The 57671-nt window shown below is 35.1% G+C and carries 36 protein-coding genes (2 of these 36 cut by a window edge); 20 read left to right on the plus strand and 16 right to left on the minus strand.

Features of this window, described 5'->3' with window-relative positions; all coding sequences use genetic code 11:
* The 10 genes from K6T82_RS04685 to K6T82_RS04730 all read left to right on the plus strand — a co-directional run.
* Nucleotides 1-3153, plus strand: partial view of a two-component regulator propeller domain-containing protein gene (locus K6T82_RS04685; RefSeq protein ID WP_223704761.1) — the 3' portion only. The gene continues 876 nt to the left of window position 1, outside the view; the window shows 3153 of its 4029 coding nt (coding positions 877-4029); the start codon falls outside the window, past its left edge; it ends in the stop codon at nucleotides 3151-3153.
* Between the two features lie 634 nt (nucleotides 3154-3787).
* Nucleotides 3788-5182 carry a hypothetical protein gene (locus K6T82_RS04690; RefSeq protein ID WP_223704762.1) on the plus strand — a complete coding sequence of 465 codons (1395 nt, stop codon included), beginning with the start codon at nucleotides 3788-3790 and terminating at the stop codon, nucleotides 5180-5182.
* A gap of 45 nt (nucleotides 5183-5227) precedes the next feature.
* Nucleotides 5228-8260, plus strand: coding sequence for a SusC/RagA family TonB-linked outer membrane protein (locus K6T82_RS04695; RefSeq protein WP_223704763.1), 3033 nt, complete (start codon nucleotides 5228-5230; stop codon nucleotides 8258-8260).
* Between the two features lie 11 nt (nucleotides 8261-8271).
* Nucleotides 8272-9873 carry a RagB/SusD family nutrient uptake outer membrane protein gene (locus K6T82_RS04700; RefSeq protein WP_223704764.1) on the plus strand — a complete coding sequence of 534 codons (1602 nt, stop codon included), beginning with the start codon at nucleotides 8272-8274 and terminating at the stop codon, nucleotides 9871-9873.
* A gap of 1 nt (nucleotide 9874) precedes the next feature.
* Complete coding sequence (locus tag K6T82_RS04705; RefSeq protein WP_223704765.1) at nucleotides 9875-11512, plus strand: glycoside hydrolase; 1638 nt, start codon at nucleotides 9875-9877, stop codon at nucleotides 11510-11512.
* A gap of 114 nt (nucleotides 11513-11626) precedes the next feature.
* The gene (locus K6T82_RS04710; protein ID WP_223704766.1) at nucleotides 11627-13210 is read left to right on the plus strand and encodes a glycoside hydrolase; all 1584 of its coding nucleotides are present in this window, start codon (nucleotides 11627-11629) and stop codon (nucleotides 13208-13210) included.
* 173 nt (nucleotides 13211-13383) lie between these two features.
* Nucleotides 13384-15807, plus strand: a complete 2424-nt coding sequence (locus K6T82_RS04715; protein WP_223704767.1) for a glycoside hydrolase family 2 TIM barrel-domain containing protein — start codon at nucleotides 13384-13386, stop codon at nucleotides 15805-15807.
* A gap of 208 nt (nucleotides 15808-16015) precedes the next feature.
* Nucleotides 16016-17386, plus strand: a complete 1371-nt coding sequence (locus tag K6T82_RS04720) for a glycoside hydrolase family 27 protein (protein ID WP_223704768.1) — start codon at nucleotides 16016-16018, stop codon at nucleotides 17384-17386.
* Nucleotides 17386-19938, plus strand: coding sequence for an alpha-L-arabinofuranosidase C-terminal domain-containing protein (locus K6T82_RS04725; RefSeq protein WP_223704769.1), 2553 nt, complete (start codon nucleotides 17386-17388; stop codon nucleotides 19936-19938). Before K6T82_RS04720 ends, K6T82_RS04725 begins: the two co-directional genes overlap by 1 nt.
* Before the next feature lie 35 nt (nucleotides 19939-19973).
* Nucleotides 19974-21905, plus strand: coding sequence for a glycoside hydrolase family 43 protein (locus tag K6T82_RS04730; protein WP_223704770.1), 1932 nt, complete (start codon nucleotides 19974-19976; stop codon nucleotides 21903-21905).
* A gap of 80 nt (nucleotides 21906-21985) precedes the next feature.
* Here the strand turns inward: K6T82_RS04730 and K6T82_RS04735 are convergent, their stop codons facing one another.
* Nucleotides 21986-22318: a YegP family protein gene (locus K6T82_RS04735; RefSeq protein WP_223704771.1), complete on the minus strand. Its 333-nt coding sequence runs from the start codon at nucleotides 22316-22318 to the stop codon at nucleotides 21986-21988.
* Between the two features lie 155 nt (nucleotides 22319-22473).
* Nucleotides 22474-23220: a DUF1349 domain-containing protein gene (locus K6T82_RS04740; RefSeq protein WP_223704772.1), complete on the minus strand. Its 747-nt coding sequence runs from the start codon at nucleotides 23218-23220 to the stop codon at nucleotides 22474-22476.
* Nucleotides 23221-23354: 134 nt separating this feature from the next.
* Here K6T82_RS04740 and K6T82_RS04745 point away from each other — a divergent pair, with 134 nt between their 5' ends.
* The 4 genes from K6T82_RS04745 (at nucleotide 23355) to K6T82_RS04760 (ending at nucleotide 26485) form a co-directional block, all read left to right on the plus strand.
* Nucleotides 23355-24098, plus strand: coding sequence for a response regulator transcription factor (locus K6T82_RS04745; protein WP_223704773.1), 744 nt, complete (start codon nucleotides 23355-23357; stop codon nucleotides 24096-24098).
* Between the two features lie 52 nt (nucleotides 24099-24150).
* Nucleotides 24151-24624: a copper resistance protein NlpE gene (locus K6T82_RS04750; RefSeq protein ID WP_223704774.1), complete on the plus strand. Its 474-nt coding sequence runs from the start codon at nucleotides 24151-24153 to the stop codon at nucleotides 24622-24624.
* A 144-nt stretch (nucleotides 24625-24768) separates the two neighbouring features.
* Nucleotides 24769-25902, plus strand: coding sequence for an XdhC family protein (locus K6T82_RS04755; RefSeq protein ID WP_223704775.1), 1134 nt, complete (start codon nucleotides 24769-24771; stop codon nucleotides 25900-25902).
* Nucleotides 25883-26485, plus strand: coding sequence for a nucleotidyltransferase family protein (locus K6T82_RS04760; RefSeq protein WP_223704776.1), 603 nt, complete (start codon nucleotides 25883-25885; stop codon nucleotides 26483-26485). Before K6T82_RS04755 ends, K6T82_RS04760 begins: the two co-directional genes overlap by 20 nt.
* A 263-nt stretch (nucleotides 26486-26748) precedes the next feature.
* Here the strand turns inward: K6T82_RS04760 and K6T82_RS04765 are convergent, their stop codons facing one another.
* Nucleotides 26749-27885, minus strand: coding sequence for a cysteine desulfurase family protein (locus K6T82_RS04765; protein ID WP_223704777.1), 1137 nt, complete (start codon nucleotides 27883-27885; stop codon nucleotides 26749-26751).
* 329 nt (nucleotides 27886-28214) lie between these two features.
* Between K6T82_RS04765 and K6T82_RS04770 the strand changes: the two genes are divergently transcribed.
* Genes K6T82_RS04770 through K6T82_RS04780 form a run of 3 tightly spaced genes read left to right on the plus strand, consistent with a single transcriptional unit; the run spans nucleotide 28215 to nucleotide 32042 of the window.
* A complete protein-coding gene (locus K6T82_RS04770) occupies nucleotides 28215-28853 on the plus strand; it encodes a 2Fe-2S iron-sulfur cluster-binding protein (protein ID WP_223704778.1) in 639 nt (212 codons plus the stop codon).
* Nucleotides 28850-29830 carry an FAD binding domain-containing protein gene (locus K6T82_RS04775; RefSeq protein WP_223704779.1) on the plus strand — a complete coding sequence of 327 codons (981 nt, stop codon included), beginning with the start codon at nucleotides 28850-28852 and terminating at the stop codon, nucleotides 29828-29830. The genes K6T82_RS04770 and K6T82_RS04775 overlap by 4 nt, the downstream gene beginning before the upstream one ends.
* A gap of 7 nt (nucleotides 29831-29837) precedes the next feature.
* Nucleotides 29838-32042 carry a xanthine dehydrogenase family protein molybdopterin-binding subunit gene (locus K6T82_RS04780; RefSeq protein ID WP_223704780.1) on the plus strand — a complete coding sequence of 735 codons (2205 nt, stop codon included), beginning with the start codon at nucleotides 29838-29840 and terminating at the stop codon, nucleotides 32040-32042.
* Between the two features lie 294 nt (nucleotides 32043-32336).
* Here K6T82_RS04780 and K6T82_RS04785 read toward each other — a convergent pair whose 3' ends face one another.
* The 12 genes from K6T82_RS04785 to K6T82_RS04840 all read right to left on the minus strand — a co-directional run bounded on the left by K6T82_RS04785 (nucleotide 32337) and on the right by K6T82_RS04840 (nucleotide 53272).
* On the minus strand, nucleotides 32337-32900 hold the full coding sequence (locus tag K6T82_RS04785; protein WP_223704781.1) for a DUF2911 domain-containing protein: 564 nt from the start codon (nucleotides 32898-32900) through the stop codon (nucleotides 32337-32339).
* Between the two features lie 237 nt (nucleotides 32901-33137).
* Nucleotides 33138-34937, minus strand: coding sequence for a glycoside hydrolase family 2 protein (locus K6T82_RS04790; RefSeq protein WP_223704782.1), 1800 nt, complete (start codon nucleotides 34935-34937; stop codon nucleotides 33138-33140).
* A 166-nt stretch (nucleotides 34938-35103) separates the two neighbouring features.
* Nucleotides 35104-37425 carry a glycoside hydrolase family 2 protein gene (locus tag K6T82_RS04795; RefSeq protein WP_223704783.1) on the minus strand — a complete coding sequence of 774 codons (2322 nt, stop codon included), beginning with the start codon at nucleotides 37423-37425 and terminating at the stop codon, nucleotides 35104-35106.
* 149 nt (nucleotides 37426-37574) lie between these two features.
* On the minus strand, nucleotides 37575-38768 hold the full coding sequence (locus K6T82_RS04800; protein ID WP_223704784.1) for a glycoside hydrolase family 88 protein: 1194 nt from the start codon (nucleotides 38766-38768) through the stop codon (nucleotides 37575-37577).
* Between the two features lie 398 nt (nucleotides 38769-39166).
* Nucleotides 39167-40687 carry a RagB/SusD family nutrient uptake outer membrane protein gene (locus K6T82_RS04805; RefSeq protein WP_223704785.1) on the minus strand — a complete coding sequence of 507 codons (1521 nt, stop codon included), beginning with the start codon at nucleotides 40685-40687 and terminating at the stop codon, nucleotides 39167-39169.
* A gap of 16 nt (nucleotides 40688-40703) precedes the next feature.
* Nucleotides 40704-43706 carry a SusC/RagA family TonB-linked outer membrane protein gene (locus K6T82_RS04810; protein WP_223704786.1) on the minus strand — a complete coding sequence of 1001 codons (3003 nt, stop codon included), beginning with the start codon at nucleotides 43704-43706 and terminating at the stop codon, nucleotides 40704-40706.
* Nucleotides 43707-43920: 214 nt separating this feature from the next.
* A complete protein-coding gene (locus tag K6T82_RS04815) occupies nucleotides 43921-48012 on the minus strand; it encodes a two-component regulator propeller domain-containing protein (protein ID WP_223704787.1) in 4092 nt (1363 codons plus the stop codon).
* 199 nt (nucleotides 48013-48211) lie between these two features.
* Nucleotides 48212-49840 (minus strand): right-handed parallel beta-helix repeat-containing protein, encoded by a 1629-nt coding sequence (locus tag K6T82_RS04820; protein ID WP_223704788.1) that lies wholly within the window; start codon nucleotides 49838-49840, stop codon nucleotides 48212-48214.
* A 102-nt stretch (nucleotides 49841-49942) separates the two neighbouring features.
* Nucleotides 49943-51127: a mannonate dehydratase gene (uxuA, locus tag K6T82_RS04825; RefSeq protein WP_223704789.1), complete on the minus strand. Its 1185-nt coding sequence runs from the start codon at nucleotides 51125-51127 to the stop codon at nucleotides 49943-49945.
* 115 nt (nucleotides 51128-51242) lie between these two features.
* Nucleotides 51243-52055, minus strand: coding sequence for an SDR family oxidoreductase (locus tag K6T82_RS04830; RefSeq protein WP_223704790.1), 813 nt, complete (start codon nucleotides 52053-52055; stop codon nucleotides 51243-51245).
* 101 nt (nucleotides 52056-52156) lie between these two features.
* Nucleotides 52157-52819, minus strand: a complete 663-nt coding sequence (locus K6T82_RS04835; protein WP_223704791.1) for a beta/alpha barrel domain-containing protein — start codon at nucleotides 52817-52819, stop codon at nucleotides 52157-52159.
* A 3-nt stretch (nucleotides 52820-52822) separates the two neighbouring features.
* The gene (locus K6T82_RS04840; protein WP_223704792.1) at nucleotides 52823-53272 is read right to left on the minus strand and encodes a NanQ anomerase/TabA/YiaL family protein; all 450 of its coding nucleotides are present in this window, start codon (nucleotides 53270-53272) and stop codon (nucleotides 52823-52825) included.
* Between the two features lie 184 nt (nucleotides 53273-53456).
* Here K6T82_RS04840 and K6T82_RS04845 point away from each other — a divergent pair, with 184 nt between their 5' ends.
* Entirely contained in the window at nucleotides 53457-54461 is a 1005-nt protein-coding gene (locus K6T82_RS04845; protein ID WP_223704996.1) for a substrate-binding domain-containing protein, read from the plus strand.
* A 375-nt stretch (nucleotides 54462-54836) separates the two neighbouring features.
* On the opposite strand, the gene K6T82_RS04850 is transcribed toward K6T82_RS04845, so the two are convergent.
* Complete coding sequence (locus K6T82_RS04850) at nucleotides 54837-56000, minus strand: DUF4861 family protein (protein WP_223704793.1); 1164 nt, start codon at nucleotides 55998-56000, stop codon at nucleotides 54837-54839.
* A 200-nt stretch (nucleotides 56001-56200) separates the two neighbouring features.
* Between K6T82_RS04850 and K6T82_RS04855 the strand changes: the two genes are divergently transcribed.
* Nucleotides 56201-56860: an HAD family hydrolase gene (locus K6T82_RS04855; RefSeq protein ID WP_223704794.1), complete on the plus strand. Its 660-nt coding sequence runs from the start codon at nucleotides 56201-56203 to the stop codon at nucleotides 56858-56860.
* Between the two features lie 398 nt (nucleotides 56861-57258).
* A protein-coding gene (locus tag K6T82_RS04860) for a triple tyrosine motif-containing protein (RefSeq protein WP_223704795.1) crosses the window boundary here: on the plus strand, nucleotides 57259-57671 show its start. The gene runs 2518 nt beyond the window's last position; only the first 413 of its 2931 coding nucleotides appear in the window; its start codon is at nucleotides 57259-57261; its stop codon lies off the right edge, out of view.

A 57671-nucleotide genomic window follows, 5' to 3' on the forward strand; every position in this document is an offset into this window, starting at 1 on the left:
TCTTATAATGAATCATTGGCCAAAAGTAATTCGGTTTGGAGTTTGTACGAAGACAAATCGGGTAATAAATGGTTCGGCTCCCTTCGTGGCGGAATCAGTATGTTGAGTGATACGCCAAAGTATTTTAAAAGTGTTCGTTATAATGCCAAAGATCCGGCAGATAACTTTATTTTGTCTTTTTGTGAAGATGAAAAAAAGAATGTTTGGGTGGGTACAGACGGTGCAGGTCTAAAATATTGGGATAGAAAAAATAATACCTATACAGATTATGAAAACTTACTTCCGAGTACTTTTATTACCGGAATTGCTCGTGATGATAATAACGATATCTGGATTTCAACCTGGGCGGGTGGAGTCAATAAAATCAACAAAAACACTCACGATTTAAGACATTATGCGTGCTATAATCCTTTTACAAAACAATTAGAAAAGAATATTTGGTTTGTTTTTAAAGATTCCAAATCAAATATTTGGGCGAGTGCAACAAATGAAGGTTCGTTATATCTTTTAAATAGAAATAATGACAGTTTTGAACTTTTTGATAAAAGAATTGATAACCTGCAATGCATGACTGAAACTTCAGATGGAAAATTGTGGGCTGGAAATTACAATTCGCTTTTATCCATCGAAAAAAACACAAAAAAAATCACCAAGAAAGCGATTGGAAATCCGATCAGATGTATTTATGAAGATAAAAACAAGAATCTCTGGGTCGGAACGCAGGAGGGAGGTTTGCTTTTATTTGACAGAAAAACAAATACTTTTAAAAGGCTGACTATTGATGACGGTTTACCATCAAATACCATTTTAAGATTATTAGAAGACAATGAAGGTAATTTATGGATGAGTACCTACAATGGAATCTGTCGTTACGATAAAAAGAGTAAAACATTCCGTAATTTTTCTGTAAACGACGGACTTCAAAGTAATCAATTCAGTTTTAATGCCGGAATTAAACTTTCATCTGGAGAATTTCTTTTTGGTGGAATAAACGGATTTAATGTTTTTTATCCAAATGCAATAAAAGGTTTCAATCAAAAAAATAACGTTTTATTGACTGATTTTTATGTGAATAATCAGCTGATTGAAGATACTAACACAGAAGTTGATACTGATGCTGATAAAATTAAAGATGTTAGTTTAGAATACGATCAGACCACTTTATCGCTAGAGTTTGTGGCTTTAAATTACAACAACGCAGACAAAATAAATTATGCGTATTTTTTAGAAGGTTGGGATGAACAATGGAATTATGTTGGGCAAACCAGAAAAGCCAATTATTCTAGATTGCCAGAAGGGAAATATACTTTTAAAGTCAAAACGACCAATTTTAAAGGTGGTTGGAATAAGGAAGTCAGTTTGGTTTCTATACAAGTTTTGCCGCCTTGGTATAGAACATGGTGGGCGTATACATTGTATTTAGCAGCCATTGGCGGACTTTTGTTTTTATATCTTGATTACAATAAAAACAAAGAAAAACTTAAGTATAAAGTAAAAATTGCCGAATTAGAAAGCAAAAAAGAGAAAGAGATTGCAGAAAAGCAGTCTTCTATGTTTACTTATATTTCGCATGAATTTAGAACGCCGCTTTCGCTGATAATCAATCCATTGAAGAAAGCGGTTCAGAAAGAAAATGTCGAAAATGGTTCTTCAGGAAGCGATTTGGCCATTGCACACCGAAATGCCAGAAGACTTTTGAGTTTGGTAGATCAATTACTTTTATTGCGAAAAGCAGAAAACGATGCGGATGCTTTGCGTTTGTCTCCAATCAATGTAAATAATCTTTCAAATGAAGTTTTTCAATGTTTTGTGAATCAGGCGAAAGATAAAAATATCCAATACAATTATATCATTCCGAATCATGAAATCACGATTATTGGTGATTATGAGAAGATAGAAATTTCATTATTCAATTTAATATCAAATGCATTTAAGTATACGCCGGTTGGTGGAGAAATCAATTTAAAAGTCACAGAAAGCGAAGAAGAAGTTTTTCTAGAAATTGCCGATAATGGAGGCGGAATCGACAAAAAAGATATTGATGTCATTTTTGAGAAATTCAAACAAATCAATTCAAAAGTTTCAGTAGGAACAGGTTTCGGAATTGGACTTTACATCGTTAAATATTTTGTTGACAAACACAAAGGATCTGTTAGTTGCAGTAGTGAAGCGGGAAAAGGAAGTACTTTTAAATTATCATTTTTAAAAGGAAACAGCCATTTTGAAGACATGGAGATTACCAACGAAAAACCGCAGCGCAGTCAATTATTTGATGAATTAATTCCGGATGAAATTGAAGAACCTATTTCAACAGCCACAACTTCTATCGCAGACAGCGATTTCAAAAAGACGATGTTGACCGACAAACGTACAGTTTTAATAATTGATGACAATGCTGAAATTCGCGCTTATTTGATTAAGTTGTTTTCTGATAATTATATTGTTTACAGCGCAGAAAATGGAGAAGAAGGCTTAAAAATGACTAAAAAACATATGCCAGATCTTGTAATTAGTGATATTACAATGGAAGAAATGGATGGTTTGGAATTGTGTAGAAAAATTAAAGAAGACAATGCTTTATCACACATTCCAGTTATTTTGCTTACGGCATCAAAAAATCCAGAAACGCATTTGCAAGGAATTAACGAAGGAGCAGACGATTATATAACCAAGCCTTTTGATGATGAAATCCTCAGTGCAAGAGTTGAATCGTTATTAAGAAATCGTCATAATTTACGAACTTATTTCCTAGACAGCATTACATTAAAAGAAAACACCCAGAAAGTTCCGGTTGAATATCAACAGATTCTTAAAAAATGTATTGATATAGTGGAAGCGAATATTCATAAAAAAGATTTTACAATTAGAACCTTTGCTCTTGAAATGGGAATGAGCCACAGAACGCTTTATACGAAAATCAAAATTATTTCTGGACAAACTTTAAATGCTTTCATTCGTTCTCTGCGAATTCGTAGAGCTGCGATGTTAATGCTGACCGAAGATATGAACATTACTCAGGCAAGTACAGAAGTTGGATTTGAAGATCAAAAATATTTCAGACAACAATTCGTAAAACTTTTTGGAATGACTCCTTCAGAATACATTAAAAAGTATAAAAATTCTTTCAATTCAGATCTCAATATCATTAAATAGAAATTATGCAGCTCTTTTAGGGTTGCATAATATTCTTGTTTTTACAGATAACAATTAAAATTCTGCAATCAACTCCAACGTTTGAGTATGAAAATTGTCTATTTTTCACTAATTGCGTATTGTGTAAAAAATACCCCATAATTTTTAATACTTTCTAAAAATTATTCCAAAATAATAGTTAATTACAATTTTGACCTCCTTTTTTTTCCAATTTACCCCTCCTTAGAAGTGTTATTTAAACATTTCTTTGCAACTGTAACAATGAATTTTTTATTGAGTTACAGTTAGTCATCAGTGTTAATTTCAAGATAGTTTTTATCTGTTCAAAGAGCTGAGCACTCTTTGAATTTTCGAATAGTAATGGTTGGTTACATTGCTTTTCAAGCCCGCAGTTTTAGAAAAAATTGCGGGTTAATTTCAAAACACTAATGCAATAGAATCAGGAAAGAAAATAAAAATCAAAATAATTAACCAAACTCACTTCAATATGAAAATGACCACATAATTAAGTAAAGTTGTAATTCTACCTCATAAGAAACAACAAAAAAACTCGATTAACCTACGAGGATAAAAAAAATTAAACTTTCGTTTTTAGAAAGAAAACCTAACTAAACCTAACCTTAAAATTAAAGAAATGAAAAAAAATTTATTTTTATTTTTTCTTGCTCTTTTTGGCATATTAACCGGATGTCAAAATAATGAATCAGGATTTCCGAGTTCTGATAATCCTACGGTGGTAGTTTCTACAAAAGAAATTTATGGAGCGCCAAGTAGAAAATTTGAAATCAAGGCAACTCTTGCTGATGATTTAGGATTAAAAAGTGTAGAAATTCAGATTCCTGAATTATCCTTAGATAAAGTGATCACTTTTGCAACAGATCCATTATTAGAAAATTACGATTTGAGCTATTTTTTTGAAGTTCCATCCAATAGAGGAACATCAGAAGCTTTCAAAATAAAATTGATTATTACAGATGTTTCGGGTAATGTAGTAAACGAAGAAATCAATCTTCGCCTTGACGGAGAATTTGCTGCACCAAGCATAACAATGGTAACACCAAAAGAAGGTGCGGTTATTTTATTGTCTACGAGTAATCAGATGCCAGTAAATTTTGTAGTAAATGACGATTCAGGAATCGATTATATTCAAGTAAAATGTGAGGCTCTTGGTATCGATGAGATCATTCAGTTAACGAATGCTCCTCAATCTTATACTTTTAATAAAACCTATACTTTACCGGTCACCGCTGCAGATTATGTTTTAACGATTACAGCAAAAGATAAATTTGCAATTCCGAATACAGGATCATTAAATGTAAATATTGTAGCTACAAACGAATATCCTGCCATTTATTTATGTGATCAGCCAAAAGGAACGAATCTTACAACAGATGCAGTTGGTGTTCCAATGTATTTTCACGAAAAAAGTGGACAGGATTTTGAATTTAAATATTATGCAGATAAAGATAATAAAGAGGTTTATTTCTTAGGCCAGGAATCTGATTTTGCACCGCATTGCTTTGGTTTAAATGCTGCTGGAGAATTAGTGGATGATGTGACTTCAACACCAATTATTTTACCTACAAAAGGATATTATAAAATTAAAGTAAATCCGAATACGCTAAAATATACTACAGAAAAGTATACGCCAACAAGTAAAGTCTGGGCAGATATCGCCAATGGTTTATGGCACGATGATGCGGCACAAAGAAAACCTTTCGTAAGTGTTTGTGGTGGCGGAATTGATGGTGCGAATTGGGACACATGGAATGCATGGGTAGTAACGAAACTGCATCTGGCAAATAATGCCGCTAATCCTTATCAGTTAGTTGGAGAATATACTTTGACTGGCACAATGGAGGCAACTTTTACCGGCCAGTGGTGGGATCCTTCATGGAGATTGATAAAAAATGGTATCGCAACTATGTCACCAGGAGAAAACGGAAATGCTAAATATCCTGCAGCTCCAGGAGTTTATAAAGTGGTTTTAGATACAGAATTAGAAAGAGTATTTATTACAAAAAAATAGTTGGTTATAACTCTGTTGTAACATTAACAAATAAAACAGCTTAATATGAAATTTAAATATATAGGATTTTTTATTGCCCTTTTGTGTACTGCTGTATCCTTTGGACAAATAAAAATAAAAGGTACCGTTAAAGATAAAGGCAATGTGCCGATTCCGGGAGTAAATGTATTGGTAAAAGGAACTTCGTCATCTGCAGCAACTGATTTTGATGGAAATTATGTAATCAGTGTACCAAACAAGAATTCGCAAATCGAATTTTCATTTGTTGGTTTTACAACCAAATTAGAAACAATTGGAGATAGAACTGAAATTAATATAATGCTGGAAGAATCTAGTCAGGCATTAGATGAGATAGTTGTTGTAGGTTATGCTGCAGTAAAAAAGAGCGACGTAACGAGTTCAATTTCTTCCGTAAAAGGAAAAGAACTACAGACTATGACGGTTGGTAACGTAACAGAATCATTACAGGGGAAAGTTTCCGGAGTCCAAGTAACGGGGGCTGGAGGTCCGGGAGCTCAACCTAGAGTTTTAATTCGTGGTATTTCTACTTTAAACTTAAATACAGATCCGCTTTATGTGGTTGACGGAATTCCGATGGGAACGAGTATCAATTTCTTAAGCAACAATGAGATCGAATCTATGGAGGTTTTAAAAGATGCTTCTGCAAGTGCAATTTACGGTTCACGTGCTTCAAATGGAGTTATCTTAATTACAACTAAAAAAGGAAAAGTTGGAAAAGCCAGATTTAATTTTGATTTAAGTTCAGGTATGCAGATCATGAATAATCCATACAATATGGCTGATGCAGAAGGTTATGCTTCTATCATGAATACGGCTTACAACAATTCGGGTTATTCAGATTATTTGCCAAATCCGTCTCAATACAGAGGAAAAACAACAGATTGGTGGAATGCTGGAATTAGAAAAGGAACACCTGTTACCAATGCTTCTTTTGGTGTGGCAGGAGGTTCAGACAAACATACTTATGCTATCAGTTTAAACTACTATAATTCAGATTCTATGTACGGAATTGGTGGTTGGGAAAGAGTAACAATGAGAATAGCTAACGATTTTAAATTCTCAGACAAATTCTCAGCAGGAATCACTTTAAATCCACGTTATGAAACTTGGGGACAACCAAATAACTGGGCTGATTTTGATAAAATTGATCCAATTACGCCAATTTACAAACCTGCAGATCAGTTGACAGGAACAGAAAATGAATATAGTATTTATGCAAGATCTCCGTCTTATGTATGGAATCCAGTTGCGGCTGTAAAGAGATATGACGATTATACAGATCAGTATAACTTAAACACAAATGGATATTTGCAATATGAACCAATCAAAGGTTTAGTAATTCGTACGCAGGCTTCTGTTGAAGTAGGAGACAAAGTAAGAAATGCATTTACACCAGATTTTGTAATTGATGCAGCTCACGAAAAACAAGAAATCAATAAAGTTGAAAAATGGAATACTACCAATGTAGATTGGACATGGCAAAACACCATTACCTATTCTAGAAAGTTTGCTGAAAAACACAATGCTTCTTTAATGGTTGGTAATACCATGGAAGAATACAATGGAAACGATCTTTGGGGTTATGGCGAAGGTGTGCCAAATAACTCAGATTCTATGAGAGAGTTAAATGCCGCTACAAAAAATAAAGACAGTAAAGGAAACAGCTGGTCTAATTCATTGATGTCTTATATTTCTCGTTTTTCTTATAACTACGATGGTAAATATTATTTTACGGGAACATTCAGAAGAGACGGTTCTTCAAAATTCATGACCAATAACAAATGGGCAAATTTCCCTTCAGCATCGGTTTCATGGAGAATTTTGAACGAAGGTTTTATGGAATCTGCTAAGGATGTCGTAAGTGATCTTAGATTAAGAGCTGGTTGGGGTAAAGTAGGAAATCAAAGCTTACCAGATGCAGTTTATAATTCTAACATCGGGCAAGGTTATTATGTAATTGGTGGCGAAGTGGTAGATACTTCTTTTCCTTCTTCAATGGCAAATAAAGATATCAAATGGGAAACTGTGGAAGATATGAGTTTCGGAATTGATTTCGGATTTTGGAAAAACAAAGTTTCAGGTTCATTAGAATATTATAAAAAACAAACGCACGATATGTTGTTTCTGAAACAATTTCCAACTTATAGCGGATTTCCAGGATATTCTACCATGTGGACAAATATTGGTTCGATGCAGTCAAGTGGAATCGATTTGTTGCTTTCTTATAAGGATAAAAAAGGAGATTTCTCGTATGGTGTTGATGTGACTTTTACAACGGTAAAGGTAGATATGTTATCGCTTTCTGCTGATGGCGAAAGATTGTACGGATCAGGAAATAGAACTTTGACGGTAAAAGGTGATGAGCCAGGTTATTTCTACGGATATGTTGCTGATGGATTATTTCAAAATCAAACAGAAATAAATTCTCATACAGATGAGCACGGAACTAAACTACAGCCTTATGCACAAGTAGGAGATATTCGTTTTAAAGATGTAAATGGTGACGGAAAATTAGACGATAAAGACAGAACAAAAATTGGCTCACCATGGGCAGATTACAATATTGGTCTGAATTTGAATTTTGCCTATAAAAATTTCGATTTAATAGCGAATTTCTATTCAAGTATCGGAAATGACATTGTAAACCAAAATATTTCAGATTTGTACAATGGAGCAAGTTTAACTAATAAAGTGAGCGGATTAGAACAAATGGCATGGCATGGAGAAGGAACTTCTAATTATATTCCACGTTTGTCTAAAGATGATAATAACGAAAACTTTACAAAATTCTCTTCTTTATATGTTGAAGACGGTTCATTTGTTCGTATGAAAAACTTACAAATAGGATATTCTTTCTATAATAAGTTTGGTTTAGACAAATTAAGAATTTCATTATCAGGACAGAATTTATGGACATGGACAAACTACACCGGAGTTGATCCAGAAGTAGGTGCAGGAGATCCTGATAAACAAGACAGAGTAAAAGGTTCAGGTTTTGGAGGATGGAATTATCCAGTACAGCCAACAATCCTGATGGGACTTAATGTTGCATTTTAATCAAAACGATCATGAAAAAAATAATAGTATCAATTATAGCTTTTTCTCTATTTTCTGCTTCTTGCAGTGATTTTATTGAAAAGGAACAAAGAGGAACGCAGACGTTAGAAAATTATTTTCAAACCGTACAGGAATGCGAAAACTATGCTAACGAATTAACACAGCGTTTATTATTAGCTAAAGAATGGTGGGTGTTAACTGCGCCTCGAGTTACCAACGAAATGGCAACAGATGACGCCTGGATGGGAAACACAGGACAGGACAACAGCGCACACAGACCAGCTTCACAATACATCATAACTCCTGATAATATGGGAGATATGAATAGTATTTATACAGCACATTTTTATACGATTCAATCGGCTAATATTGGTTTGGAAAGAATGGCTTTGTCACCAATTACAGAGGCTCAGAAAAATCAATATATGGGAGAATCTTTATTCGTACGTGCCTATTGTTATTACGAATTAGTAAATCTTTTCGGAGGAGTTCCGGTGTATACTAAATCATTAGGAACAGGAGATTTAACATTGCAAAGAAGTTCTGCAGCAGAAGTTTATGCACAAATTGAAACAGATCTAAAAGATGCCGCGGCAAAATTAGAAAGTGCTCCAGTAAACAAAGATGGTAGAATCAATAAATGGGCTGCTTATGCTTTATTGGCACGTGTATCCTTATTTCAAGAAAAATGGGCTGAAGCAAAAACGTATTCAAACAAAGTGATTACAGAAGGACCGTTTGCATTGGAGTCAGACTTCCTGAATATTTGGAACGTAAACAATCATAATGGAGTAGAATCTATTTTAGAAGCGCAATCTTCTTCAGTTCAAAACAGAGATTTAGGAGCTGCTTTGCCAACTTTATCAGGAGCAAGGGGAGAAGATAAAAAGAATTTTCCAAGTAACGATGCTGCAGATGTTCTAGACGGATGGGGATGGTGTATGCCAACAAGTGATTTGGAAAATGCCTATCTTTCTGAAAATGATGTGATTCGTCGTAGAAGTACGATTACAAAATGGGGAGAAGCCGCTTATGGAGATGAGGTTTTAAATCCAACGCATAAATTTAGTTTAAACGATAACAAATCTGGACGTATCTGTCGTAAGTATTATATTCCAATTGCAACACGTCGTTCATTAGATAAAAAAGACGCTCACTTGCCATTAAATATTCCGCTTATTCGTTTGGCAGAAATGTATTTAACAAGAGCAGAAGCCAATTATCATACCAACGGAGATGCTTTAGCAGACATCAACGTGATTAGAGCTCGTGTAAAATTAGATCCAAAAACGGGAATTTCTGGACCAACTTTATTGCGACAAATCTATAAAGAGCGCCGTTTAGAATTGGCTTTTGAAGGATTGCGTTTATTCGATATACGTCGTGAAAAAGACCCGACAACAGGAAGACCTGTTATAGAATCATTAATGGGGCCAAACGGAACTTTTGTTCAGTACAATTTGAATTCTACAGATCCGTACGAAACTACAAACTTGAGAGAACCTCAGGATAAAGGAATCAATTTTAATCCTGCAAAACACTTATTGTGGCCAATTCCACAATTAGATATTGATTTAAGTGGAGGAGTAATCAAACAAAATCCTGGATATTAAGATGAAGTTTCACAATCAAAATAAAGTAAGTCTGTTGTGTGCAGGCTTACTTTTCGCAAGTTCTTTTTTTGTAGGCTGCGACTCTGAGAATACTGGGAATTCGGGTGCGGAAAACACTGTGTCAGAATTAAATATAAGTTTAGAAACTAATCTTCAAACGATGGAAAGTTTTGGAGCTTCTGATGCTTGGCAATGTAATTTTATTGGAAAAAACTGGCCTTTAGACAAAAGAAATAAAATAGCCGATTTGTTATTCAGTCAAGGTTTAGATGCCGATGGAAACCCAAAAGGAATCGGATTGTCATTATGGAGATTCAATCTTGGAGCTGGAAGTGCAGAACAAGGAGAAGCAAGTGATATTACGGATGAATGGAGAAGATCGGAATGTTTTACAACAAACGGTGTTACTTACAATATGTCGAAACAAGCGGGGCAGGTTTGGTTTATGAAAGCAGCTAGAGAACGCGGCGTAGACAAACTTTTAGCATTTGCAAACAGTGCTCCTGTTTATCTGACTCAAAACGGAAAAGCGCATGCCTCTATCAAAGAATTTTATAATTTGAAAGATGGTAAAATGCCTGATTTGGCTGATTTCTGGGCTACTTCTTTAGATAAATTAAAAACAGAACACGGTTTGACAATCGATTATGTAAGTCCGTTTAATGAACCGCAATACGAATGGGACGGTTCAGGACAAGAAGGTTCTCCAGCTACAAACGCCAACATTTATAATTTTGTAAAAACGTTATCTCCGAAATTACAAGAAAAAGGATTGGATGCAAAAATTGTGGTAGGAGAAGCGGGAGCTTATGAGCCATTATACAAAACGGTTTCAGGAAAAGAAAGTAGATCGAATCAGATTGATTATTTTTTTGCGGCAAATTCTACAAAGTATATTGGTGGATTGAGCAATGTAAAAAAGACCATTTCTGGGCATAGTTACTGGCAGGCATGGCCATTGAGCGAAATGATTGCATCAAGACAAGCTGCTGCGGCTAGAATTCAGTCAGTTGGTGGAGTGAGTCTTTGGTCATCAGAATATTGTGTTTTAGAAAGTCCGGGAACAGCAGAACTTCCAGGAGGAGCAGGAGCAGGAAGAGATTTAGGAATGTCATTGGCACTTTGGACAGCACGTATTATTAGTACTGATATTGCCGTTGGTGGCGTTACGTCTTGGCAATGGTGGACAGCCATCAGCCGTGGTGATTATAAAGATGGTCTAATTCACGTTGATGATGGAGCAAGCAACGGAGCAGGAAATGCTGATTATTGTAGAAACGACGGATACATCAGAGATTCTAAAACACTTTGGGCTTTAGGAAACTTCTCTTTCTTCGTAAAACCGGGAATGGTCAGAGTGATGATTCCAAGTGTTGATAATACGGCTTCTTTGAATGATGTTATGGTTACGGCGTACAAAGATGTAGCAAATAAAAAGCTCGTTGTCGTTGCTGTTAACATGAATAAATCAGCGAAAGCGTATAAATTGAATTTAGCAGGCGGAACAATAACAGACAATAAATTAATACCATATACAACTTCTGAAACTTTAAGTTTGAAAAAAGGGACTGCTGTTGATGTTTCTGGATTTGAAATTCCAGCGAAGTCAATTGTAACGTACGTAGGAAATTACAAGTAAATAAAATTAACAGCAAAGGCATAAAGAAAAGCGCAAAGTTCGCAAAGCTTAAAATAAACTTAGCGCACTTTGCGAAAACTTAGCGTCTTTGCGGTTAAACAAACAAAAATATAAATGAGAAAAATATATCTCTCGCTTTTATTGGTAACAAGTTCGCTGACATTTGCACAGCGAACGGTTACCATCAGCACAGATAATGTAGTACAAACCATGGACGGTTTTGGAGGTTCTGATGCCTGGAGAACACAGTTTGTGGGTAAAAATTGGCCAGAAAAGAAAAAAAATGCTATTGCAGATTTATTGTTTAGCAAAGAAATCGATGCGCAGGGAAATCCAAAAGGAATCGGACTTTCGATCTGGCGATTTAATCTTGGCGCAGGAAGTGCAGAGCAAGGAGAAAACAGTAAAGTTTCAGACGAATGGAGAAGAAGCGAATGTTTCCTAAATGCTGACGGAACGTATGATTTTTCTAAACAAGAAGGACAAAGATGGTTTCTGCAGGCCGCTAAAAAACGAGGGGTAGAAAAGTTTCTGATTTTCACTAACAGCCCGCCGGTTTACATGACAAACAACGGATTATCTTTTGCCTCTCAAAAGAATAAACTGAATCTAAAAGATGGTGCAATTCCAAAATTTGCCGATTTCTTAGTTCAAAGTATTCAAGGATTAGAGAAAAAAGAAGGAATTAAATTTGATTATGTAAGTCCGTTAAACGAGCCACAGTGGGAATGGATGCCAAAAAGCGGTGATACCAACAGTCAAGAAGGAACACCAGCAACGAACCAAGAAATATATGACGTGACCAAAGCACTTTCTGAAAAACTGAAAGCGCAAAAAATGAGTACTGAAATTGTCATTGCAGAAGCAGCGCAGATCGATTATTTATATGAAAATGTAAATGCCGAAAACCGTGACAACCAAATTGATTATTTCTTCGGAAAAACCAAAACCAATGTCACTAAATTATCGAATGTAAAAAATGTGATTCTGGGACACAGTTATTTTACAACTTGGCCCATCGAAAAACAGGTTTTAAGTAGAAAACTTATTGCAGCAGAAATTAAAAAAAATCCAGGATTAAAATATTGGCAATCTGAATATTGTATCTTAGAGAATCCGGGAGAGAATGAAATTCCGGGTGGATCAGGCGGTGGAAGAGATTTAGGAATGCAGACGGCTTTGTTTGTAGCGCGTTTAATTCATAATGATATTGCGGTTGCGAATGCAGCTTCATGGCAATGGTGGACTTCTATTACAAGGGTAGATTATAAAGATGGTTTAATTTATCTGGATGATGGAAAAAGCAACGGAGGAACAGAACCCAATTATGTTAGAAACGATGGGGAATTTCATGATTCAAAATTGCTTTGGGCGTTAGGGAATTATTCTCTTTTCGTACGTCCAGGAATGTTGAGAGTTGATGTTCCAAACCAAAACGAATTGGACAAAGCAAACGATGTCATGTTAACTGCCTATAAAGACACTCAAAGTAAAAAACTGATTGTAGTAGCGGTAAACTGCGGAAAATCGGCACAACAATACAAATTTGATTTATCGAAAGGAACTTTAAAAAACAATGAGTTCACACCTTATGTAACTTCTGATACATCAAATCTAAAAAGAGCCGAAGTTCAAAAAAATGGAAATCTAGAAATCCCTGCAAGATCGGTAGTGACGTTTGTGGGGGAATTGGAATAGTTTGCAGTCACAGTCTCAGTATTCAGTACTTTGGATTAGTTCAGACTGAAAACTGTGACTGCGACTGAATACTAATAAAAAAGTGAAAGAAAGAAATTAATTAGTTTCAAGTTTCAGGTTTCACGTTTGGCGCGAACTTGAAACTTGAAACCTGAAACAAAAACAACCAAAAAATGCTAACTAAGAAAACTTTACTACCCGTATTACTCTTTTCATGTTTGTCTGCAAGCAGTCAGATATCGTTTGGAGATTCTAAGAAAATAAACGACAACTGGAAATTCAATCTTCAGGAAACGCCTGAAGCCAAAAACACAGCCTTTGATGATAGTAAATGGCAAAAAATAAATGTTCCACACGACTGGAGCGTAAAAGGACAGCTGAGTCCGACATTGGCAAGTTGTACGGGTTATCTGCCGGGTGGAATTGCTTGGTACAGAAAATCAATTAATATTCCGCAAAGCAAATCGGGAGAGAAAGTGTATTTGTATTTTGAAGGAGTTTACAATAGAAGCGAAGTTTTCATCAACGGACATTCTTTGGGAAAACGTCCAAACGGTTATATTTCTTTCGCTTATGATGCAACGGAGTTTGTAAAATTTGGCGGAGAAAATACGATTTCAGTTCGTGTAGACCACAGTCAAAGTGCCGATTCAAGATGGTATACTGGTTCTGGAATTTACAGAAACGTATGGTTGGTTTATGCCAATCCAGTTCATATTGCACAATGGGGAGTATACGCGTATCCAGAAGTTAATAAAGGAAACGGAACTTTGAATGTTGAGGTTGATGTTGAAAATGCTTCAAAAGGAAAAGCAAGTCTTACTGTTGTAAATGAACTTTTTTCTAAAGACGGAAAATCAGTTGCAAAATCTTCTTCTAAAGTAGATGTTGCTGCCAACCAAAAAGGTAAAATAATAGCAAAAATCAATGTTAAAAATCCTAAACTATGGGATTTAGAAAATCCGAATTTATATGAATTAAAAACAACTGTTTTACAAGACGGAAAAGAAATCGATAAAACGGTTACACAAACAGGTTTCAGAAGTTTTACATTCGATCCGAACAATGGTTTTGCCCTTAACGGAAAATGGATGAAAATGAAAGGAGTTTGTCTGCACCACGATGCAGGAGTTTTAGGATCTGCGGTTCCAAGAGAAGTTTGGAAAACAAGATTAAAAACCTTGAAAGAAATTGGGGTAAACGCTATTCGTACCAGTCATAATCCGCAGGCACCAGATTTCTACGAACTTTGTGATGAATTAGGATTATTGGTTTTAAATGAAGCTTATGACGAATGGGAATTTCCAAAACGTAAATGGTTAGAAGGTTGGAATTACGGAACACCAGGATTCGAAGGTTCATTTGATATTTTTGCGGATTGGGCAGAAAAAGACTTAGAAGATTTTGTACGTCGCGATAGAAACCACCTTTCTGTTTTCGGATGGAGTATTGGTAACGAAGTCGATTATCCAAACGATCCGTATTCTCATCCAGTTTTAGACAAAGGAAAAGACGGTTTCGGACAAGCGGCTTACGGAGGTTACAAAAAAGATGCACCAGATGCAATGCGTTTGGGAGCCATTGCAAAACGTTTGGTTGCAGCGGTTAAAAAATACGACAAATCTCGTCCAACGACAGCTGGTTTAGCAGGAGTTGCGATGTCTAATGAAACAGAATATCCAGGCGCTTTAGATATAACAGGATATAATTATACCGAAAGCAAATACAAATCGGATCATGAGAAATATCCAAAAAGAGTGATTTACGGAAGTGAAAACGTTCACGATATGGAACCTTGGTTAGCTGTAAAAAACAACAAATTTATTTTCGGTCAGTTTCTTTGGACAGGAATCGATTATTTAGGAGAATCTGGAAGATGGCCTTCAAGAGGATTTTACTCTGGTTTAGTTGATTTTGCTGGCGTTATCAAACCTCGTGGTTATTTCCGTCAGTCATTATGGTCAGACAAACCAATGGCTTATTTAGGAACGTATCCGTTGACAAATGAGAAAGATGTTTCTAAAGATGCTTGGGCAATTTGGAATTACGAAGCGGGACAAAAAATCCGTGTGGTTTGTTATACGAATGCTGCAAAAGCACGTCTAGAATTGAACGGAAAAGCAGTGGGAGAAACTAAGTTGTACGATGAGAAAACAGGAATTATCTATTGGGATATTCCGTTTGCTTCAGGAAAATTAGAAGTAATTGGTTTAGACAAAAACGACAAAGAAGTAAGCCGTTATGCAAGCAATTCTACACAACAACCAGTTGAGCTAACGATTGCTGAGAAAGATATTACCATCAGTAAAGACAAGGGAGTTGCGAAAATCATGGTTCAGGTAAAAGACCAAAACGGACTTCCAGTAATGCTTTCAGATAACGAAGTGACTTGTACCATTACTGGCGCAGGAACTTTATTAGGGTTAGAAGCGGGAAATAACAGCGACATGACCGATTATACTGATAATGTACAAAGAGTTTTCCACGGACATATTGCAGCGTATATTCAAGCAAACGGAGATTCGACGGCACCAATTAAAGTGAAATTTACCAGTCAATGGTTAAAACCTGTTGAGGTTACGATAAATGTAAAATAGAAAAATCCCAGAGGAACGATATTTTTATAGAAAAGGGAGGTAGAAAATCCATAGCTCCAGCGGAGTGACATATCGTTTCGCTGGAGTTTTTTGTACGGATATTCATCAAACAATTGCTATTTAATCCTTTGAGAGCTAATTAAATATAGGAGATTAGATTTTTTTATTATATTTAAAGTGTAAAAACCACACATATAACCACAAAACAATGAAAATTACAAACTTATTCGCCATGGCGATAGGAGCCTTTTTTCTATCAGCCGCATCTAATGCACAAACTAAAACATTTCAAAAAGAAGAATTCAAACAATGGGCGCAAACTCCGCCAATGGGCTGGAATAGCTGGGATTGTTACGGACCAACAGTTGAAGAACACGAAGTAAAAGCCAATGCCGATTATATGGCAAAAGAACTAAAGAAATTTGGTTGGGAATACATCGTAGTCGACATCCGATGGTTTGTTGAAAATGACAAAGCAGGAGGTTACAACCAAACAGATCCTCGTTACGTTATCGACCAATACGGAAGATATCTGCCAGCGGTTAACCGTTTTCCTTCAGCAAAAGACGGACAAGGATTTAAACCTTTAGCAGATTATATTCATAAAAAAGGATTAAAATTCGGAATCCATATTATGCGCGGTATTCCTAAAAAAGCGGTTGAAGATAAACTGCCAATTAAAGGAGCAAACGGAATTACAGCAGATCAAATATATTCTACAGCCTTGCAATGCGAATGGTTGAGAGACAATTATACAGTAGTTGCAGACAAACCAGGTGCACAGGAATACTACAATTCTATTTTCGAATTGTACGCACAATGGGGAGTAGATTTTATTAAAATTGATGATTTATCAAGACCGTATCACGAAGGCGAAATCAACTTAATCAGAAATGCGATTGACAAATGCGGTCGTACAATTGTTTTAAGTACTTCACCAGGAGAAACACCAATCGAAGCAGCGCCTCACGTAACAACACATGCTAATATGTGGCGTATGGTAGATGATGTTTGGGATACATGGCCTCATATTACACATTTGATGGATGTGGCTCAAAAATGGTATCCGCACATTGCACCAGGAACTTGGCCTGATTGTGATATGATTCCGTTAGGACGTATTTCAATTAGAGGAGAAAGAGGTGAAGATCGTATGACACGTTTAACAAAAGACGAACAATATACTTTAATTACATTCTTTAATATCTTCAAATCACCACTATTTTTCGGAGGCGATTTACCAAGTAATGATGCTTTTACTTTATCCTTATTAACAAACAAAGATGTTGTAAAAATGCATAACGAAAGTACAGCCGTAAAACAACTTTTTCAAAAAGATGGAAAAATTGCGGTGACTTCAAAAAATCCAAAAGACGGAAGTGTTTATCTGGCTTTGTTTAATATCTCAGATAAAGAAACACAAAAAGTCGCCGTAAATCTTTCTGATTTAGGAATTTCAGGTTCAGCAGAAACTTTGAATCTATGGACAGGCGAAAAATCAAAAACAACTTCAAAAGAAATTGGAGCCGATTTAAAACCGCATAGTTCAGTTTTATATCAGTTAAAAGGGAAAAAATAATGAAAATGGTTTTTAAAAATAAACCATTAAACCTGATTTCATTTTTTCTATTCGTTTTTATAATCTTTGGATTTGGTGTAAAACCCAAATCAGAAAATCCAGATAAAGTATATTTATTTGCTTATTCTACTTTAAAAAATAATGGAAAAAATGGACTTCATTTTGCATGGAGTACCGATCAGCAAAATTGGTTTTCGATAGGTCCAGAATTTGGTTTTTTAAAATCAGATTTTGGAAGTTGGGGACCAACGGGAAAAAGCATGTCAGAACCTTTTTTGGTTCAGGACAAAGCTGGAGTTTTTCATTGTTTTTGGAGTGTAAAAGACAATGTTTTTGCACATTCAGAAAGTAAGGATTTAGTCAATTGGGGAAGACAAAATTACATTCAGGGAATGAAGAATTTTGTTGGAAAAAATCAAGATAAATCGGTTATTTCAAATGTTCAGGTAGATGAAAAAAATGGTCAGTATCTGGTTCACTTTAGCGAAAGCGGAAAAAACTATTTTTCAGCAACCAGAGATTTTAAAAGTTACAGTTCGTCAGAAATTGATGCTACTTCTTTAAAATTAAGAAAAGAAATTGCTATAAACGGGGAAGTTTTTCAAGGAACTCTTTTTAAGGTCGACTGGAGTTTGGTTGACAATATGATTAAAAAGATGGAATCGGTTAAGTTTAGAGATAAACAGAATACGACTTCTCCTAAAAGTGATAGTTTGCTTTTTGTCGGATTAAAACCTGTAAAAGCAGAAATTGCTATTCATACGGAAAAGGCAAAGAAAATCAGCAATATGCTTACGGGAGTTTTCTTTGAAGACATTAATTATGCTGCAGATGGAGGTTTGTATGGAGAACTGATTCAAAACCGTGATTTCGAATATTCACTTCATGATAAAAAAGGAAGTGACGAAAAATGGAACGCTTCAATGGCATGGAATGGTGATTTTAAAATTGTAAAAGAAAATCCTATTCATGTCAATAATCCAAATTATGCTATAATTTCTAAAGGAAGTATCAGTAATTTTGGTTTTGACGGAATTGCATTAAAAGCCAATGATAAATACAATTTTAGTGTTTTTGCAAAAGGGACAAAAGCAGTTGTTCGTCTAAAATTGGCTAGCGGAGAAACTTTAGCGGAAGCGAAATTTACACCTTCAACTTCATGGAAGAAATTCGATTTGATTTTGAAAGTTTCCAAAACGGTAAATGATGCTCATTTAGAAATTAGTACAGATGGAGAAACTGCCGTTGATATGGTTTCGCTTTTTCCACAGAAAATATTTAAAAATCGCAAAAACGGTTTACGTTTAGATCTTGCTGAAACGATTGCAGATATGCACCCAAAATTTGTGCGTTTCCCAGGCGGATGCGTAGCACATGGAGATGGACTGCATAATATTTATAGATGGAAAAATACTATTGGACCGCTTGAAAGCCGTATTCCAATGCGAAATATTTGGAATTATCATCAATCGATGGGATTAGGATATTTTGAATATTTCCAGTTTTGTGAAGATTTGGGCGCTGAAGCCGTTCCTGTTTTAGCAGCGGGAGTTCCGTGCCAGAATTCATCTGATGGAGGTTCAGGACAGCAATTCGGAATTCCGATTGAGGAAATGGACGATTATGTTCAAGATGTTTTAGATTTAATCGAATATGCTAATGGAAGCGTAAATACCGTTTGGGGTAAAGAACGTGCTGAAGCGGGACATCCAAAACCTTTCAATTTAAAATATATCGGAATCGGTAATGAAGATTTAATCAGCGATGTTTTTGAAGAGCGTTACAAAATGATTGTAAAAGCGGTACAGCAAAAATATCCTGAAATTATTGTTATTGGAACTGTCGGCCCATTTTTTGAAGGAACAGATTACAACGAAGGCTGGAGAATTGCTGATGAATTGAAGCTACCAATAGTAGACGAACATTATTATCAATCGCCGGGATGGTTTATCAATAATCAGAATTTTTACGATAGTTATGATCGTGCAAAATCTAAAGTGTATCTGGGAGAATATGCTTCTTGGGGAAATAAATTTTATAATGCGTTGGCAGAAGCGCTATATCTTACAGGGGTTGAACGTAATGGAGATGTGGTAACAATGGCTTCTTATGCGCCATTATTGGCAAGAGAAAAGCATACACAATGGAATCCAGATTTGATTTATTTTACTGGAGATGAAGTAAAACCAACAGTAAATTACTTCGTGCAACAACTTTACGGTCAAAATCCTGGGAATCATTATGTAGAAAGTACTTTGAGACTTTCTGATAATAATGATGAAGTTAGAAAACGTGTCGCGGTTTCGGTTGTTTCAGATGAAGCTTCTGGAGATTTAATTATCAAATTGGTAAATGCACTTCCAGTTGCAGTTACACCAGCCATAAGTTTAGATCATCTTGCACCAACAAAAAATGTAACGTATACGGTTTTGTCAGGAAATCCAGAACTTACAACTGCAAGACCAGTAACGCAGCAATTATCGGTTGCAACGGCACTTTCTAAAGAATTGCCACCATATGCGTTTGTGGTAATGCGAATTAAAACAAAATAACTGTACGATTTGCAGTGAATAAAATATAGAAAAGAATGAAAAAATTACAATTGAGCTTTATTGCATTACTATCATTTTTGAACGTAGTGCAAGGTCAGAATAGCGGAGTTCCTCCAGTTATTGCTGAGAAAGATTTGACCGCTTATTTATTTGTTTATTTCATTGGAAATAAAGTAGAAGAAGAGGCCGTAAACTATGCTGTAAGCACAGATGGATATCATTATTATGCGCTTAACAATAACAAACCTATTATAGACAGCAAAACGATCAGTTCGACTGGAGGTGTTCGCGATCCGCATATTTTAAGAGGAGAAGATGGTAAAACATTTTATATGGTTTTGACCGACATGACTTCTTCAAAAGGATGGGACAGTAACCGAGCAATGATTTTATTAAAAAGTACCGATTTGATAAATTGGAAAAGTAGTGTTGTTAATATTCAAAAAGCATTTTCAGGAAATGAAAACCTAAAACGTGTTTGGGCACCGCAGACTATTTATGATGAAAAAGCGGGTAAATACATGATTTACTTTAGCATGCAGCACGGTTCAGATCCAGATAAAATTTATTATGCTTATGCGAATAAAGATTTCACAGCCTTAGAAAGTGAACCAAAATTATTGTTTGTTCCAAAATCTAAAGGTGCTTGTATTGATGGTGATATTATTCAGAAAGACGGTGTTTATCATCTTTTTTATAAAACAGAATCGGAGACAGCAGGTATTAAAACCGCTACAACAACCAATTTGACTTCTGGAAACTGGATAGAAAATGACAATTACTTGCAGCAGACTAAAGATAAAGTAGAAGGTTCAAGTATTTTTAAACTGAATAATTCAGACGAATATATTTTGATGTACGATGTATATTCTAAAGGAAAATATCAGTTTACTAAAACCAAAGATTTAGAAAATTTTAAAGTTATAGATCAAGATGTTTCAATGGATTTTAATCCGCGCCACGGAACTATTCTTCCAATAACCCGCTCAGAATTAACGAGAATTACAAACAAATGGGGAACTCCTGCAAAGCTTTCAAAAATTAATCATAATCCAGTTTTAGAAGGATATTACGCAGATCCTGAAATTCTATATTCAAACAAAACAAAAAAATATTATATCTATCCAACAAGCGACGGATTTGATAGCTGGTCAGGGTATTATTTCAAAACGTTTTCTTCTGATAATTTAGTCGATTGGAAAGACGAAGGCATAATTTTAGATCTTAAAAAAGATGTTCCGTGGGGAAATAGAAATGCTTGGGCGCCTTGTATCGTAGAGAAAAAGATAAAAGGAAAATACAAATATTTCTACTATTTTACTGCTGCACAAAAAGTTGGCGTAGCGGTTTCTGATAATCCAACCGGACCTTTTAAAGATAGCGGAAAAGCAATTGTAGGCAAAAGACCAGAAGGAATACACGATGGACAAGAAATTGATCCAGATGTTTTTACAGATCCGAAAACAGGAAAAAGCTATCTATACTGGGGAAATATGTACATGGGAGTTGCTGAATTAAATGCAGATATGGTTTCGCTAAAACCGGGAACGCAGAAAATTATTGCTGTAAATCCTTCCTTCCGTGAAGGTACGTATGTAATCTACAGAAACGGAAAATATTATTTCTTTTGGAGCGAAGACGATACAAGAAGTCCGAAATACAAAGTAAGATACGGAATATCAGATTCACCAACAGGACCGCTTGAAATTCCAGAAAACAATATTGTAATTCAAGGAAAACCAGAAGAAGGAATCTATGCAACTGGACACAATTCAGTTTTACAAATTCCGAACAAAGACGAATGGTACATCACGTATCACAGATTCTCTTATCCAACAGGAATTAAAATGGGTCAAGCCGGAGGTTTTCACCGTGAAGTTTGCATCGATAAATTAGAGTTTAATGCAGACGGTACGATCAAGCAAGTTGTTCCAACTCATGCTGGAATTGAAGCTTTGAAGAAGTAATTTTTAGATTTTAATTTTCAATAAAAAAGCGGTTTCTATTCATTTAGAAACCGCTTTTTTTATAATTATAGATATATTTTTTAAGAAGTCTGATCGTCAATAGTCGCATCAGGAGCATTTTTCTTTACAGATTCAATTCCGTTTTCTCTTGCAGAAGTGCTTTCGTACATTTCGCTTGAACCGATAATTTGACCATTTCCAGCTTTTAAATTGAAATAAGGTTTACCATTTTTCGCTTCTTTTCTGTCGTAACGATTATCATCTGGTGCATTAGTTTTTACAGATTCGATTCCATTATTGCAAGCTGCTTTTGTTGTGTAACCTTCGCTTGTTAAAATGGTCTGACCATTACCAGCTTTTAAATTAAATTGAAACTCTCCGTTGGCTCTAGTAGTAATTACAAATTTTCCCATGTAGTTTATTTTTAAGATTAGGTAATAATATTTTGCTATTGATAAAAATACAAAACTTGGTAATATAAATCATACATCTGTATGAAAAAATGATTATCTTAAGAATAAAAAATATACGATAAGTAGATAAGAAGGAGTTTGCTCTAAAGGAAAGATTAGATACCTAAACGAAAATCAGAAACACTTTTTTCTTCCAGATTAATTTCTTCAAAAATGCTTTGTGTTCCTTTATCCATCGGACATTGTGTGCTAATTCCCATCCAGATTTCTTTCGGATAATTGTTTTTGTACAAACGAACCATTTGCCAGTTCTTTTTATCTAAAGAATAATAACTTGCCACCGTTTTAGTGTCCGAAGAAATTTTCATATAAACAGTAGGCTCTTTTACCACATCATGATTATTATCATCAGAAGTTCCCATTGTGCGAACCGTTACAATTCTATGATTGCCTCTTTCGTCTTGCTCAAAACAAAATTTCTGGTAAAAACTGTCATTCACATAAATGTATAAAACCCCTGCGTTGTACAAACCTTTTTCTGTAAACTCAGGCGTAACTTTCGCGGTAAGCGTAAAAGGCTTTGTATTGTCTACTTTGGACAAAAGCATTGGCGCAGTAGTATTCGATAATTTTCCGTCAGGATCAGAGAAGTAATCTGATTTTTCTCCGGCTTTAAAAATAACTTTTTCGTTTGCTTCGGTTTTAATCAACGAATCAGCACCGTTTACTGCTTTTGTAAAATGTATGTTTGATAGTTTTATGTTACATGGAGAACCGTTTACAACGGCCGAATCGGTTTTTGTTTCTTCTGTCATCGTCGTTTTTGTGGTTTCATTTTTATTATTACAGCTTGCTAAAGAAAGACTCAGAATAATAATGGCATTGTAAAAAAATGTTTTCATAGATTATTTTTTTGGGATAGAAAGTGATATTTTTAATTTTCCAAAAATAGAATTGCTTCAAAAAAGAGGCAATACGTAAAATTAACCAATTCCTTTTTTAGATGTCAAAAAGTCTTTCAGTCGAAAATCAATTAATGAACACGTTTTTAGAACAAAAGTTTGAGATTGGAGAATCTAACGACATAGAAATGTACAAACAATTTGTGACAAATTATGTTAAGATTGAGCAATGTGTGGCCGTTTTATCCGATTATCAGACAGATTGTAGTTATATTTTTGCTGGAAATTTTGGTTCAGTTTTCGGACTTCCTAATGAAAATTCAATAATTGATTCTGCTTTTGAAGAGTGTATTTTCAGCAAAATAAATTCAGAAGATTTGATTGAACGTCATGTTTTGGAACTTAATTTTTATGAGTTTTTAAAAGGAATTCCGAGAGAAGAATACTGTAATTACAGTACTTTAAGTCGTCTTAGAATGAAAGATTCTAACGATAAAATTACTTATATAAATCACCGAACGATTTATTTGAATACGTTTAATAACGGAAGTATTTCACTTGCGTTATGTTTGTATTTGCCATCAACCGATTTACAACCTCGTGCAGGAATTGATGGAAAGATTTTTAATATAAAAACAGGAGAAGTAATAGCATCTGAAAGATATAAAAACAATACCGAAAATATACTTTCTATAAGAGAAACGGAAGTCCTGACCAGCGTTGCGAAAGGAAACAAAAGCGAACAAATTGCAGCTGAAATGCACATTTCGGTTTATACAGTTAGACGCCACAGACAAAACATCATAGAAAAATTAAAAGTTGCCAATACGGCAGAAGCCGTTCAGACTGCTATAGTGATGGGCATTTTGTCCTTGTAAGTTAAAATTTACTTTTAAGTAAGAATATTCTTTATATTTGACAAAAAAAATCATGAAGAAAATATGTATTCTTGCATTTGCCACTGTTTTATTGGTTAGTTGCAATGCTAAAAATAATAAAGAAGAAGGAAAAACTGTCTTAATGGATACCATGGTCGGAAATGAAAACGAAGGCAATATTGTGGAAAATATCAAGGTATTTGAAGGAACATTGCCATGCGCCGATTGTGAAGGAATTGAAACGATTCTAAAAATTGACGTTATAGATAATAAATTCCAATTATCAAGTACGTATAAAGGAAAACAGCCCAAGAAAAACTTTGTAGAAAAGGGAAAGATCAATACAGAAAGAGGTTTAGAAAGCGATCCGGATGGAACAATCTTTATTTTAAACTGGGACAAGCCAGAGAAAGACCAAGTCTACTACGGTTATTACAGCAAAAATCCTGAAAAACTATATTTGTTAGACAGAAACAAAAAAGTAATAAAGTCTAAGTTGGATTACTTTTTAGAATTAAATGAATAAAAAAACTTAGGACGCTGAAATAACACTTTCTCAAACAATATTATAAACTTAAGCATCTTAAACGTCTTTAAGTTTATAATATTTTTTTATTTTTAGGCTTAATAAAAAAGCATCAATATTAATTTCTATTGATGAAGATTACCTATGAAAGAGATCAGCGAAATACTTAAAGCCTATTCACAAGCAAAATTTGATGGAAAAAAAACAGCTTTAGCCACTGTAGTTAAAGTTGAAGGTTCCTCTTACAGACAGCCTGGAGCGCGTATGCTTGTAACGGAAGATGGTATGCTGACCGGAGCAATAAGTGGAGGATGCTTAGAAGGTGATGCCTTGCGAAAAGCGTTGCTTTCAATCCATCAAAAGCAAAATAAAATTGTTACCTACAATACCAGCAATGAAGACGATGCTGAAGTAGGATTACAGCTGGGATGCAACGGAATAGTTCATATCCTTTTTGAATATATAGATGAGGAAGCCGAAAATAATCCGATTCAGCTTTTGCAACAATTGGAACTAGAAAGAAAAGAAGCGGTAATTGTAACGGTTTTTTCTTTAAAAAGAAATGCTTTTCAAATTGGTACAACCTTATTTTTTAGAAAAGACAGTCCCGTTTTAAATCACAATGACGATGTTTTAAACCTAATTTCTGATGTAAAAGAAGTGTTGGAAAACAAAACTTCAATTGTAAAAAAACTACATTCAGAAGGTGACAATGAAGCCTTGATTGAATATATAAAACCTCCAATTGCTCTAATAATTGCAGGAGCAGGAAACGATGTACAGCCTTTGGTAAAAATGGCCCATGTTTTAGGCTGGAAAATTACCGTTCAGGAAGGTCGTGCAACACACACAACAAAAAAACGTTTTCCTAAAGCAGATCATATATTTACCATAAAAGCCGAAGATTTCTTAGAAAATATTGTTAGCGATAATCAAACCTATTTTTTATTAATGACGCACAATTACAAATACGATTTAGGTGTTTTAAAATTGTTGTTAGAAAAAGATTTTCAATATGTGGGAATTCTTGGTCCAAAGTCAAAATTCAACCGAATGTTAGATGATCTTTTGATAGAAGGAATCACCGTAAACGAAGAACAGTTGGAAAAAATTCACAGTCCTGTTGGTTTGGATATTGGTGCTGAAACTTCAGAAGAAATTGCCTTATCGATTATTTCAGAAATCAAAGCTTTTGCATCAGAAAGAGTGGGAACTTCATTAAAATACAAAGCAGGAAAAATTCATAACGAAATTCACTATGAAGCAATTTCGAAATAAAACAGGCATTATTATTCTGGCCGCAGGAAATTCTTCCAGACTGGGAAGACCGAAGCAGTTATTAAAATACAAAGATTCAACCCTGTTAAAAAACACTATTTCTCAAGCTTTAAAAGTTGAAAATTCTTTTGTAATAGTAGTAACTGGTTCCAATCATGATTTAATTGAAAAAGAGCTTAATTCGCCTGAAATACTATTTTCATTCAATTCCGAATGGGAAACGGGAATGTCTTCGTCAATCGTAAAAGGTATCAAAGAATTAGTTCTTGTAAATCCAGATTGCGAACAATGTATTTTAGCTGTTTGCGATCAGCCTTTTGTGACGAATGAAGTTTTTGAAAATTTAATTATTGAAGCCAATAAAACCAAAAAAGGAATTGCAGCATCAGCTTACTCAGAAACTTTAGGAACCCCAGTTTTATTTCAGAAAAAATACTTCCAAGAATTGCTGGAATTAAATGGGCAGGAAGGCGCCAAAAAACTCATTAAAAAATATACTGAAGATGTGGTTTCAGTTTCTTTCGAAAAAGGAAATATTGATATTGATACGGAAGAAGATTACAAGACATTGCTTTCTGAATAATTTATTTAACCGCAAAGGCGCAAGGTTCACAAAGATTTTTTATCAGTTGCCTCCAGTTTTAACTGGAGGTATAATATGTAATAAAATAAAAGGCTTTAGCCAAACTACGGCAAGTTTGGCTAAAAGCTTTTTCTATGAATTATCTTTTTTCATCCAGCTAAAGCTGGACGCAATTCAATTAGTGTAAAAACTTTGCGACTCTGCGACTTTGCGAGATTTAATAAAAAAAACTTAGTATCTTAGCGTCTTAGTGGCAAAAAAAATCAGCGACGTAACTTCCAAGCCACTTCCAAAATCCGATCAACAGCAATATCAATTTCCTCAGAAGTAGTAAATCTTCCCAAACTAAAACGAATCGAACTCAAAGCCTCTTCATCACACAATCCCATTGCTTTTAAAACGTGCGAAGGCTTAGTAGTCACAGCCGAACATGAAGCGCCATTCGAAACAGAAATATTTCCCAAAGCCAAAATCAGCTGTTCTGAAATTACATTTGGAAAACAAATATTAGAAGTATTATAAATTCGGTTTTCAGTATTTCCGTTAACGAAAGAACCTTCAAATTGCAATAAACCTTTTTCGAGTTTGTCTCGTAATAGAGAAATTCTATTTTGATCTTTTTCTAATTCATTTACAGCAATTTCCGATGCTTTTCCTAAACCGATAATTCCGGGAACATTTAGCGTTCCGCTTCGTAATTTTCTTTGTTGTCCGCCTCCAAGAATTTGTGGTGCCAATTTGATTTTGGCTTTCGCCGAAATATACAAAGCGCCAATTCCCTTCGGACCGTAAAATTTATGTGCAGACAAAGTCAAAAGATCAATTCCGAGTTCTTTTACATCAATCGGAATTTTACCAACAGCCTGTGTTGCATCACACATGAAAAGTACATTTTTAGCTTTCAGAATGTTAGAAATGGCACTGATATTTTGTATGACACCTGTTTCATTATTAGAAAACATTCCTATGAAGACCAGTGTTTTATCTGTAATGATTCCTTCTAAAAGTTGAAGGTTTAAAAGTCCATCGGAATTAGTTGGAAGATAACTCACTTCAAAACCAATACTTTCCATAAAATGGCAGGTTTCAAGAACCGCTTTATGTTCCGTTTGAATCGTAACAATATGTTTTCGATTCTGATCAGCCAAACCTTTTATTGCCAGATTGATTGCTTCAGTAGCGCCAGAAGTAAAGATGATTTCATCGGCATCGGCATTTATCAAATCAGCCGTTTGCCAAGCCGCATTTTCAACAGCTTCTTTTACCGTTAATCCAGCCAAATGCGTTCCTGTTGAATTAGCGTACAAATCAGTAAAATACGGAAGCATCGCATTCAAAACACGTTCATCAACACGAGTTGTAGCATTATTATCAAGATAAATGGTTTCTTGCTGAGGCATAATTTGGGCTTATTTCAGTAAAAATACAATTTCAGAATTAATCTATGTGAAAAAATTAACCGCAAAGACGCAAAGGGTTTTCGCAAAGAACGCAAAGTTTTTTTAGATAAACTCAGCAGACGTTGAGTTCGCAAAGCTTTGCGTCCTTTGCGTTTTTCTAAAGCTATTACAGTGAAAAAATCTTTGCGTGCTTTGCGGTTAAAAAAACAATAAAATTGTAATTATTCTAAATAAGAGTAATGTTTGAATTTCATAACTTTTTGTGATTTAAGATGATTAAATTTGTTAGAATGACAAAAGTGAATTTGCTAATTTAACAAATAGACTGAATGGCTTCTAAAAAAACAAATCAGAATAAAGTAACCTCCGATGATTCCAATTCGCGTCGTGACTTTATAAAGAAATCAGGACTTTTTACCGCTCTTGCCCTGACGCCGCCTTCATTGGTAATGGCTTCCGACAAGAAATGGGACGAAAAAATTGCGGAGTATTTAGAAACCGTACCGCTTTCTATTGAAGTAAATGGCACAAAACACAATTTGAACATCGAGCCAAGAACCACTTTGCTTGATTTACTTCGCGAACAATTACAGCTTACAGGAACCAAAAAAGGATGCGACCACGGACAATGTGGCGCGTGTACGGTTCACGTAAATGGAACTAGAATTCTGTCTTGTCTTTCTCTCGCAACGATGCAGCAAAATGCACAAGTCACTACAATCGAAGGACTTTCAAAAGGTAAAAAACTGCATCCAATGCAGGAAGCTTTTATCAAACATGATGGTTTTCAGTGTGGATATTGTACGCCTGGGCAAATTATGTCGGGAATTGCTTGCATCAAAGAAGGCCACGCCAACAGCAGAGAAGAAATTAGCGAATATATGAGTGGAAACATTTGTAGATGTGGCGCTTATCATAATATCGTGGATGCTATAACGGAAGTTAAGGAAGGAGGGAAGGAACTATGAAAAACTTTCAGATAATTAAAGCCTTATCGTCTTCATCCGCAGTTACTGGAAAGGCAAAAGACAATTCTTCTATGTTTATCGCAGGAGGAACGAATCTAGTCGATTTAATGAAGAAGAACATTGTAGCGCCAGACAAACTGGTTGACATCAACGGATTGGATTTAAAGAAAATCGAGTTTTTAAAAGGAAAAGTTTCAATTGGTGCATTGGCAAAAAATAGTCAGGTTGCTGAAGATGCTTCCATAAAAGAAAAACATCCTTTATTGGCATTGGCTTTAGCAGCAGGAGCTTCTCAACAGATTCGTCACATGGCAACAGTTGGAGGGAATATGTTACAACGCACCAGATGCTCTTATTTTTATAATACCGACATGCCTTGCAACAAACGTACTCCAAAAAGCGGATGTGGGGCGATTGGCGGTTCAAACAGAATGGCGGCAGTTTTTGGTGCTTCAGACAGTTGTATTGCCGTTCATCCAAGTGATATGTGTGTGGCTTTAGCAGCGCTTGACGCGAAGGTTTTGGTGGAAGGTCCAAAAGGAAAACGAGAAATTGATTTTACTGATTTTCATCGACTTCCGGGAAATACGCCTGAAAAAGACAATAAGTTGGATGAAAGAGAATTAATTACTTCAGTTGAAATTCCCGATAATAATTTCACTAAAAATGTTCATTATCTAAAAGTTCGTGACAGAACGAGTTATGCTTTTGCATTGGTTTCTGTTGCTGTGGCTTTGGATATTAAAAATAATAAAATAAATGATGTCAGATTAGCTATGGGCGGTGTGGCACATAAACCTTGGAGATTGACTGAAACGGAAAAATTCTTGAAAGGAAAAACTATTTCAGAAGAAATATTTAAACAAGCAGGCGATTTGTCTATGAAAGGAGCCAGAGGATACGGCGACAATGATTTTAAACTAACGCTTGGAGGAAACGCAGTAACAGAAGCACTTACAATAGCAGCATCAAAATGATTAAATTATGAGCAAGACAAGTAATATTAATAGAGTTGACGGATTTGCTAAAGTAACAGGTTCTGCAACTTATTCAGCCGAATATAAAACAACAGGTGTGGTTTATGCCTGCCTTGTGGGAAGTACGATTGCGAAAGGAAGAATCAAAACGATTGATACTAAAAAAGCAGAATGGGCGCCGGGAGTTTTAGCCGTGATTACACATTTGAATGTAGATAAACCTTCTGGTTATCAAAAAGCAAAAGACAAACGAAATTTTGGTCAGCCGCTGCAGATTTTTAAAGATGATTCGGTTTTGTATTATGATCAGCCGATTGCTTTGGTGATTGCTGATACTTTCGAACGTATGCGTTACGCGGCAAGTTTGGTCAAAGCAGATTATTTTAAAGAAGAACATTCGACTGAACTTCATAAAGCAGCTGATAAAGAACGAAAAATAGACACCGATAAAGGAAACGATTACCATCGCGGTGAACATGACGGTTATAAAAATGCTGAGGTTGTTCTGGAAACGGAATATACAATTCCAACGGAAGTTCATAATCCAATGGAATTAGCCAATATCATTGCGAAATGGGATGGAAACAAACCGATTTTATATACCAAAAGCCAAGGTGTTGAAGGAACCCGCAGAAGCGTGGCAGGAGTTTTTGATGTTCCTGTAGAAGATGTTGAGGTTCATGCAGAATACATTGGAGGCGCTTTCGGAATGGGATTGCACACTTGGCCTTATGAAATTGCCGCTTTGATTGGAGCTAAAAAGTTAAATCGTCCGGTAAAATTGGTTTTGCATCGCGAACAGATGTTTACCAATGTGGGTTTCAGACCTTATACCATCCAAAAAATGGGATTGGGAGCAACGAAAGATGGAAAACTGACAGGACTAACACATGAAGCCGTTGCGATGACTTCGAGTTACGAAGATTTCATGGAAGGAACGGTAAACATGTCCAGATTTATTTATGATTGTCCGAACGTTTCTACGCGTTATAGAATTGTGCCTTTGGATACTTGCACACCAATTTGGATGCGTGGCCCGGGAGAAGCAACAGGTTCTTTTGCCTTAGAATCTGCAATGGACGAATTGGCTTATAAATTAAACTTAGATCCGATTGAATTTAGAAAACGCAATTACGCTGAAAAAGATCAGGAACAAAATAAACCGTGGAGCAGTAAATTCCTTTTAGAATGCTACGAAGCGGGAATGGAACGCATTGGCTGGAACAATCGTAAAAACGAACCAGGTTCAGTTAAAGAAGGAAACTGGCTGGTAGGTTACGGAATGGGAACAGGAACTTTTGGCTGTTATAGAAGCCCAACTTCGGTAAAAGCAAAATTCTTAGCCAATGGAGATTTAGTCTTGCAATGCAGTGTAAACGATATGGGGCCCGGAACAGCAACGATGATGACAGCAATTGGCGCTGAAGTAATTGGTCTACCATCAGAAAATGTCATTATCGAAATGGGAAAAAGCGGATTGCCAAAAGGACCTACACAAGGAGGTTCGGCAACGACTTCGTCTGTTGGTTCTGCGGTTCATGATGCCTGCAATTTATTGTTGAATAAAATAATCGAATTAGGAAGCAAAAATCCTGCCTTGAAAGGAATCGCGATTACAGATTTGACTTTTGAAAATGGTGCTGTTTCTTCTAAAAAAGATAAATCCAAATCAGTTACTTTAGCAACGCTTTTAAGCAGTAATAAATTAGAAGATTTCGAAGTGGAGAATCTTTCAAAAGCAGCTGAAGAAGCAAAGAAATATTCGATTTATTCGTTTTCAGTTCATTTTGTAAAAGTATTGGTGAATCCGAATTTGGGTAAAATTAGATTGGCGCATGTGGTTTCTTGTGCGGACATTGGAACGGTTATCAGTCAGAAAACTTCTGCAGGACAAATGTTTGGTGGAGCTGTAGGCGGAATCGGAATGGGATTAATGGAGGCTTTAGAAATCGATCATCGTTTTGGTCGTCCAATTAATAATAATTTTGCCGATTATCATGTTCCTGTAAATGCAGATATTGAAAAGCAGGAAGTGTTTTTCGTAAACAAAAAAGACCCAATCAGTAATCCTATGGGAACAAAAGGTTTGGGAGAAACTGCTTTAGTCGGAATGGCGCCTGCAATTGCAAATGCTGTCTTTAATGCGACAGGAAAACGTGTTCGAGATTTACCAATTACATTGGATAAGATTATAGAAACTGTTAAGGTTTAAGTAAAAAAGAGACATTGAAAAATGTCTTTTTTTTTAGTCCCAGCGGGACGAAATATTTGTAGAAAACGGTTTCCTCCATTTCCAAAAGCCCTAGCGGGGCGACATATAATTATTAAAAACAATCTAAATCAAACATAGCCCAAGGTTTCAACCTTGGGAACGCAATCGAAATCTTCGTGTTTATTGTGCATGTTTCCCATGGTTGAAACCATGGGCTATGTTTTGACAATAGGTGTCCAAAAAAAAAGAGACATCGTAAAATGTCTCTTTTTTATATCTAAAATATTCAATTTGTTATTTAATTGTAATAGGCAACTCAACAGTTGTTTTATCCCATCCAATAACTAAATTAGTTACATTTCCTTGAGTTGTAAACGCAATAGATAAAGCTTCGATTGGAGTAGAAACTGGTTTAACTGGAACAGAAACTCTAACTACATCTTTACTTTCGTCATATGCATAACCACCCCATAAATCCAATTCTTTATTGATGATAATTGTCCATTTGTCTTTTTCTGGAATAGCAAAAAAACTGTAGTATCCAGCAGGAACTTTTTTACCTCCAATTGTTACGTCTTTGTAGAATTTGATTTCTGTATTTTCATTAGCACCAACTCTCCAAACTTCACCAAACTTCACCACATCGCCAAAAATAGTTCTTCCTTTTGCAGAAGGTCTTGCATAAGTAACTTTGATTACCGGATTTGGATTATCGGTTTTTTTGAACTTAACCGCTTTGTTTGGGAAATAAGAAATATCAACAGGACTATTGTCTAGTGGAGCAAATTTCACCACATCTTGTGCCTGAACTGTAAAAGCAGCAAACAAAGTAACTGCCAGTAAATAAATTTTTTTCATAAGATTACAATTTTTAGAATAACTACAAAGTAAGTTAATAATGAAGAAAAATCATATAATTTACAGTTTGTTTTTTGTTAATGAATTGGTAATAGATTGGACAATATAATTTTATTTCCGTTCCAAGTTTTCTGTAGAGACGCACTGCAGTGCGTCTAACACCTTGAGGATAACCGTTGCGTAGACGCACAGCAGTGCGTCTCTACGATATGCGTTGTTTGAAAAAAAAAATCAATTTTAATACTCGCTTTTCTTCTTAGCATACCAATTCTGCATTATATAAAATGCTTTTTTCTTTTCACCGTCATTAGAAATTAAACCTTTACGATTATAACCGTCCTGAATTCCTGGAAGCAATCTTTTTGGCGATCTGAAATCAACCAAAATCCACGGACTTGTGCCACTTAAGTGAGGAATCTTTTCAATCATTTTTAAATTCTGAATATATAAGTATTCCTGATATTCTTCTGTCCAGCGTTCGTTTTTCTCTCCATGGAAACCCGCTTTTGCATCACCTCCAAATTCAGAAACAATAATAGGTTTATTGTATTTAGACTTCCATGTTATCTTTTCGGCATCTTCTAGATTTCCGCCGTACCAGCCCAAATATTGATTAAAAGCCACAACATCTAAAACTTCACCAATGGGATCATCAATCGTTTCTTTTTTAGTCAATAAAGCAGCACTGATTAATCTTGTATTATCTAACGATCTGGTGTGTGAAGCTAAATTTTTAATGAAAGTGTTTCTGGCTTCAGAAATCGGCGTTTCATTTGCCATTGACCAAATAATAATGCTGGCTCTGTTTTTATCTCTTGTGATAGATGCAGTTAATTGATCTTCGGCATTTTGGTAGGTGTTTTTATTAGTAAATTCAACTGTCCAATACACCGGAATTTCTTCCCAAACCATAATTCCCATTTTATCAGCTTCGCGAATGATATTTTCGTTATGCGGATAATGCGCCAAACGAACATAATTACAACCTAATTCTTTTGCCCAATTTAACAGACGTAAAGCATCTTGTTGCGAATTAGCACGTCCGCCTTTGGCATTTTCTTCGTGAATAGAGATACCGCGTAAAAAGATTGGTTTTCCGTTAAGCAGAATTTTATCTTCTTTGGTTTCGATAGTTCTAAAACCAATTTGGTCTTTTAATTTTTTTCCGTTAAAATCAATCGTCACCTCATATAATTTCGGATTTTCAGGTGACCAATACGAGATTTTTTTCGCTGGAATTTCGAAGTTTAAAATCCCCTGAGCATCTGCTTTTCCTTTAAAATTGATTTTTAATTCTGGAATAGAAACTGAAATATTGTTCTGAGAAGCATTTAAATTATTGATTTTAATAAAACCAGAAACAACATTCGCATTTCCTTTTTTCAGCTGAATGTTATAATCTTCTACAAAAGAAGCTTCTTCTTCAATCAAGGTTACATCGCGAGTTATGCCGCCGTAATTCCACCAATCGGTATTGACTGTTGGAACATCTTCTTTATGGCGCGTGTTATCGACTTTTATAACCAGATAATTGCCTTTTGGCTGTACAATCGGAGTTACTTCGTAATTAAATGGAGTAAATCCGCCTTCGTGAGTTCCCAGTTTTTTTCCATTTAAATAAACATCTGCTTTATAATTGATCGCTCCCAAATATAAAAACAGACGTTTTTTGGCAGCCAAATTATAATCGAATGATTTTTTGAACCAGACATTTCCTTCATAATATTTCAGTTCTGGAACCTGCGAATTCCAATCACCTGGAATCGTGATTGTCGGAGATTTATCAAAATCATATTCTACCAGTTCTTGTTTGTTTTGAGCATGATAATTAGTGAAAAATGCTCCTTTTGCTGGTTTTTCACTTTTATCGTATTGATCTAAGTGAAAGCTGTAAAATCCAGTTTGATAGGAATCGATTATGTAATTCCATGTCCCATTTAATGAAGTGGTATTTCGGTTCGGAACATTGGAGATTAAATTTTGTGTAAATCCTAGAAGAGAAGAGGTTAGGAGTAATGCGGTTAATAGTTTTTTCATTTTTTGTATTAATTTGTTTTTGTAATTGTGTTTTTTAACCGCAAAGGCGCAAGGTTTACGCAAGGTTCGCTAAGTTTTTTTTTATTCTCGCAAAGTCGCTAAGACGCAAAGAATAATACTTTTGCGTCCTTTGCGTAAACCTTTGCGAACTTTGCGGTTAAATAAATTAAGGTTCAATCCTCAAATACTCTCCTTTAAAACTTTGATTCAACGCTGTCATTTCGATAGGAGTATTAGATCCATCAGGAATTACTTCGATAGACGCTTTTCCGTTTGCCATTCTAATCGATTCGCTTCCGGTTGGAGTTCCTTGATTTTTTAGCGTTTTTCCTCCTTTTAAACATTGAAAATAAATACTCGCTTCATAATCCAAACAACGTAAATTGTTATTATCGACAGCAATTGCAGTAACTAAATAATTTCCATTTTTTAATTTTTTTGATGACAATTGCAATGAAACCGCCGTATCATTTTTATTGAAACGATAATTTACTTTCAACGTATCCGAAACTGTTTTACCCTCTTTTGTTTTTCCAATGGCGATTAAAACATTTTCACCTTTTGCAAAATTGACATCCCAAGTTAGGCCGTTTGCAGGATAGAGGGTTAGATTTCGCTGTTTTTCTCCTAATGATTTTCCGTTATGAGATAATGTTACTTTATCGCAGTTACTGAAAACACTAATAGTTCTTGGCGTATTTTCAGGACCTTGACGTTCTGTCCAAGTATGCGATTCGATGTATGTAAAAGGTTCCTTTGCCCAATAACTTTTAAAAACATAATACGCATCTTTCGGAACTCCGTTTCGATCTGTAAGTCCTTTTTGATTCATGTACGGAATATCATCTTCGGGACGTAACGGCGTTGCAAAATCCTTGAATGCCCATTGTACATTACCCACAAACGTTGGATCATTTTCGGATATATGCAAATGCCAGTCAAACAAATCAACTATATAATTTTCGCTCCAATCGCCAATTTGGGCAATGTTTGCCACTTTGGTCTGAACAATTGCTTCTTCCCAACCTTCGGCTTTTATGATATTTTCTCCTGTAATTGGATTTTCGCTGTGACGGCCCACATGACTGTCTCCGCCATATTCGGCATGGATAAAATGTTTGTATTCTTTCTTATAAACATCAATTGCTTTTTGATAGCTTTTGTAGCTTCCAGAATACCAACCCGACCAGATTGAAGGAGAAAAAACATCTACAATATGAGAGCCTTCATAATACTTTCTAATTGCCGTTTTTCTGGTTGGGTCTAGCTTATGCGATAAATCATTCAATTCGGTTAAAAACGCATTTGTTTTTTCTGCATTATCGCCGTCTGGAAAATCTGGAAGCCAGTTCATTTCATTTCCTAAAGACCAGATAATAATACTTGGATGATTGTAATTTTGATTGATGATTTCTTCCAGCATATTTTTGGTATTGGTTTTCCAAACCTCATTTCCAATTCCGCCACGACACCAAGGCAATTCATCCCAAACCAATAAACCTAATTCATCGCAGGCTTTATATACTTCAGGATCTTGCGGATAATGAGCCAAGCGGACAAAATTGGCGCCCATTTCTTTTATCGATTTCATATCTGCCCAATGCTGCTCGTTGGTCATAGCTGCACCGACTCCAGCTTGTTCTTCATGACGATGCGTTCCACGAATCAACAGACGTTTTCCGTTAAGGTAAAATGGTCCGTGATCTTTAAATTCAAACCATCTAAAACCTACTTTCTCAGAAATGCTGTCTTTAATTTGATTTTTTTCAGATAAAGAAGCTGTCAGTTTATATAAATTAGGTTTTTCGGTATCCCAAAGTTCTGGGTTTTTGATGTTTTCGAAAGTGATAGTAGAAGTCTTATCTGAAACTGAAATTGTTTTGCTTGCTACTTTTTTTCCTTTCGGATTTTTTAAAGTTATCGTTAATGATAAATCTTTTGCGTTATCAGGATTTATAATTGTTGAAACAATCTGAACAGAAGCTTTTTTAGCTGAAACTTCTGGAGTAGTGATTTTGATATTGTCGATATGATTTTTGTATTTCGAAACCAACCAAACATCGCGTGTGATACCGCCATAAATGAAGAAATCGCTTTTTTGAGATGGAATGATTTCGATATCGTAACTATTGTCTACACGAACAAAAATATCATTGTTTCCTTCTTTGATGAATTTCGTAATATCGATAGAAAAACCAATATAACCGCCAATGTGAGAACCCGCTTCTTTACCGTTTACATAGACTTTAGTCGTTACATTCGATCCTTCAAAATATAAAGAATAAACCTGATTTTGATCGATTTTAGGAATGTTGAGTTTCTTTTGATACCAACTTGCATCGCGTCGGTAACCAGGCATTAAATCTGTTGCATCTTCTGCATTCCAAGTATGGGGTAAATTTAATGAAACCCAATTTGAAGCTTTTTGTGCTTCGTTGAGGTTTGATGTATGATTTTCTAAATAAAGCCAATTGTCGTTAAGGTTCATTTTTGTCTGAGCAAAACTGCTGCTCAGACAAATTTGAAACAAAACAAAAAGCGCAAAAATTGAAAAAGTTTTATTCATAGGTACATAGGTTCATAGTTACATAGGTTCAAAGGTTTTCTGGCTCAAAGTTCAAAGATTCAACACCTTTGCTACTTTGAACCTTTGAGCCTTTGTCCCTTTATTAAAGCTTCCAAAAAATAATAATCAGCATAGATTATTGGTTCATCGATTTCGTCGTGTTTTGGCCAGTTTCCAGTACTGTGATCAAATAGGAAAGGCGCTTTGATTTGCGTATCCAAAATGTATTGGTCTGTTTGTACGGAAGCCATTAGTCTATCGGCGAAAGCCAGATAATTTTTATTATGGGTGTAAGTATACAATTCGTATAATCCTGAAGCCATGACCATTGCGGCAGAAACATCTCGAGGAGCATTTGGAATACTTGGATCTTTAAAATCCCAATACGGAATTCCGTCTTCTGGTAGATTTTTATTTGCCATAAAATAGTGTGCTGTTCCTTCTGCTTGATTTAAATAAGCTGGATCTTTTGTATAACGATAAGACATAGTAAATCCGTAAACTGCCCAAGCCTGACCGCGCGCCCAAACCGAATCATCATTGTAACCTTGAAGCGTTGTTTTCTTTCTCACTGTTCCTGTTGTCGGATTATAATCGATAACGTGATAACAGGAATTGTCTTCTCTAAACTGATTTTTTAAAGTCGTATTAGCATGCTGAATCGCAACATTACGGTATTTCGGATTTCCAGATATTTTAGAAGCTTCAAAAAGAAGTTCCAAATTCATCATATTATCAATGATTACAGGAAAATCCCAAATTTCTTTGTTGAAATCCCAAGAACGAATTGAACCCACTTTTGGATTAAACCTTTTGCATAAAGTTTCTGCGCCTTTCACAATTACCGCTTCGTATTCTTTCTTGTTTTCCACTTTTAGAGCTTCTCCAAAACTGCAAAACACTTTAAAACCTACGTCATGCGAATTGCTATTAACGCTTTCCTTTTTACTGAAAGGAGTCCATTTTTGAGCTTGTTCTTTGTATTTTGAATCGCCTGTCAATCGGTACAATTGCCATAGATTTCCAGCAAAAAAACCGCTGGTCCAATCTCTTGATGGTACTTTGCGAATTTCAAGTGTTTTAATATTCATGCTTCTTGGCATCGACATTGAATCAACTGGGTAATCTAACAGCATTTTGTAACGCGTATTCAGTTTTTCAGTCGTTGCTGAGATGTTTTTGGTTTGAGGGTTAACCCTAGACTTGCATGCTGTTGCCAGCGATGCAAAGCCTAGAATTAGATAAATGAAACTGACATTCTTCATATTAAAATAATATATATTGTGATATTTGGACACGGATTGAACGGATTCGCTATCGCGAAGACACTGATTTGCACGAATTTTTTTTCACGCAGATTTCCACAGATTAAAGCAGATTTTGCAGATTTTTTAATTTATCTGTATGCTTATAAATTGATTTAATCTGCTCCATCTGCTTAAATCCTTTTAAATCTGCGTGAAACCAAACATGCCTAATTTTTTTATTTTCTCGCAAATTTTGCAGATTTAAGCTGATTAAAATTGATTAAAAAAAATCTGCTTTATCTGCCAAAATCCTTTTAAATCTGCGTGAAACCTAATTATGCGCAACGTGATTAAAAAAATCCTTTAAAACCCGCGCTTTTGCGATAGCAAATCCGTTTCATCCGCGTTCCATATTATTAATAACCAGGGTTATTCGGTTTTAAATTCGGATTTATAGCTAATTCTGTTCCAGGCAACGGCCATAAGTAATCTTTGTTTGGATCGAAATTAGCATGGGGTTCTAAGCCATTTGGTCCAAAAACTTCTGGTCCGATTTTTAATCTTTTGATATCGTACCATCTGATGTATTCAAAGGCCAGTTCTAATCTTCTTTCATCAATAACCATTTTTCTAAAATCAGCTTGAGAAAGTCCTGGAGTTACATTTGCAGGGAAAGAAACCAGTTTTCCAGCTTTATTTCTTGCTCTGGCACGAACACGATTTACATAGCCATCTGCTTCTGTTGTTCCGGGAGTAATTTCGTTTAAAGCTTCGGCAGCGGTTAATAAAACTTCTGCAAAACGCATTGTGATATAATTGTGCTGAGAAGTTCTTCCGTTAGCTCCGGCTTTTCCCGGAAAACGGAAATATTTTGCAATGTGCGGGCGTGGTGCTTTTTCGTTGTCGCTAGAAGGATAAACTTGTAAAGCGCCGCCCGGACCCGTTTTTTTTCTAATAATCGTATCAAAACTTACGGCTCTTCTGTAATCTCTCTGATCCCAAGTATTGAATACTTTTAAGGAAGGAACAGCAACCGAAAATCCCTGTCCGTAACTGTAACTGTCATCTTTTAAAGATCCTGTAAAAAACGCTGTATAATCTTGACCGTAATTTCCAGAAGTTAAGTTGTTAAAATCAACAGTAAAAAGCGGTTCTTTTAAAGATGCGGTTTTTGTAGCATTGAACAAATCCTGAAAATCAGCATCCAAACCTAAACCAAATTTTGCTTCATTTGTAATAACATACTTAGCCTCGTCATACGCTTTTTGAAAGTTTCCTAAAGTAAGGTAAACAGAGGCTAAATATCCTGCAGCTGTTCCTTTTCCCGGAACTGCTTTAACTTTTGGTTTATCTTCCAGCCATTGTTTGGCAAATTCTAAGTCGGCAATAATTTTAGGATAAACGTCGGCTTCTTTGGTTTTACTAATGGTATTAACCTGATTTACATCATTCACAACAAAATCAATATACGGAATGTCTCCAAAAAGACGAACCAGATGATAATAAGTAAAAGCTCTCGCAAAATAAGCCTGAGCGACAATAGCATTTACTTTTGCTGGATCGCCAGGAGTTTTTTTAGCGCCTTCTATTGCCTGATTTGCGGCAGTTATAATAACATAAGACTGCGGCCAAAAATTCGCAACAAGTGCATTTGTATCATTCATACTCATATCATTAACATCGATACGAGCTGCCTGTGTTGTTCTGTCTCCAATATCAGACATATCGTCACGAAGCATTAAGGCAATGGTAAATTCTCTTCCCCAATAGTTATTATGGGCAATATTAGCAAAAGCGCCATTGACAGCAGCCTGCAAATCGTCTGTGTTGTTAAAAAAGTTGTCTGGACGAATAACTCCAACTGGATGTTCTTCCAGATCAGAACAGCTAAAAAAAGCTAATGTTCCGAATATTAAAAAAGCGATATATTTTTTCATGATAGTTGTAATTAGACTAAAATTTGATGTTGAATCCTACTGTAAACGTTCTCACGTTTGGATAACCTCCGTAATCCAAACCTAAATTGGTATTACTTCTTGAATTCGTGTCGTTTAGGTAGTTTGTTTCAGGATCTGTTCCCGGATAATCTGTAATCGTCCAAAGGTTTTGTGCACTGATGTAAAAACGAACTTTGTTTAATCCCATTTTCGAAACGATTTTCTCATCTAAACTATATCCTAATGAGATATTTTTCAAACGAATATAACTTCCATCATAAACAAATCTTGACGTAATTCTTTTCGTTCTTGCTGCATTTGCCGGAACATTTGTATCTGTATTGGTTGGTGTCCAAGCATCTAGAACTTCTGTCGTTGCGTTGTTGTTTCCCGAAGCCAATTCCATCAAAGTATAATTCAGAATTTGATTGCCTTGCGAACCTTGAAAGAAGATATTCAAATCCAGATTTTTATAAGTGAAATCATTATTAAATCCGAAGATGAAATCTGGGTTTGGATTTCCGATAATGGTTTTGTCTTGAGAGTCTAGTTTTCCGTCTCCATTCACATCTCTGAATTTCTCACCTCCAGGAGCGGTTTCAAAGTTTCCAGGCAAAACGGCTTCTCCTTGCTGAATTACGCCATCATAAATAAATCCGAAGAAAGAACCAACAGGTTGTCCGACTCTCAAAATCTGCGATTCAGTTGCCAAAAAGTGACCTGGAGCTGAGTTGATTAAAAGATCTTTATTATCGGCTAATTTTAATACTTTGTTTTTGTTTGAAGAAATATTAAAACTCGTGGACCAAGTAAAATCGGCACCAATGAAGTTTTTGGTATTAATGCCTAGTTCCCAACCTTTATTTTCTAATTCTCCAACATTTTGAAGCTGTGATGCAATTCCGGAAACTCCTGGAAGAGGTCTGTTGAATAATAAATCTTTAGTAATCGTTTTATAATAATCGGCTGTAATGCTGATTCTGTTGTCGAATAAACCTAAATCAATTCCGTAATCTTGCTGATAGGAAGTTTCCCATTTCAAATTCGGATTATCTAATGAAGTCAGCTGAACCGCATTTACAATTACATCGCCGCTCACATCATAAATTTCAGAAAATCTGGAAAGGGTAGAATAGGCGCCAATTGACGGATTTCCTGTTGCTCCGTAACTTGCTCTTAATTTTAAATTTGAAACCGTTTTACTATCTTTTAAGAAGTTTTCTTTTCCAATATTCCATCCAATTGCACCAGAAGGAAAAGTTCCGTATTTGTAGTTTTTACTAAAGCTGGAAGAACCGTCTCGTCTGGCTGTAAAGGTTAGTAAATACTTGTCATCATAATCAAAATTCAACCTTCCGAAAGCAGAAATCAATTCGGTTTCAGATAAATTAGAATCTGGTTTTAAGAATACCGTTCCCGCACCCAAATTTCTGTAGGAGTTGGTATTGGTTAAAAATCCTCTTGAAGCAGCGTATGAACTTTCGTTTTTATTTTTTTGGTAGGAGTAGCCGGCTAAAACCGTCAGCATTCCTTTCGCTATAATTTCACGTTTAAAAGTCAAATAATTCTCTGTCAAGAAAGAAGAAAATCGGGTATTGTTTACAGAAGCTTCTCCTTTAATATTTTTCCCTGCAATTAAAGTAGAAGGAATAAATCTTCCTGTTTGCGAATTGTTATCTGTTAAACCTAGAGTCGTTTTAAAATCAAGATCTTTTGTGATTTGATATTGCGCAAAGAAATTATTTCGATTGACAATAGAAACGGTTTCTAGAATATTTTCCATTGCGGTAGCGTATGGATTATCGATATCATCTCCAATTGGAGCTGTTGTGGTATAGGTTCCGTCTGCATTGTAAATTCCTTTATCTGGCATAAAACGGTACGCAGCAGCAATTACTCCGGCCGCACCAGTTCCTCCGGCTCCGGTCTGGCTTATAATTCCTTCTTTGTTTTGTTTGCTTGTAAAATTGTTTAAACCCACTTTTAACTTGGGAGTCAGATTTGCTTCAAGATTCGCTACAATCGTGTATTTATCAATTCCTGAATTAATTACAACTCCGTCTTGATTGAAATACGTTCCCGAAACATAATATTTGATATCTTCTGAACCTCCAGAAAATGATAATTGTGTATTCGAAATTATTCCGTCACGATAGATAATATCCTGCCAGTCAGAATTTGCAGGACCTTGTGTATGTGTTGTAAAACTTTTACGATAAGCAGCAAATTGATCGGCATTCAATAAATGTAATTTGTTGTTTACGGACTGTATAGAAGTAGAATTGCTAAACTCAATTACTGGTTTTCCTGGTTTTCCCTTTTTGGTGGTAACCATAATAACCCCGTTAGAACCTCTGGATCCGTAAATTGCCGTTGCCGAGGCATCTTTTAAAACTTCAATAGAAGCAATATCTTGTGGTGCAGGCATGGCAACTCCGGCAAAACCATCCACAACTATAAGCGCATCGCCACTAGCGTTAATAGAAGTTCCTCCACGAACTCTGATTTTTACGGGTGCGCCTGGTTCTCCACCATTATTGGTCATGACAGAAACTCCCGCTGCACGACCTTGCAAAGCTTGTTCTGCATTTAGAAGCGGAAAAGCGGTTAGTTCTTTTGCTGTAACAGAAGATACAGATCCTGTAATATCACTCTTTTTACGGGTACCGTAACCCACTACAATAACTTCATCAAGTGCTTTTGTATCTGGTTTTAAACTTACATTGATCACGCTTTTGGTTCCAACTGGAATTTCAACAGTTTGAAATCCAACAAAATTGAAAACTAAAACGGCATTTTTTTCTCCAACAATTACGGTGTAATTTCCATCCATATCGGCAGAAGCTCCGACCGAAGAATTTTTGATGTAAACATTAGCACCAGGAAGTCCGAGTAAATCTTCACTGGAAGTTACTTTTCCGGTAACTTTTCTTTCCTGTGCATTCATCACGATATTTACGAGTAAAAAAGATACTAGTAAACACCATTTAAACGATTTGTTTTTTTGGTGTGTAGACATTCATTTTGTGGTTTAAGTTAATAAGTTAGATAAAGTAGAAAAGCAATAAACTCATTCCGATTATGATAATGACAAATAGAATTTGCAGTAATAAGAAGTTTGTTTTTTTGATTTTCATATCGCAAATGTAGAAGCCAAAAAAGAAATAGAAATACAAAAAAGGGTATCTAAAAATACAGATACCCTTTTTAAAGCCTTTAAAAACAAGGAATGGTTATGATGTCACCGAAGATTTGTAAAATTTATCAGAATATTGAGATGGAGTTTCGCCATACTTTTTCTGGAAACATTTGCTAAAGTATTTCGGATTATTAAAACCAACTTTATAGCTAATTTCAGAAACGTTCAATTTGTTTTGTTCTAATAATTGAGCTGCGCGTTTTAATCTTATTTCGTGAATAAATTCATTTGGTGTGCAGTTGGTCCAGGCTTTGATTTTTAAAAATAACATAGTTCTGCTGACACCTAATTCGGAACAGAAAAAAGGAATGTCGAATTGTTCGTTTGAGATATTTTCTTCGACAATTTTAAATGCTTTTTTCAAAAGTTCTTCATCCAGAGAAGAAACTGTGATTTCTGATGGAATGAAACTGTCTTCGCTAGAAAATTTGATTCGTAAACGTTCTGTGGTGTTCAGAAGGTTTTTTACACGAAGCCTGAATTCCATTAAATTGAAAGGTTTACTGATGTAATCATCAGCACCGCTTTCTAATCCTTCAAATTTGTAAACCAATGAAGATCTAGACGTTAATAAAATTACAGGAATATGACTGGTTTTAAGGTTTTCTTTGATTTTTGAACACAATTCAGTTCCTACCATTTCGGGCATTATGACATCAGAAATAATTAAATTCGGAACAAATTTCAATGCTTTTTCTAAAGCAATTTTACCGTTTTCGGCTTCAATTATGTTGTAGTCTTTTTTGAGTAGATTTTTCATGAACTTTCTCAAAACCTTATGATCTTCGACAAGTAAAATCGTTTGCTTTTCTTCGTTGACGATTAAATCTTCGAGATCTTCATTTTCAATAATTTCTGAAGGTTCAAGTTGTGCATTGTATTGTTCGATATCGTCACTGATTTTAAAATCAGGAATAATTTCGCTGTCCAAAAGATGTTCGCGTCCAAGCGGCAATGTCACTTTAAAAATAACGCCTCCAGCTGTTTTGTTTGTAATATCGATTTTTCCTTTATGTAATTCCACGATGTTTTTTACAATCGAAAGGCCAATTCCGGTTCCCTTATTATAATTTTTCTGAACCTGATTGTGCGTCGGAATTTCAAAAAACAAATCAAAAATTTTATCGATATGTTCTTCAGAAATTCCAACTCCTGAATCTTCAACTGCGATATAAAGATTCTGATTGTCCTGATTGATTTTAATATGAATTGAACCGCCTTTCGGAGTATATCTAAAAGCATTCGAAATCAAATTATAAAAGACACGTTCGAGTTTGTATCGGTCAAAATAGACCAGAATTTCTTCGTTTTCTGTTTCAAACGTATAATCGTAGCCACCGTCTTTGGCGTATTCTATAAAAGACAAGAAAATTTCTTTGGTAAATTTGACAATATTTCCGTTTGCCGATTCTAGTGTAACTTGATGATTTTCCAGTTTTCTGAAATCCATTAAACGATTAATCAAACTTAATAAATGATTGGCGCTTCCTTCAATAACGAGAAGCTTTTTGTACATTTCATTGGTTCCATTATAATCCGCAAGAATCTGCTGTAATGGTCCTAAAATCAACGTTAAAGGTGTTCTGAATTCATGCGAGATATTGGTAAAGAAATCCAGTTTCAGTTTGTTGTTTTCTTCAATTCGCTGTGTTTCCAAATATTCCAGTTCTAGTTTTTGCTTCAGTCTGGCTTTCGATTTCATAATCCAGATCAAACCGTATAAACCTAGACCAATTATGATTCCATACAACAAAAATGCCCAAATACTGCGCCAGGGAGCCGGATTTACAATTACCGTTAATATTGTCGGAGTCTGATTCCAAACACCGTCATTATTTGCACCACGGACTTCAAAAGTATAGGTTCCAGGATTTTGTATAGCAAAATTGGCTTCGCTGTTTTTAGTCGTAGTCCAGTTGTTTTCCAATCCAACTAAACGATAACTGTATTGATTGTTTTTGGATCGAATGTAGTTCGGAATGGCAAAATTGATGGTGAAATTCGCCTTGTCGTAATCTAATGTAATAGTGTTGGTAAAACCAATGCTATGTTCTAAAATTCCATCTTTATCATGTGCATTTATAATTTCGTTTTTGATTTTTAAGTCGGTTATTAAAACCTGTGGTGCATAATTATTTAATGAAATTTTTGACGCATCAAAAAACGTAGCACCCGACGGACTTCCAAAATAAAACTGATTTGAACTTAATTTCAGAGCCGAGTTATCATTGAATTCATTACTGGCTAATCCATCCTTCTGATCGTAAATAACAACCGATTTCTTTACCTGATTGTATTTTATGATTCCTTGATTGGTGCTAATCCAAAGGTTTTTATCGTCATCTTCCAAAATGGAATGGATAGAAGTAATAATGGTATTTCCAATTCTCAAATTGATTCGGTTAAATTTCTTTCCTTCAAAATAATGAAGTCCTTTAGCTTTTGTTCCGATCCAGATTTTATTTTGAGAATCCTGAAATAAAGTTAAAATATCATCGCCAGATAAAGAAGAATGATCGTAAAAGAAATGCTGAATTTGATATTTCTTCGGATTGAAATTTCGAAGCGAAATACGATTTAGACCATTCTGAGTTCCGAGCCAGATTGAATTTTGGTTGTCTATTAAAATACTGCGAACCATATTGTTGGTTAGAAAAACTGGTTTTGTATTATCATTACCAATAATCTCAAATGTTTTGCCGGAAGTATCATAACGAATTAAACCTTTACCAAAAGTCCCGATCCATAAAATTTTATTTTCCGCTTTAAGCGAATAGACACCACTTTCCTTTAAAAATTCTCTTAAGTCGGAAGTAATTCTATTGTCTTCAATTTGTCTAGAAATCGTATTATAAGCGGATAATCCTTTAGAAAAAGTTCCAATCCATAAAATATGATCATCAGAAAGACACATCGCTTTGATGTCATTTTTATTGGATTGTCCCGTTTTGCTGTTGATGTAACTTATGGCTTCGGTATTTTTATTGTAAATAGTAATTCCGCCGCCTTCAGTTCCAAAATAAACGTTCTGATTTTTATCTGCAATAATCGAACTCACGACATCAAAACTCATCGGAATCTTTTTCGAATTCTGATTGTAGTTAGAGAAATTGACATTCGAAACGTCCCAGAGATTCACGCCCTTGTAATAGCAGCCAATCCAAATCGAACCTTTTTTATCCATAAAAACAGATTTTACCTTGTCGATTCCGTTGCTATTATTGCTGTTATTTATTTTCTGTAGACTTTTATCCTGTCCTAAAATATAAATTCCGTCATAAGAACCAATCCATAAATCTCCTTGATTGTCAATTACTAAAGACCGAATATCAGTATTGATCTCATTGTATTTTTCGTTCGCTAAAAAAGAGACATATTTTTTTTGTTTTTGGTCGAATTTCAAAAGGCCTTTGTTCTTTGTACCAACCCATAGATTTCCGTCCTTTCCTTCGATAACGGATTGAACAGTCAGTAAATCTATCGTGTTTAACGGATAGTTTTTAAATGATAATTTGCCATTCTTTCTACTAGTTAGCTGACATAAACCTTTTGTGGTTCCAATCCATATTTCTCCTTTTTTGGTTTTTAGAATACTAAGAATATTGTTGCTGGGAAGAGTAGAAGCATCATCATCAGAATGAAAAACGGAACTAAAAAGACCAGATTTTTTATTCAAAATTGTCAACCCCTTTGAAGTTCCAAACCACATTTCGCCGCCAATTTCCCTAATACTCCAAACAGCATTATTACTTATGGTATGATTGGCAGGAGTGTGAAGATATCTTGTAAAACGATTCGAAACTGGATCATAGCAGTTTAAACCATTGTAAGTTCCAACCCAGATTTTTCCTGAATTGTCTTCTTCAATTGCCAAAATATCATTATTGCTGATGGAATATTTATCAGATGTATCATTTCTGAAAATAGTAAATCTACTTCCATCATATTTATTTAAACCATCGCGGGTTCCAAACCACATTTGCCCCAATTTATCCTGATGAATAGCAATTACGGAACTCTGCGAAAGTCCGTCGGTTGTAGAGAAATTTTTTAGACGGTATTTATTTTGGGAAAATGAATTTCCAATAACAAATACAATTGCGAGAAAAGCTATTTTATATTTCATAGCGTTATATTTAATGTTTTTTTAGCCACGAATTCACGAATTTTCTCTAATCTGTTTGGCGATTATTTTTGTGTTGAAATGGCTAAAATTTCACGAATTATTCAGATTAAGAATGTAAATAATTCGTGAATTCGTGGCTAATTTCAACGTACAGAGAATAATCATTTTAATCAGTGTAATCTGTGGCTAAAATTTTCGGCTATTTTAATCGTTTTTGTAATTGATAATCATATAGCGATGGAATCTTTTCTATCGGAGTATTCAAAAATTCAATGTAAGGATCAATGTCGTATTTGATTTCAAATTTTGTATTTCCGTGAACACCAATAATTCTGGCTAAAGCGCCATCTTTCATTCCATACAATAAAGTAGGCTTTGAAGCATCTGGATTTTCAACCTGAACGTTTAAATTCCAGAACGTACTAAAAGGTCCATGAGAAGGTTTCCAATAATCCGCACCGCCACCGCCAAATAAAGCGTAACTACTGTTTTTATCCGCTTTTAGATGAACAGTAATATTATCAAACAAATTTTGATGATTTGCGCCCGAATGCTGATCTAAAACAGGATCTGTAAAAATTTCACAGTTTTGATACACGTTTTTTGTTGCAAAAGTGTTGAAGCTTAAGGGATGAATAGCTGAGTTATAGATCTTAAGATTCTTCACCAAAATATTGTGCACACCACCTAAAGTTACGGTATAATGTGCTAAATGCGGGCCATCGGTTGTAATATTTTCAATGGTGACGTTAGAAACTTCTTCCGCTAAAATTCCGCTGTCGGCATTAGTGATTTTGACATCTTTAACCCAACTATTGAAAAGGCGAGTTAAGAAAATCCCATTATTTCCGGGCTCAACGTGATGCGCTACTCTTGGAATATCAGGAAAAGTAAAACGAAGATGTTCAATTCCAACTTCATTTAAATGTTTCCATTCGACCAATTGTGCTTGATAACTTGGTTTTATTGAAATAGTTAAAGGTGTTTTTAAAGTGATTTTAGAACCAGAAATTTTAGTGATTTCTACTTGCTGTCTCACAATTGGAAGTTTTGGAAATTTCCAATGATGCGAGCCCGGTTTTACTTTTGCACCTTGATATAAGTCTTTAATGATTTCGCCGTTTTCCCCATCTTTATTAAACAATTGTAGTTCTACAACATCGCCGACTTTTAAACCTTTAACATCTGAAACCGTAATAATATGTTCGCCCATTTTTCCCGAACTCACTTTCGCCAACGGATTCGATTCTGGTTCGTATTTATCCAAATACGATTTTACACGTTCACCCGGAACTTGTGTCCAGATAAAACCTCCAGACCAAGCATATTGAGAAAAAGGAAGATCAATGTTATTTTCGGGTTCGCGTTGTCTTTTGTCAAAAGTGGTCAAGTATTCGCGAAGTTCAGCCAAAACAGAAGAATCTTTGAGATACATCATCGGTCTTGGGCAGTAGATTTCGGTTCCATTTTCGGAAGAACCTGCTCCTCGAAGTACAAAATTACTTCTTTCGATGTAGAGAATTTCGCTTAGAATAATGCGTCCAGCAGGCAATTGCAGGATTACATTTCCTTCAACAGCATTAGCCGCTTTAAAAGCTTTTAAAAGTGCTTTGGAGTCGTCTAAATTATCATTTGCTTTAACGCCAAAATCAACTGCATCAATAACTTTTCCGTTACTTTCAGGAATTTGGCTTTCGCCGAAATGATAGCCTGCGTAACTAAAATCAGGTAGATAATGGGTTTTTGAAGTAATAATTTTAGGTAATTCCTGCGACAGTAAAGTATTCATGAAAAGACCGCAGGATAGGAGAATGGTTTGGCGAATCATGGTTTGTGGTTTTTGTGGTTAGTTAGTTTTTTTTTCACCGCAAAGGCGCAAAGGACGCAAAGTTTAAATTTCCTTGCGTCCTTTGCGCCTTTGCGGTTAATTCTATAGGGATCGCTTAATCCCTAATTCAAGTCCACGCAATTCTGCAAGACCTCTTAAACGGCCAATTGCAGAATACCCCGGATTTGTTTTTTTCTTCAAATCATCCAACATTTGATGTCCGTGGTCAGGGCGCATCGGTAATTGGCTGTCGTTTCTTTTTTCTACTTCTAAAATTGCTTTTACGACTTCGTACATATCAACGTTTCCTTCAAGATGGTTTGCTTCGTAGAAACTTCCTTCTTCGTCGCGTTGTGTACTTCTTAAGTGAATAAAATTCATTTTATCGCCATGACGTCTTACCATTCCAGGTAAATCATTGTCGGCACGAACACCGTAAGAGCCCGTACACATAGTAAATCCGTTAGATTTAGAAGGAGCAGCGTTCATTAATTCGATCAAATCTTCTTCGGTACTTACCACTCTTGGTAGGCCTAAGATAGGGTAGGGAGGATCATCTGGGTGAATAGCCATTAAAACGCCTTTGCTTTCAGCAACCGGAATAATTTCTTTTAAAAAGTGAAAAAGATTATTCTTTAAAGCCTGTCTATCAATATGATTGTAAGCGCTTAACGTTACTAAGAAATCTTCAACAGAATACGCTTCTTCAGCACCAGGAAGTCCTGCCAAAATGTTCTGTTGTAATTTTACTTTATCTTCTGGAGTCATGGCTTCAAAATAGCTTTTTGCTTTTTGTTTTTGCTCTTCAGAATATTCGTTTTCAGCACCAGGCCTTTTTAAAATATGTAATTCAAAAGCAGCAAAAGCATTGATATCAAAACGTAAAGCTTTTGAACCATCTTCAACTGTATAAGACAAATCAGTTCTAGACCAATCTAAAACAGGCATGAAATTATAACAAACACATGTAATTCCGCATAGAGCTAAATTTCTAATGCTTTCTTTATAATTTTCGATGTATTCTAAATAATTTCCAGTCTGTTTTTTAATGTCTTCGTGAACCGGAATACTTTCTACAACCGACCAAGTCAAACCAGAAGACCCTTTTTTAGGATCTCCGTCTTCGTGTTCGATTTCAACTTTTCGTTTAATGATTTCATCAATGCTCCAAACTTGTCCGTTTGGAATATGGTGTAAAGCCGTTACAATTCCGGTTGCTCCGGTTTGTTTGATATCTTGTAAAGAAACAGGATCATTTGGTCCGAACCATCTTAATGTTTGTTCCATTTTTATATTTTTTATTTCCTGCAAAGTTTTCAAAAACCTTGTAGGTATTGTTAATTAATAATTGTCTTAAATTGAATCCTGCTAAGTTTTGAAAACCTTGCAGGAACTGAAAAAATTAAATACTTGTAGCAGCGAAACCACCATCTACTTTTAATGTTATTCCGGTTACGAATTTCGACATGTCGCTGCATAGGAATAAAAGTGCACCATCGATATCTTCTGGCGAACCAAATCTTCCCATTGGTGTATGGTCGATAATTTTTTCACCTCTTGGTGTTAATTTTCCTTCTGGAGTCAATAATAGCGCACGATTTTGTTCTCCGATAAAGAATCCTGGAGAAATTGCATTTACACGAATTCCTTCACCATATTTAGAAGCCAGTTCAACCGCCATCCATTGTGTGAAGTTATCAATTGCCGCTTTTGACGCAGAATACCCGACAACTCTTGTTAATGGTCTTTGTGCAGATGCAGACGAAATATTGATGATATTTCCTGATTTCTGCTTTGCAAAAAGTTCAGAAAAGACCTGAGTAGGAAGCATCGTTCCAATAATATTCAAGTCAATCACTTTTTGCAGATCATCACTTTTCATATCGTAAATTGCCTGATCTGGCTGGATTGTGGCTCCTGGCATATTTCCACCTGCGCCATTGATCAAAATGTCAAGACGACCGTATTTTTCAACGATAAAATCTTTAATTTTTTCTAATTCTTCTTTGACTAAAACATTGGCTTGAACAGCAAAACCTTGTCCGCCGTTTGCCTCAATAGTTTTTACAGTGCTTTCTGCTTTTTCTAAAGACTGAGAAACGATTCCGACAATAACGCCTTGTTTCGCCAATACATTGGCAAAATTGCTTCCTAATACTCCCGCACCTCCTGTAATCAGTGCAATTTTACCTTTTAGATTGAATATTGAATCCATTATTTTTTAATTTTCAATACTTTAAATTCCAAATACCAATTTGAAAATATAAAGTTTGGTTAGTATGTGTTTGATTTTTATTTTATCTCAATTTTTAAAACTTAATTTCTAATCGCTTCAATCAAATCCAAAACCCTTTTTGTCTCTTTTTCAATTGTTTCATAAGCTTCATACTGCATTACTTCTTTACTGATTAATTTGCTTCCCATTCCAACTGCAGAAACACCAGCATTAAACCAAGTTTCAATACTTTGACGGGTTGTATCTACTCCGCCTGTCGGCATGAAAGTCAAATCTGGAAATACATCTCTGATACCACTCATAAAATCTGGACCCAAAATATTTCCAGGGAAAAGTTTAATGAATTTTACTCCGGCATTTTCAGCTGCAATAATTTCAGTTGGAGTCATACAACCAGGAGCGTAAAGAGCTTTTTTTCCGATTAAGAATGTAGCGATTTCAGGTACAAATCCTGGACTGATAAAGAAGTCTGCTCCGGCTAGATAATACGTTTCTGCTTGTGCTAGATTTTTGATAGTTCCTATTCCTAAAAGCATTCCTGGCAGTTCAGCATTTCTTACTTCAATCATTTTGTTGAAGTTTGCAAGTGCTTCTGGACCACGACTTGTATATTCTACGGCTCTGATTCCAACATTGTATAGTGTCTTTAATATTGCAACACTTTTATTTTCATCGGCATTAAAATACAACGGAAGCATTCCTTGTTTTAAAATGACATCAATGGAGTTCTGAATGGTACTCATTATTTATATTTTTACTTTAATTACAATTTTCTTTAAAAGACCTTCGCCAATCATAGCTGTATGAACGTCTTCGGGAAATAAGATTGCAAATTGTTTTTCTTGCAATTGAAAAAAAGTGTCTGGAGCATCATGAAAAAAGCGAACATCTCTTTCGTCGCTATAATCTCCATTCGGGTTTACACATTTTTCTCTTGGTTTCCATGCAAACGTTTCTGGTCCTTTGATCGAAATCTGGATATCGATGTTTTTATCGTGGCATTCAAATCCTTTTACAGCTTCTTCTTTTGTATTTCCTTGTCCAACAATTACAATCAGTTTTAAACCTTCGCCAATTTCATAAGCACCTTCTTCAAGGTTGGTAATATCATTTTGACTCACATAATCAAATGCTTTTTTAAAATTGGTGTGCAGGTTATAATATTTTGCTGCGTTTTGTAATGAATCTACTATCATTTTTTTCGCTATTATTTTGGTTTTTTAATGTTATGTGTATATTTGCGTGTGCGTACACGGTATTTTTACAAATGTATGTAAAATGTCCTTTAAAACAACTTATTTTTAATAAAATAAATTAATTTTACCACGCTGCTTTTATTTTTTTAACTTAAAAAGAATCAATATCATAACAATTAAAAAAATTGCCGAATTAGCCAATATTTCGCCAGGAACTGTGGATCGAATTATACACAAACGTGGTCAAGTGGCTCAGGAAACGGTTGACAAAGTCAATGCGATTATTGAAGAATTTGGTTATAAGCGAAATATACTGGCGAGTAATCTGGCATTGAACAAGAAATTTCATATTGCCATTTTTCTTCCAAAATCGGAAACGTTAGAATATTGGAAAAGCCAGATTGACGGAATTGAAAAAGCAGCTTTAGAATTCAGCAAATTCGGAATCGTTTTGGATTATTTCTTTTATGATTACAATTTGAATTCGTTTAAAGAATCTGCAAAGAAAATAATGCAATTTGATTGTGATGGTTTATTATTCGCACCCATTTTCTATGAAGAATCGGTTCAGTTTTTAAAGGAATATGAAAAGAAAAATATTCCCGTTGTCATGATCGATTCGAATATTTCTGAAGAAAACGAACATGCTTATGTTGGACAAAATGCTTTTCAAAGTGGTTATTTGGCTGGAAGATTAATCAGTTTTGCGGTGAAAAACGAAAGACAGGTTTTGATTTTTAAAATTACTCGTGAAATTGAAAGCACTTCTGTATATCTGCAGCGAATCAAAGGTTTTTATTCTTATTTCAAAGATCATGATGAACTGACCAATTTTAAATTTTCAGAAGTTACTCTAAAAGATTCTGGAATTGATCAATTGAGTATGGAAATGTTTTCTGGTATAAACAGTGTTTTTGTACCAAATTCGAGAGCTTACATAGTCGCTGACTTTCTAGAAAAGAACCATATTAAAGGCGTTCGAATTATTGGTTTTGATTTGTTGAAAGAAAACATCGAATACCTGAACAAAGGCGTAATTGATTTTTTAATCAACCAAAGACCTGAAGAACAAGGTTATTCGGGAATCAATTATTTATATAAAAAACTGGTTCTTCAGGAAGAAACAGAAAAGACCCATTATATTCCGCTCGAGATTATTTTGAAGGAGAATTATTTTCCTGTTAGGTGATGGTTTTTTTGCCACAAAGACGCGAAGGCGCAAAGTTTTTTTAAGCTTTGTTTTTTTAATCTCGCAAAGTCGCTGAGGCGCAAAGTTTTTAAGACATAGAATGATAACATAATCCAGGTTTCAACCTTGGGAAACGTATTGTGATTTACGTTGTGTTTCAATGGTTGAAACCATTGGCTATGTTTTATAACAATTTTGTCATTTCGACTGAAAGGAGAAATCGCACTCGTATGCAGACAAAGATTGCAAATATCCTTTGAGGAATTTCTATTGTGATTTCTCCTTCGTCGAGATGACAAAAATGAGAATAAATCTGCTTAAATCTTTTTAAATCTGCGTGAAACAAAAAAACTTTGCGTCTTAGAGGCAAAACTATTATTTCTTAACCTTCACAATCAAAGGATTATTAATTTTCTCTGCAAAAGAACTCAAATACTTTTCCCATTCTTGTTTAGTCTGAAATGGACTTCCTTTTTTCCATCCAAAACCAACGTAATAAATCGCTTTTTTGTTCTTAACCGAAATATTTCCGTACTGATTGCTCAAATCTTTTTCGTTCGTAACATGATGATCAAAACTAATTAAATTGCCTTTTGGAACAACCAAACCCGTTCCAATTTCAGAATCGTCAATTGGTTCCCAATAACTCAACCAACCTTCTTTTAGATTCGTTCCGATTGTTCCTTTTTTATCATGAAGAGTTAAACCGGCAGAAATGGTTTTGCTTCCTGTAATATTAATTTCAAAGCGAGAAAGCTGACTTCCATAATCCAAACTGATCAATTTTGATTCGGTTACTTTATTTCCTTTGGCATCCCAATCGGCATAGGTTAAAATAAAACTTGTTCGAATTGGACCTGTTGTAATGGTTTTCCAGCTGATGAAATTCTTTGAGAAATAATATTTTCCATCAACATTTACAGCAATTCCGCCCACACCGCGACTATCGCCAACATGAAAATTATCTAAACCTTCACCTGTATCTTTATGATAAGTTCCGGTTCCGTTTGTAGCTTTTTCGTACCACTTATTAATGATTGGATAATCGACTCTTTTTAGCCACGCATCGATTCCGCTAGTTAAAGTTCCGCCTGCAATTTTATCTTCGACCATTTTTTGCGCTACGGGACCGTAAGTTCTAAAAGCGACTTTATTATTTTCCCAAGCATAATCATCTGTGCGTTCTGGAACAAAACGAGAATAACAATTTAAGACTGTTGATGTTGAAGGATTTTTTCCAACTAAAACTTCAAAATCTTGTTTGGAAGAAGCTTTTATTTTGGGTTGAAATAAAAGCAAATCTGCAGTTCCGTCTCCGTCATGATCTACGGTTTGAGTTTCTAGAAATATATTGCCGTTTTTTATTACGTAATCTTCAAGTTTTGCATTTTCATTTAAACCAAGTGATTTTTTAGTCAATTCGATGGTTTCAAATTCGCGGTCAACAGGAAGATTATTTGAAACGGTAATGATATTATTTTGTGAAATGGCAATGAAATTACCAGCCAAAAGCGTTATAATTAGAAGATGTTTTTTCAAAACGTAAGGTTTAATTTTTTTAGAAATCAGTTCATTAGTTATTTCATAAAAGTACAAATCAAAAAGGAAATGAAAATACAGAAAAGGTGTAATTCTGTACAGAATGCTGAAAATCAGAAAACAAAGTTTAGATTATTGAATCGAATATTTTTTCGTAAATTTCATTTCTTGTGTTTTTTAAAAGAGATATTTATAATTAAATGAAAATCAACAAAATGGTAAAATGTATTATTTTCGATTGTGACGGAGTTTTAGTCGATACAGAAAAAATCGGCAACGGAATATTGTTAGCCATGGCGCAAGAACACGGATTCGAAATGGAACTGGAAAATGCTTATCGCCATTTTAACGGTCGAAATTTAAAAGATTGTTTTCGCCACATTGAAGAAGCGATCGATCAGAAATTGCCTGAAAATTTTGAAACTGAATATCGTGAAAAGAGTTTTGAAGCTTTTAAAACGCAAGTAAAACCAATGAAAGGCGTAGTTGATTTTATAGACAAAATTGAAAAACTACAAATTCCGTACTGTGTTGCATCGAGCGGGCCAGTGGAGAAAATCCGTTTGAATCTTGAAGTTTCTGGTTTGTTAGATAAATTCGAAAACAAAATATTTAGCTCGTATCAAATAGGAAGCTGGAAACCGGAACCAGGAATATTTCTGCATGCAGCAAAAGAAATGGGTTTTGAGGTACAAGATTGTATCGTTTTGGAAGATAGCAAAGCAGGAGTAAAATCTGGAATCAGCGGCGGATTTAAAGTGTACGGTTTTGCTAATGGTTTTAATAATGAAGATTTGGAAAAAGAAGGAGCAGAGCTTTTTGGTTCTTATGAGGAATTAAGTGAAAAACTTGGGGTTTGAAGTTTCAAGTTTGAAGTTTGAAGTTTCAGGTTTCAGGTTTCAAGTTTCAGGTTTCAAGTTTCAAGTTTCAGGTTTTGCTTTAGAGGGCTTCGACTTCGCTCAGCCTGACAATGAAAATCATATTCTTCTGTTAGGCTGAGCGGAGTCGAAGCCCTTTTCGTATTTCAATAATTTTCAAATTGACACATTTTCTAATTATAATGTAATTTGTTACATTAAAATTAATTTTCATATATTTGAGTTTGTACATTCGTTTTTTTAGTGCATTTTTTATGATGAATTTGTAATGGTATGCTAAGAAAACGTATTGATTTTCCTGATGAATATCTTTCCCAAAGAGATGTTTTTTAGGATTGTGATTTCCAAAGATCACAGCGCTAACCTACAATACAAACCGAATGATGAAATTTAAAATTAGAAGTTTACTTCTATCCTTTTTATGTATTTCTCCAATTATCAGTGCCCAAATTAAAAAGATTGGAGTTCCTTTTATAACCAATTACAATCCAAAAGCTTATAAAGCTGCATCCGAAAATTGGGATGTTTTGCAGGATTCAAAAGGCATGATGTTTTTTGCTAATCATTTTGGAATTATGCAATTTGATGGTGTGCGCTGGGGAATTGTTACTCAACCCGAAAACCGAAGTATGGTGCGCTCTATGGTAATAGACAAAAACGATAAAATCTATGTTGGTGCCCAAGGCGATTTCGGATTTGTGATTCAGTTGCCAAATGGACAATATCAATATACTTCTCTAGTAAAACTGCTTCCTAAATCGGCTCGAAATTTTGGAGATGTTTTGCATACCGT

Origin of the sequence: Flavobacterium potami, from assembly GCF_020026915.1 — a bacterium.
Classification (GTDB): domain Bacteria; phylum Bacteroidota; class Bacteroidia; order Flavobacteriales; family Flavobacteriaceae; genus Flavobacterium; species Flavobacterium potami.

Coding starts and splice junctions, on each gene's coding strand:
- K6T82_RS04690 (WP_223704762.1), top strand. CDS start 3,788: ATGAAAAAAAATTTATTTTTATTTTTTCTTGCTCTTTTTGGCATATTA.
- K6T82_RS04705 (WP_223704765.1), top strand. CDS start 9,875: ATGAAGTTTCACAATCAAAATAAAGTAAGTCTGTTGTGTGCAGGCTTA.
- K6T82_RS04715 (WP_223704767.1), top strand. CDS start 13,384: ATGCTAACTAAGAAAACTTTACTACCCGTATTACTCTTTTCATGTTTG.
- K6T82_RS04840 (WP_223704792.1), bottom strand. CDS start 53,272: ATGATAGTAGATTCATTACAAAACGCAGCAAAATATTATAACCTGCAC.
- K6T82_RS04740 (WP_223704772.1), bottom strand. CDS start 23,220: ATGAAAACATTTTTTTACAATGCCATTATTATTCTGAGTCTTTCTTTA.
- K6T82_RS04720 (WP_223704768.1), top strand. CDS start 16,016: ATGAAAATTACAAACTTATTCGCCATGGCGATAGGAGCCTTTTTTCTA.
- K6T82_RS04695 (WP_223704763.1), top strand. CDS start 5,228: ATGAAATTTAAATATATAGGATTTTTTATTGCCCTTTTGTGTACTGCT.
- K6T82_RS04770 (WP_223704778.1), top strand. CDS start 28,215: ATGGCTTCTAAAAAAACAAATCAGAATAAAGTAACCTCCGATGATTCC.
- K6T82_RS04810 (WP_223704786.1), bottom strand. CDS start 43,706: ATGTCTACACACCAAAAAAACAAATCGTTTAAATGGTGTTTACTAGTA.
- K6T82_RS04730 (WP_223704770.1), top strand. CDS start 19,974: ATGAAAAAATTACAATTGAGCTTTATTGCATTACTATCATTTTTGAAC.
- K6T82_RS04765 (WP_223704777.1), bottom strand. CDS start 27,885: ATGCCTCAGCAAGAAACCATTTATCTTGATAATAATGCTACAACTCGT.
- K6T82_RS04830 (WP_223704790.1), bottom strand. CDS start 52,055: ATGGATTCAATATTCAATCTAAAAGGTAAAATTGCACTGATTACAGGA.
- K6T82_RS04735 (WP_223704771.1), bottom strand. CDS start 22,318: ATGGGAAAATTTGTAATTACTACTAGAGCCAACGGAGAGTTTCAATTT.
- K6T82_RS04710 (WP_223704766.1), top strand. CDS start 11,627: ATGAGAAAAATATATCTCTCGCTTTTATTGGTAACAAGTTCGCTGACA.
- K6T82_RS04820 (WP_223704788.1), bottom strand. CDS start 49,840: ATGATTCGCCAAACCATTCTCCTATCCTGCGGTCTTTTCATGAATACT.
- K6T82_RS04700 (WP_223704764.1), top strand. CDS start 8,272: ATGAAAAAAATAATAGTATCAATTATAGCTTTTTCTCTATTTTCTGCT.
- K6T82_RS04760 (WP_223704776.1), top strand. CDS start 25,883: ATGAAGCAATTTCGAAATAAAACAGGCATTATTATTCTGGCCGCAGGA.
- K6T82_RS04805 (WP_223704785.1), bottom strand. CDS start 40,687: ATGAAAAAATATATCGCTTTTTTAATATTCGGAACATTAGCTTTTTTT.
- K6T82_RS04790 (WP_223704782.1), bottom strand. CDS start 34,937: ATGAAAAAACTATTAACCGCATTACTCCTAACCTCTTCTCTTCTAGGA.
- K6T82_RS04780 (WP_223704780.1), top strand. CDS start 29,838: ATGAGCAAGACAAGTAATATTAATAGAGTTGACGGATTTGCTAAAGTA.
- K6T82_RS04775 (WP_223704779.1), top strand. CDS start 28,850: ATGAAAAACTTTCAGATAATTAAAGCCTTATCGTCTTCATCCGCAGTT.
- K6T82_RS04785 (WP_223704781.1), bottom strand. CDS start 32,900: ATGAAAAAAATTTATTTACTGGCAGTTACTTTGTTTGCTGCTTTTACA.
- K6T82_RS04855 (WP_223704794.1), top strand. CDS start 56,201: ATGAAAATCAACAAAATGGTAAAATGTATTATTTTCGATTGTGACGGA.
- K6T82_RS04755 (WP_223704775.1), top strand. CDS start 24,769: ATGAAAGAGATCAGCGAAATACTTAAAGCCTATTCACAAGCAAAATTT.
- K6T82_RS04725 (WP_223704769.1), top strand. CDS start 17,386: ATGAAAATGGTTTTTAAAAATAAACCATTAAACCTGATTTCATTTTTT.
- K6T82_RS04800 (WP_223704784.1), bottom strand. CDS start 38,768: ATGAAGAATGTCAGTTTCATTTATCTAATTCTAGGCTTTGCATCGCTG.
- K6T82_RS04835 (WP_223704791.1), bottom strand. CDS start 52,819: ATGAGTACCATTCAGAACTCCATTGATGTCATTTTAAAACAAGGAATG.
- uxuA (WP_223704789.1), bottom strand. CDS start 51,127: ATGGAACAAACATTAAGATGGTTCGGACCAAATGATCCTGTTTCTTTA.
- K6T82_RS04795 (WP_223704783.1), bottom strand. CDS start 37,425: ATGAACCTTAACGACAATTGGCTTTATTTAGAAAATCATACATCAAAC.
- K6T82_RS04750 (WP_223704774.1), top strand. CDS start 24,151: ATGAAGAAAATATGTATTCTTGCATTTGCCACTGTTTTATTGGTTAGT.
- K6T82_RS04745 (WP_223704773.1), top strand. CDS start 23,355: ATGAACACGTTTTTAGAACAAAAGTTTGAGATTGGAGAATCTAACGAC.
- K6T82_RS04815 (WP_223704787.1), bottom strand. CDS start 48,012: ATGAAATATAAAATAGCTTTTCTCGCAATTGTATTTGTTATTGGAAAT.